We start from the raw sequence: 57,236 nt of genomic DNA on the forward strand, positions 1-57,236 counted from the left end.
GCGACAGCCGCCAGTCCAGGCCCAGCAGCAGGTGCACCACCACGCCGACGACCACGATGCTGACCACGACGCCGACCGTGGACAGCGCCGCCGTCAGTCCCAGCACCGGCCGCAACGTGCTCCACCGCGCGGTCAGGCCGCCCTCCGCGATGATCACGATGAGCGCGCAGAAGCCGAGCACCCGGGTCAGCTCGACGTCGTCGAACCGGATGCCCAGGCCGGCCTCGCCGAGCAGCACGCCGAGCGCCAGGTAGACCAGCAGACTCGGTACGCCGAGCCGGGTGGAGAACCGCACCGCGCCCACCGCGACCAGCAGCACGGCGGCGCCCACGAGCAGCGCGACGTCGAGCCCCGGGGTCATCGCCGGCCGGCCCGACCGGACCTCACGCCGTGCTGCCGTCGCGCAGCCGGCGCAGCACCTCGGGCAGCCCGTCGTGCGGGCGCTCGACCAGGAACAGCTTGTCGCGGCTGGCCGCGCCGGAGCGCAGCGAGACGGTCGCCGGCCGGACGCCGAGCGCGTCGGCCAGCGCGCGCCGGGCCGCCTCGGTGGCGCGGCCGTCCACAGCGGGCGCGTGCACCGCGACGACGAGCGCGGGACCGTACGGCCCGTCGAACCGCCCGCCCACCCGGGCGCGGGAGGCCCCGGGCTTCACCCGCACCGCCACGGTGAGTGTGTCGTCCGCGATCGTCATGGTCAGCGGGGCCGGGCCTCGGCGAGCAGCGTGGTGGCGGCGGCGCAGCGCGCACACGGGGTGAAGCCCAGCGCGACCGCCTCGGCGACGGGCAGCGGTTCGTCCTGCCGGCCCACGAGGTGCGGGCAGTCGGGCAGGTGGAAGCGGGGGTGGCCGTCGACCACCAGGACCTCGTCGGGCAGCCGGACCAGCCGGGCGACCTCACCGGTGGAGAGGAACTCGGCCGGTGGGTCGCCGTCGAACGCCTCCCCCGGTGCGGGCGAGGTGGGGCGTGCGGTCTCCGGCACGCGCGGGCCGGGCGGTGAGTAGGGGGTCGCGTCCGCGACCACCGGATCCGGCGCCGTGTAGGGCTCGGCGTCGAACGGCTCGGCCGGCGGCGAGTACGCGGCCGGCGGCGGGGCGTCGTCCGGCTCGATCACCGGCGACCCGGGCGGTTGCCGCCACCCGGATCCGCCGGCGCCGACCGTGGACGTGTGGTGCGGGACCGGGCTCACCGGTTCGTCCGGGGACGGGACGGTGTGCGAGGTCCGCATTCGCGGCCCGGCCTCCCGGCCGGCCGTGGCCCGCGTCGCGGCGGCCTGGCGGGCGAACGCGACGAAGGCGACGGCGGACAGCAGGCTGGCCGCGATCGAGACGATGAGCAGGATGCTGGACCCGCCGGCGAGGCCGGCGACCAGCAGCACGACCGCGACGAGGATGAGCAGGATGCTGGCGGCTACCACGGCTCACCCCCGGCCGCGTCGTGTCGGTCTGGGCGGTCGGTGGCCGTCACGGGGACGGCCACCGACGCGGGATCAGCGGCCGGACTCGAGCGAGCCCGCGCGGCCACCGCCGTAGGAGCCGGCGAGGCCGGCCGCGGCGAGACCGTTGCTGCCGGTGGCACGGTTGCCCTCGGTGCGGTTCATCTCCACCTCGAGACCCTGGCCGCGACCGTCGAGGTCACGCAGCTGGCTCTCCAGGTACGCCTTGAGGCGGGTGCGGTACTCGCGCTCGAACTGCTTGAGCTCCTCGATGTGCTTCTGCAGCGCGGTGCGCTTGGCGTCCAGGCCGCCCATGGCCTCCTGGTGCCGCTGGCGGGCGTCCCGCTCCAGGGCGTCGGCCTTGGCGCGCGCCTCCCGGGTGACCTCCTCGGCCTTGGAACGGGCCTCGGAGAGCAGCTGGTCGGCCTCGCGACGGGCGTCGGAGACGTGGTCGTCGGCGGTGCGCTGGGCCATCATGAGCACCCGCAGCGCCTGCTGCTCGCCGTCAGCGGTCACGCCGGCCGGGCCGCCCTGCGTGCGGACCTGCTCCAGCTCGGCCTGCATCGCGCGGGCCGCCTGCTCGGCGGCCGCCTTGTCGCGCTGCACCCGGTCGAGCTGGGCCTTGACGTCGTTGAGCTCCGCCGCGAGGCGGGCGTCGCCGCCGGGGCCGGCGGGAGCGCCACCCCGACCGCCGCGCTCCACCTGGGCGCGCAGCTCGTTGTTCTCCTCGATCAGACGGGCCAGCTCGCGCTCGACCTCGTCCAGGAAGGCGTCGACCTCCTCCTCGTCATACCCCCGCTTGCCGATCGGCGGCTTTTTGAAGGCGACGTTGTGGACGTCGGCCGGGGTCAGCGGCATCGAAACTCCTCGGGTCAGTTGCGGCCGCGAAAGCGCTCTGGTCAGGCAAACGCGAAGATCAGGCGCCTAAACACGAACTCCATCAGCACGAACAGGATAACCAGGAGCACAAGGGAGGCCAGGTCGATGCTCACGGTACCAATTCGCAGTGGCGGGATCACACGCCTCAACGCTCGCAGGGGCGGATCAGTGACGCTCCACACGACTTCCAGTCCCGCCGACGCTCCCCGGCCCGGTTGCCAGCGGCGACCATAGGCCAGCACCGCCCCCATAACAAATCGCGCCAAAAGGACAATTAGGAAGATGTACAGCAACAGGTAGAGCACCTGGAACAGGATCGACAACACGGCAGGCGACGTCCCTCGGTCGTGCGGCTCAGCTCAGGCTGAAGAAGCCGCCCTCAGCGATCTTGGCCTTGTCCTCCGCGGTGACCTGGACGTTGGCCGGTGAGAGCAGGAACACCCGGTTGGTCACGCGCTCGATCGTACCGCGCAGACCGAACGCGAGCCCGGCGGCGAAGTCGACCAGTCGGCGGGCGTCCGCCTCGTCCATCTCGGTGAGATTGATGATCACCGGTACGCCGTCGCGGAAGTGCTCGCCGATGGTCCGCGCCTCGCGGTACGTGGTCGGGTGCAGCGTGGTGATCTGGTAGCGCTGCTCGTCCTCCGGCGCCACGCGCTCCCGCTCGCGCGGCTGGGCCTGCGGCGCGAGCGCGAGGTTGTCCCGGGTGTGGTAGGTCAGGGCGCCCGAGGTGTCACCGGCGGAGGACCGGGTGATCGACCGCACGCTGGACCGCTCGGCCCGCTCCGGGCGCTCGGACTCGGCCCGGTCGGCGTCGACCGCGCGGCTGGAGGCGCGCTCGGACAGCCGGCCCCGGTCGCCGAGCCGGCTCCGCGTCGTCGGCGGCTCCTCGGCCTCGTCGTCGTCCTCGTCGGCGAACTCCTCGGCGTACCGGCTCGACCGGTAGCGCGACGAGTCCCGGTAGCCACCCTTGTCGTAGCCACCGTCCTCGTACGCCCGCTCGTCGTCCTCCTCGACGAGACCGAGCCAGACCCCCGCCTTGCGCAGTGCACCCATCCCCGCGCCCTTCCGTCCGCCGTGCGGCACGCGCCCCCGTGCCGTGTCGCTTGATCACGAGTGGACGATCATGCCCACCGGACCGGATCGGCAATCCCCTGACGCGCGGTTCGCGGTCCGCCCGTCACGGCCCCCGGCTACGGGAACGCCGTCCTGAACAACACTGATGTAATTTGCTTCCGTCGTGCTGAGGCTACCGCAGCGCAGGGCGCATTCCGAGCAACGCGCTGCCGACACGGACATGTGTCGCGCCGTGCCCGATCGCGCTCTCCAGGTCTCCGCTCATGCCCGCCGACAGCACCGTCGCGCCCGGATGGTCGGCCCGCAGTGCCGCCGCCACCTCGGCCAGCCGGGCGAACGCCCGGTCCGGCTCCCAGCCCAGCGGCGCCACCGCCATCAGGCCCGCCAGCCGCAGACCGTCGGCGCCGGCCACCGCCGCGGCCACCGGGTCGAGCCCTCGCTGCGGATCGGCCGCGCCGGGCAGCGCCCCGCCCCGGTCCGGGTCGCCGTCGATGCTCACCTGCACCAGCACGTCCAGCGGCCGGTCCCGGACCGCGCCGGCGGCGGCGTCCAGCGCGGCGGCCAGCCGGACGCTGTCCACCGACTGGACCACGTCGGCGTACCGGACCACCGAGCGGGCCTTGTTGCGCTGCAACTGGCCGATGAAGTGCCAGCGCGGCGTGGCCCCGGCGTCGGCGACCGCCTCCGCCTTCGGCGCCGCCTCCTGGTCGCGGTTCTCCCCGACGTCGGTCACGCCGAGCCCGGCCAGCGCGACCACGTCCGCCGCCGGGTACGTCTTGGTCACCGCGACCAGGGTGACCTCGTCGCGCGGCCGCCCGGCCGCCGCGCAGGCGTCGGCGATGCGGGCCCGGACCCGGGCCAGGCCGGCCGCGAGTTCGGCGCGCCGCTCGGGCCGCACCGCCGTCTGTGACTCCGTCATCGGCGCGGCTCAGGACCCGTTCTTGAGGAAGTCGGGCACGTCGACGTCGTCGAAGAGCACCCGGCGCGACGGCTGCTGCGGCGCCGGCATGGTGGCCGGCGGACTCGCCGGCGCATTCGGCTGGGCCGGCGGGTTCTGGTTGCTCTTGCGCGGCGACTCGACCGCCTTGTACGCCGGCGTGCCCCCGTCGAAGCCCGCCGCGATCACGGTGACCCGCACCTCGTCGCCGAGCGCGTCGTCGATGACCGCGCCGAAGATGATGTTCGCGTCCGGGTGGGCCGCGTCGGTGACCAGCTGCGCCGCGTCGTTGATCTCGAACAGGCCCAGGTCCGACCCGCCGGCGATGGAGAGCAGCACGCCGCGCGCGCCGTCCATGCTCTGCTCCAGCAGCGGGCTGGAGATGGCCGCCTCGGCCGCCTCGACGGCGCGGTTCTCGCCCCGGGCGCTGCCGATGCCCATGAGCGCGCTGCCCGCGCCGCTCATCACGCTCTTCACGTCGGCGAAGTCCAGGTTGATCAGACCCGGCGTGGTGATCAGGTCGGTGATGCCCTGGACACCGGAGAGGAGCACCTGGTCGGCGGTGCGGAACGCGTCCATCATGGAGATGTTGCGGTCGCCGAGCGCGAGCAGCCGGTCGTTCGGGATCACGATGAGCGTGTCGCACTGGTTGCGCAGTTCCTCGATGCCCGCCTCGGCCTGGACCTGCCGGCGCTTGCCCTCGAACGAGAACGGCCGGGTGACGACGCCGATGGTGAGCGCGCCGAGCTTGCGGGCGATGTTCGCCACGACCGGCGCGCCGCCGGTGCCGGTGCCGCCGCCCTCGCCGCAGGTGACGAACACCATGTCGGCGCCCTTGAGGACCTCTTCGATCTCGTCGCGGTGGTCCTCGGCGGCGTTCTTGCCGACGTCCGGGTTGGCGCCCGCGCCCAGTCCCCGGGTCAGCTCCCGGCCCACGTCGAGCTTCACGTCGGCGTCGCTCATCAGCAACGCCTGCGCGTCGGTGTTGATCGCGATGAACTCGACGCCCTTGAGCCCAACCTCGATCATCCGGTTGACGGCGTTGACGCCGCCGCCCCCGATGCCGACGACCTTGATGACCGCCAGGTAGTTGTGCGGAGGTGTCATCTCCGGTCCTTTCCCTTCGAGATTGGCATGGGCCGACCCCACACGGCTTGGCCGGATCAGCGGCCTCCGACGGCTGAACCCTCACCCTCTACTAGAGGCTTAGAGTTATGTCAACCACTGATCTCTTCGGGGCAACGTATGCGCCGCCGCGCCAGGAGCCAAGGACCTGTTCCGGCGTGTCGCAGACCTAGCGACCGGGGACACAGCGCACACTCGCTGAGCCGCGGGTCACTCGAACGTGACCACGTCCGGCGCGCTGACGTCGATCCGGTCGGCCTTGCGGCTCAGCAACGCGGTGGCCACGGTGGACTTGTCGGTCCCCCGGGAGGCGTCGCCCCAGAACACCTGACGCTCGCCGCGCAGCATCAGCGTGATCCGGGCCAGCCCGGCCACGTCCACCGCGACCAGCTCCGCGCGCAGCTTCTCCCCCAGCGCGGCGAGCACCGCCAGCCCGGCCCGCGTACCCGGATCGTCGGGGCCCGGCCGAGCCACCTTGACCAGCGGCAACCCGTCCGGCGCCCGGTCCAGCCGCTGGAACACCACACCCGCGCCGTCGACCACCACGAAGCCGTCGCCCTGCGGCACCGCCGCCACCGGGGTGCGCTCCTGCACCCGGATCACGAGCGTGCCCGGCCACTCCCGCTCCACTGTGGCGCGGGCCACCGGGGGCAGCGTGCCGACCTTGCGCGCGGTCGCGTCCAGGTCCACCCGGGCCAGCGGCGCGTTGTCCGGCACCGCGGCGGCGTCGCGGATCTGCACCGGGGTGACCAGCCGCGCGCCGACCACCCGTACCTCGCGCACCCCGAACAGGCCGGTGCCCAGCACCGTCCACGTCACCAGGCCCGCGACGGCGAGCACCGCGGCGGCGACCGCCCAGGGCAGCGCGGCCCGCATCCGCCGCTGCCGGGCCCGGGCCATGAACCGGCGGGTCGACGGCGGCACGGCGTCCGCGTTCGCCCGAACCAGCTGCCAGCGCCGGGCCGGACTGCGCCGCCCGCCGCCGCCGTCCGGTCCGGGGGTACGGCCGCGGGCCGGACCGGGACTCATCCGGCGGGGGTCGCCGCGCCGTCCGGGTCGACGCCGGCGCCCAGCCCCGTGCCCCCGGCGGAGCGGGCGAGCAGGGCGTCGAGCAACTGGTCCCCCATCAGCGAGGTCGGCGGCGCGCCCATGGTCACCACCACGTCGCCGGTCCGCGCCCGCCGGACCACCTCGCCCGGCACGTCGTCCCACGCCTCGACGAACACCTTGCGCTCGACCGGCAGCGGCACCTCCTGGATCAGCGCGGCCGAGCCCTCGCCGGGGCGGCGCGTCTCGCCGGGGCCGAAGACCTCCAGCAGCACCACCTCGTCGGCGATGCCGAGCGCGGCGGCGATCTCCGCCTGGTTGTCGCGGGTGCGGTAGAGCCGGTACGGCTGGAACACCACGAGCAGCCGGCCGTCGCCGGCCACCTCGCGCAGCGTCTGCAACGCCAGCGTCATCGAGGTCGGGTGGTAGGCGTACTCGTCGTAGACCAGCACGCCGTCCGCGGCGCCCTTGCGCTCGAAGCGGCGCCGCACGCCCGGGAACGCGCCGAGCGCGGCCTCCGCCGCGGCCACCGGCAGTTCCAGCAGGTACGCGGCGAGCACCGCGGCGGCGCTGTTGAGCGCCATGTGCCGGCCCGGTACGGGCAGCCGGATCTCACCCAGCGGCCGGCCCTCGACCTCGGCCTGGTAGCGCACCCCGTGCGCGGACGACACGACCTCGCTCATCCGCAGGTCCGCGTCGGCGGACTCGCCGTACGTCCAGACCCGGCGGCCCTCGGCGCGCAGCGTCTCGGCCAGCCGGCGCCCGCCCGCGTCGTCGGCGCAGGTGATCACGAAGCCGGCCGGGTCGGTGAGCCGGGCGAACTCGGCGAACGCCGCCTCCAGGGTGGCCAGGTCGCCGTAGGTGTTGAGGTGGTCCGCCTCGATGTTCGTGACGATCGACACGAACGGCCGGTAGATGAGGAACGAGCGGTCGCTCTCGTCCGCCTCGACCACGAAGTGCTCGCCGGTGCCGTGGTGCGCGCCGGAACCCACCTCGGAGATCTCGCCGCCGATAACGAACGACGGGTCGGTGCCGGCCTGCTGGAGCACCATGGTGACCATCGAGGTGGTGGACGTCTTGCCGTGGGTGCCGGCCACCGCCACCGTGCGGCGGCCGGTCATCGCGGCGGCGAGCGCCTCGGAGCGGTGCAGCACCCGCAGACCCCGCCGGCGCGCCTCGACCATCTCCAGGTGGTCCTGCGGGATGGCCGAGGAATAGACCACCGTGTCCACCCCGTCGAGGTTGGACGCCTCGTGGCTGGAGTGGATGGTGCCGCCGAGCGCCCGCAGGCCGGCCAGCGACGGCCACTCCCGCAGCTCGCTGCCGGAGACCGGCAGGCCCCGGGTGAGGAAGAGCCGGGCCAGCCCGGCCATCCCGACGCCGCCCACCCCGATCAGGTGGATCCGGCCCAGGTCCTCCGCCGTCATGGTGCCGGCGGGCGTGAACTGCGCGGTGTTCATCAGACGTACCTTCCCGTCGCGGTTTCCCTCATCAGCGGGCGACCGCCTCGTAGACGAAGTTCAGCAACGCCACGTCGCCGTCGCGGCGGCCGTAGCCGGCCGCGGCCTGGCTCATCGCGTACAGCCGCTGCGGGTCCCGGATCAGCGGGATCACCGTCCGCTCCACCCAGGCCGGGGTCATCTCGGCGTCGTCGACCAGCAGGCCGCCGCCCGCCTCCACCACCGGCAGCGCGTTGCGCTTCTGCTCCTGGTTGCTGTGCGGGTAGGGCACGTAGACGGCGGGCAGGCCGATCGCGGCCACCTCGGCGCAGGTCATCGCGCCGCCCCGGGCCAGCATCAGGTCGGCCGCGGCGTAACCCAGCTCCATCTCGGACAGGTACGGCAGCGTGACGTACGGCACCGGAAGGTCGGTGGGCACGGACACCGGCTCGTTGCGGGCGCCGATGACGTGCAGCACCTGCACGCCGTTGCGCGCCAGCTCCTTCGCCGCGCCGGAGACGGCCAGGTTGATCGAGCGGGCGCCCTGCGAGCCACCGGCGACGAAGAGCACCGGCAGGTCGGGACGGAGTCCGAAGTGGGCGCGGGCGGCGTCACGCAGCGCGACCCGGTCCAGCCCGGCGATGCCCCGGCGCAGCGGCACGCCCACCACGCGGGCGTCGCGCAGCGCCTCGGCCTGGGCCGGCTGGTGCGGGAAGCCCACCGCGACGTTCTTGGTGAACTTCATCCCGAGCCGGTTCGCCACGCCCGGCGGCACGTTCACCTCGTGGATGACGATGGGCAGCTCCCGCCGCCACGCGGCCAGGTAACCGGGCACCGAGACGTACCCGCCGAAGCCGACCACGGCGTCGGCCTGGACCTCGTCGATCACCTTGCCCGCCGCGCGCGCCGCCTTCCACATCCGGTCCGGGGTCCGCACCAGGCTCATGTTGACCGACCGGGGAAGCTGGTAGGCCGGGATCTGCCGCAGGTCGTAGCCGGCCGGCGGGATCAGCTCGTTCTCCAGCCCCTTCGGTGTGCCCAGACAGGTGATCCGGACGCTCGGGTCGTGTCGGCGCAGGCAGTCGGCGAAGGCGAGCAGCGGGTAGATGTGCCCGCCCGTACCCCCTCCGCAGAGCACCACCGAACGCAGCGGACCCATCAGCGTCTCCTCTCGCTCGCCGCGCCGGAGCGCGCCCGGCCGGGCCGGGCGCCGCGGGGCGCGGCTTCGTCGTCCTGCCGCCGCTGCCGGGACCGGGGCACGGACCCTCGGTCGGCCGGGGGCGGCGCCGGCTTACGGCGCCGGCCGGGAAGCGGCGGCAACGGGGCCCACACTAGTCGGACCCATCGGGCGGGCGGACGGGCATGCAGCGCTCGCGCCGCGTCCGGCTCCGCGCGGGCGAACGAGGCGAGCATGCCGATCGCGGCGAGCGTCACCACCAGGGCGCTACCGCCGTCGGAGATGAACGGCAGCGGCACACCGGTCAGCGGCAGCAGGCCGGTGACGCCACCGATGTTGATGACGGCCTGGCCGACCAGCCAGGCGGTCACGCCGGCGGCGGCGAGCCGGCGGAACGGGTCCTCGACCCGGCGGGCGATCCGCATCCCGGTGTACGCGAGCACGGCGAACAGCGTCAGGACCACTGTGCAGCCGACCACGCCCAGTTCCTCGGCGACGATGGCGAAGATGAAGTCGTTGTGCGCCTCGGGCAGGTAGTTCCACTTCAGCGAGCTCTGGCCCAGGCCGACGCCGAACCAGCCGCCGTTGCCGATCGCGTAGCGGGCCTGCACGAGCTGGTAGCAGTAGTCCAGCTTCTGCTCGAAGCAGGTCTTCGGATCCGGCGGGTCGAGCCACATGGTGAGGCGGCCGAGCCGGTAGTTGTCCGCGTCCCGGGAGCCGGAGCCGGCGCCGAGCGAGGCGGCGGCCACCAGCAGGCCGATGCCGGCCAGGCCGATCGCGGAGAGCGCGGCGAAGACCCGGCCCCGCACGCCGGCCGCCCAGAGCAGCCCGACCACGAGCGCCAGCAGGCAGAGCATGCTGCCCAGGTCGTTGAAGCCGACCAGCACGAACAGCAGGCCCACCACCGGGAACAGCGGTGTGGCCAGTTCCTTCCACCAGCCCAGCGCGGCGCCCTTGCGGGCCAGCACGTGCGCCGCCCACAGCACCAGCGCGAACTTCGCCACCTCGACCGGTTGCAGCGAGATCGGCCCGAGGGAGAGCGAGAGGAGTTCGGCCCGCAGCGGCCCGATCGACGTCACCCCGAACAGCGAGTTGAGCGCGACGAACAGGTTGAGCGTGAGCAGCAGCGCCACCGCCACGCCGAGCGCCGGGCGGCTCACCGCCCGGAACGTGCGCGCGGGCAGCCGCTGGCAGGCCCAGAACGCGCCGATGCCGATCACCGCGAACACGGCCTGCTTGGTCAGCGACGCGGACGCGTCGCCGCCCTCGGCGAAGTCCTTCACGCTCGTGGCGGAGAAGACCATGGTGAGGCCGATCAGCAGCAGCAGGCCGGCGCTGGACAGCAGGAGGTAGTACGAGGCCAGCGGCCGGGCCAGCAGGCCGCGCAGCGCGGCCAGGCCACCGGCCGGATCCCAGCGCGCCGCGGGCGGGTCGGCCGGAGGCGTGGCAGCCGGAGGCGTGGCAGCCGGGGCACGGCGGGCCGGCGGGTCGCTGGTCACCTGGATGTCTCGTCCCTCCCCCACAGGCCCATCATGGCCGCTCGACCCGCCCGCCCGTGGCGCAACCGCCCGGTCGGCGTGTCGGAACGTGAGACGGCGGGGCTCCGGTGACAATCGGGAGCCCCGCCGTGACGCAGTGGTGCGGTCAGCTCACCGCGGCGAGGAACTCGCTGTAGAACAGGCCCAGCGCGATGGCCACGCCGATACCGGCGATGATCCAGAACCGGACCACGATGTTGACCTCGCTCCAGCCGGCCAGCTCGAAGTGGTGCTGCAACGGCGACATCCGGAACACGCGCTTGCCGGTGGTGCGGAAGGAGATGATCTGGATGACCACGGACATCGTGATGATCACGAACAGGCCGCCCAGGATCGGCAGCAGCAGGATGGTCCGGGTGGACATCGCCATGCCGGCGATCAGGCCGCCCAGCCCGAGCGCCCCGGTGTCGCCCATGAAGATCCGCGCCGGGGACGTGTTCCACCACAGGAAGCCCACGCAGGCACCGGCCGCCGCACCGGCGATCAGCGCGATCTCCAGCGGGTCGCGCACCGCGTAGCAGTACGACTCGGTGTAGTTCGGGTCGGCGCACCAGTGCCGGTACTGCCAGAACGCGATCAGCGCGTACGCCGCGAGCACCATCACCGAGGCGCCGGTGGCCAGGCCGTCGAGACCGTCGGTGAGGTTGACACCGTTGGTGGCCGCCATGACCACCATGATGATGACGATCACCGCGCCGATCTTGCCGATCTCCAGCGCCGGGATGTCCCGGATGAAGCTCAGCGTGGTGCTGCCCACCGTCTCGGTGTTCGTCGCGTTGCCGCCGGCGTCGGTCATGCTCGACGGGAAGTAGACGGCCACCGCGCCGAACACGGCTCCGACCAGGATCTGCCCGGCCAGCTTGCCCCGCTTGTTGAGGCCGCCGCTGTGCCGCTTGCGGACCTTCAGGAAGTCGTCGATGAAGCCGACCGCGCCGGAGAACACCATCAGCCCCAGCAGCACCAGCGCCGTGATGGTCGGCTCGACCTGGGCGATCTGCGCGTCCGGCAGCGTGGTCAGCGCCAGGTGCCCGGCGACGTACGCGATGACCGTGGCCAGGATGAAGACCACGCCGCCCATCGTCGGCGTGCCCTTCTTGCCCTCGTTGCTGGCGAGCCCGAGGTTCGATCGGATCGGCTGGCCGGCCTTCAGCCGCGCGAACACCTTGATCGCGATCGGGGTGCAGAACAGCGAGATCAGGAACGCGACCCCGATGGCGACGATGACCGCCCTCATGCGGCGCCGCCCTCCGTCGCACCCTCACCGGCGTCCGCGCGCAGCGCGTCGGCCACCTCCCAGGTCCGGTACCGGGAGCCCTTCACCAGCACCACGTCTCCCGGACGCAGCTCGCTCCGCAGCACCTCGACGGCCGCCGCCTGATCGGTGAGCAGCACCGACTCTCCTCCCCAATTACCTACCGCTGTCGCGCCCTCGTGGATCGGCGCCGCCGGCTCGCCCACCACGAGCAGCCGGTCCACTCCCAGTTCGGCCGCGAGCCGGCCGACCTGCTGATGCCCCTCCCGTTCGAAGTCACCCAGCTCGGCCATGTAGCCGAGCACCGCGACGGTACGCCCGTCGCCGCGCATGCTGGCCAACGCCCGCAGCGCCACGCCGGTGGACGCCGGGTTGGCGTTGTACGAGTCGTCGATCACGGTCACCCCGTCGGGACGCTCGAAGACGTCCATCCGGCGGGTCGAGACCAGGCCCAGCTCGTTCAGCGCCGCCGCCAGGTCGGACAGCGGCAGGCCCAGCTCCCGGCCGACCGCCGCGGCGGCGAGCGAGTTGGAGACCTGGTGCCGGCCGGTCAGCCCGAGCCGCACCGGCGCGCTGCCCTCCGGGGTCACCAGGGTGTACGAGGGCCGTCCCCGGCCGTCGAGCGTCACGTCCACGGCGCGCACGTCGGCACGCTCCGACTCGCCGTAGCGCACCACCCGGGCGCCGGTACGCGACGCCATCGCGTCGACCCGCGGGTCGTCGGCGTTGAGCACCGCCAGCCCGTCGTCGGGCAGCGCCTCGACCAGCTCGCCCTTGGCCAGCGCGATGGTCTCCACCGAGCCGAACTCGCCCAGGTGCGCCACGCCCACGTTCAGCACCACCGAGATCCGCGGCGGCACCACGTCGCACAGGTAGCGGACGTGCCCGACCCCGCGGGCGCCCTTCTCCATCACCAGGTAGCGGGTCTCCGGCGTGGCCTGCAACGCGGTGTACGGGTGCCCCAGCTCGTTGTTGAACGAGCCGGGCGGCGCCACCGTCGGGCCGAGCCGCACCGCCAGCTGGGCGATCAGGTCCTTGGTGGTGGTCTTGCCGGACGAGCCGGTCAGCCCGATCACGGTCAGCCCGGGCAGCCGGTCCACCACCGCGCGGGCCAGCCGGCCCATCGCGTCGAGCGCGTCGCCGACGAGCACCATCGGCACGCCCGGCACCTCCCGGGTGCCGAGCACCGCGACCGCGCCGGCCGAGATCGCGCCGGCCGCGTAGTCGTGGCCGTCCACCCGCTCGCCGGGGAAGGCGACGAACAGCCCGCCCGGGCTCACCTTGCGGGAGTCGAACTCGACCGTGCCGGTGACCCGGGCGTCCGGGTCGGCGCCGGCCAGCCGGCCGTCGACGGCGGCGGCCACCTCGGCCAGCGTCAGCGGGATCACTGCTGACCCACCAGGTCACCGAAGCGGGCGCGCAGCGCCGCCGCCAGCTCCACCCGGTCGTCGAACGGCAGCACCTCGCCGCCGATCTCCTGGCCGCGTTCCTGGCCCTTGCCCAGCACCGCCACCACGTCACCCGGTTCGGCCACCCGGACCGCCTCCTCGATCGCCGCCCGCCGCCCGGGCACCTCGATGACGCGGGCCGGGGTCGCGGCGGCGTACGCGCCGGTCAGCACCTCGGCCCGGATCGCGGCCGGATCCTCGGTCCGCGGGTTGTCGTCGGTCACCAGCACCACGTCGGCGCCGCGCGCCGCCACGCCGCCCATCACCGGCCGCTTGCCCCGGTCCCGGTCGCCGCCGGCGCCGAGCACGCAGATCAGCCGGCCTTCGGTCAGGCCGCGCAGCGCGGTGAGCACCGCCTCGATCGCGTTGGCCTTGTGGGCGTAGTCGACGACGCCGCGTACCGGGGCGTCGCCGCTGACCAGTTCCAGCCGGCCGGGCACGCCGCCGCAGGCGGCCACACCGCGCGCCGCGGTCCGTGCGTCCACCCCGGCGGCGACCAGCAGGGCGACCGCGAGCAGCGCGTTCGCGACGTTGTGCCCGCCGGGCAGCGCCACGCCGGTGGGCAGCGTCAGACCGTCCGGCCCGTGCAGCGTGAAGCGCTGCGCGTAGCCCTCGCCGTCGATCCCGTCGGCCCACCAGGTCGCGTCCGGGTCACCGGCCGCCGAGTAGGTGACGGTGCCCGGCTTGTACAGCGGGCGCAGCGCCGGGTCGTCGTGGTTGAGCACCTCGACCCGGCAGCGGCCGTCGAACAGCTTGGCCTTGGCCGCGAAGTAGTCCGCCTCGTCGGCGTGGAAGTCCAGGTGGTCGGAGCCGAAGTTGGTGTAGCCGCCCACGTCGAACCGGACGCCGCCGACCCGGCCCATGGCGAGGGCGTGGCTGGACACCTCCATGACCACGGTGTCCACCCCGTGCTCGCGGGCCACCGCGAGCATGGCGTGCAGGTCGGTGGCCTCCGGAGTGGTCCGGACGCTGTCGATCACCAGGTCGCCGAGGCGGGTCTCCACGGTGCCGATCAGCCCGGTGACGTGCCCGGCGGCCCGCAGCCCCGCCTCGACCAGGTAGCTGGTGGAGGTCTTGCCGGCGGTGCCGGTCACCCCGATCACGGTCAGGCCGGCGGTCGGGTCGCCGTAGACGGTCGCGGCCACCTCGCCGAGCGCGTCGCGCGGGTCGTCGACCACGACCACGGGCAGGCCGGTCCCGGCTGCGAGCGCCGCGCCGGCCGGGTCGGTCAGCAGGGCCACCGCGCCCGCCTCGGCGGCAGCGGCGGCGAACTCCGCGCCGTGGCGCCGGGCACCGGGCAGGGCGGCGTACAGGTCGCCGGGGCGTACCTCCTGGGAGGCGTGGGTCACGCCGGTGACGGCCAGTTCGGCGGCCTCCTCCGGCGGGGTCGCCGCCACGCGGGCGGCGAGGTCGCCGAGCCGTACGGGACGCACGGTTGTGGGACGTGGATTGCCGGGCACGGCGTCAGACCCTACCCGGTCGTCCGGTTCCGACCGCACAGCCGCCCCGGTGGTTCGTCGCCACTCACCGATGATGTCCCGCCGTCCCCGCTCAGCGCGGAAAGACCTCGAACTTCGGGGACTTGTTGGTGAGCGACGGCGGCACCCGGTAGTGGCGGAGAGTGAAGCCCATCATCTCCCGGAACGCGGGCGCGGCGACCGCGCCGCCCCCGCCGCCGGGGCTCCACACGAACACCGCGACGACGTACCGGGGGCTCTCCGCCGGGGCCATGCCGATGAACGAGCCGACCTCGCCGGGCTGCTGCTTGCCGCCGTCGTAGCGCAGCCCGGTGCCGGTCTTGCCGGCCACCCGGTAGCCGGGCACGGCCGCGGCCAGCCCGGTCGCCGGGCCGTCCGGGCCGTCGACGGTGGTGACCGCCTCCATCATCTGACGCAGTGCCGCCGCGTTGGCCGGGCTGAGCACCGATCGGGTGGTGGGCGCCGCGGCGGGGCTGCGCTTGCCATCCGCGCCGATGGTCTCCTTGACCAGGTGCGGCTGCACGTACGTGCCGTTGTTGGCGATGGTGGCGTACGCGGCGGCCATCTGCAGCGGGGTGGCGTCCACGCTGTGCCCGATCGGCACCGACCCGTACGCCGAGCCGCTCCACTGGTCCGGCGGGAGCAGCCGGCCCGCGGCCTCACCGGGCATCCCCTCTCCGGTCGCCTGGCCCAGCCCGAACCGCTTCTGGTAGTCGAAGAGACGGTCCTTGCCCAGCTTCTCGGCGATCTCGATGGTGCCGACGTTGGACGAGTAGGCGAGCATGCCGGGGATGCTCATGGTGCGGCCGTCGGCCGGATGGGTGTCGCGGAACGTGACGCCGCCGCGGACGATCGTGTTGGCGACCGGGAACGTGGTGTCCGGCGTGATCACGCCCTCCTGGAGCGCCGCGCCGTAGGTGATCGCCTTGTGGATCGAGCCCGGGTCGACCACGAACGTCGTGGCCGCGTCGTCCCGGTCGGCCGGGGAGCCCACCTTGGTGGGGTTGGCCGCGTCGTACGTCGGCTGGCTGGCCTGCGCCAGCACCTCGCCGCTCGGCACCTCGATGATCACCGCGGCGCCGACGCTGCCCTTCACCTTGGCCGTCTGCTTCGCCAGGATGCGTTGCGTCATGAACTGGAGGTCCCGGTCGACGGTGAGCTTCAGCGAGCTGCCCGGCTGCGGCTGGGTGGTGCGGCTGTAGCCGCCCGGGATGGGCGCGGCCAGGTCACCGAGGCCCACCTCGTAGGTCCGCTTGCCGGCCTGCCCGCGCAGCACGTCGTCGTACTTGGCCTCCAGCCCTTCCAGGCCGTTCATGTCCTGGCTGACGAAGCCGATCAGGTTGGCGGCCAGGTCACCGCCGGGCACCTCGCGCCGCTCGTCGCGGTGCACGTTGATGCCCGCCAGGTCGAGCGCCATGATCTTCTTCGCGGTGCCGATCTCCACGCCGCGGGCCAGGTAGACGAACTGCAACGGGGTGTCGGTGCCGGGCAGCGTGCGCTTGCGCATCTTCTCGGCCAGGTCGGACACGGGCACGCCGAGCAGCGGGGAGAGCAGGCGCGCGGTGGCGAACCGGTCCTTGACCCGGGTGGGGTCGGCGAACACGTACCGGGCCTCGACGCTGTGCGCCAGCGGCTCGCCGCCGCGGTCGAGGATCGCCCCGCGCGGGGCCGGCAGCTCGACCACGGCGAGCCGGTTGGGCAGGCCGCCGTCGGCGTACGCCGGGGTGTCCACGGTCTGGAGGTAGACCAGCCGCACGCCGATGCTGGCGAACAACGCCAGCGCCAGCACGGTGCCGAGCCGCAGCCGCCGGCGCGGGTCGCCGAGTCGCGGTGGCCGGCGCGGCTTGCGTACCGGCCGGCGGGGCTGGGCGGCCGGGCGGCGCGGCTGGGACCGGCGGCGCGGCGGCGGCGCGTCCTCGTCGTCGTCGTCGAACGGTTCCCGCACCGGCCGGGACGAGACGGTCCGCACCACGCCGGCCCGGCCGCCCGCGGCGGTGGACCGGCGGCCGGACCGGGCGCCGTCGGTCACGGGCTCGCGCGTGCCGGCCCGCCCGGCCCGGCCGCCGTCGAGCACCTGCAACGCGGGCCGGAACGGGTCGCCGGACCGGTTGCTGCGGGGGGTACGCCGTTGCTCGGCGCCGCCGCCCTCGCGCACGGTCCGCCCCCGCGGGGTGTACGCGCGGGCGTCGGAGATCCCGCCGAGGCCCGGCTCGCGCGGCTCCGACCCCCGCGACGATCCGCGCCGGGAGCCTGTGGCGTCCCGGCGCGGATCATCCGATCTCGGCGGCATGACTCAGCCTCCGTTGCCCTGCTGGCTGGTGACCGACGGGGCGCCCTGCGCGGGGTGCGGCACCCCGATGGTCTGCCCGTCCGGCAGCCGGATGTAGGCCGGGTCCTCGGACTCGACCAGGCCGAGCCGCCGGGCGTTGGCGGTCAGGTTGCCGGGCGCCTTCTGCTCGGCGATCTCCTTCTTCAGCTCCTGCTCGTCCACGTCCAGCTTGGCCTGCTGCTGCTGGAGCTTCTCCAGCTTGAACGCGTTCTCGTTGATCTTGGTGTTGACCGCCAGGATGCCCAGCACTCCACCGACCACCAGCACCAGGATCAGCGCGACGAACGGAGCCCGGGGCACCCGGATCGGCGCCGGCGGGGCGACCCGCAGGCGCGGCGCCGGCGCACCGGTGACCCGGGTACGCTCGGCCGGCCGCAGGGCGGCGGTGCCCTGCGTCGGGAACTCGCGCGCCCCCCGGCCGCGAGTCGCCTCCCGGCGGTCGGTCGCCGTCGTGTCCCGCGTGGTGCGCTGCGCCGCGGTCCGGCCCCCCGACCGCGGTGCGCGCTGCCCGACGGCTCCCCGGCCGTCGCGCTTCTCGACGTTCATGTCCCCTCCCCCTCCTCGTCCGTCCCGTTCGCGTCCCCCGGGGCCGACCCCGGGTCCTTGCCGGACCCCGGTGACCCCGTCCCCGGTTGGTGCATCGCCTTCACCCGGCGGCGGTACCGTTCGCGGTCGGTACGCCCCTGCCGGGCCGCCTCCGGGTCGAGCCGTTCCGCGGCCCGCAGCCGCACCGAGGCGGCACGCGGGTTCGCGGACACCTCCGCCTCCCCGGGCAGCTCGGCGCCCCGGCTCAACAGCCGGAACGTCGGGCCCGACCCGGGCAGTTCGACCGGGAGGTCGACCGGGCCCTTACTGCGAACCCGGTCGGCGAGCGCGTGCTTGGTGAGCCGGTCCTCCAGCGAGTGGTAGGACAGGACCACCATGCGGCCGCCCACTGTGAGCTTGTCCAGAGCAGCCGGCAGCGCCGTCTCCAGCGCTGCCAGTTCTCTGTTTACCTCGATCCGTAAAGCCTGAAACGTTCTCTTTGCCGGGTGTCCACCGGTTCGTCGGGCCGGCGCCGGAATGGCGTCCCGCACCAGCTCGGCCAGGCGGGCCGACGACGTGATCCGGGTCCGCTCCCGTTCCCGGATGATCGCCGAGGCGATCTTCCCGGCGAACTTCTCCTCGCCGTACACCCGCAGCAGGCGGGCCAGGTCCGGGTGGGAGTAGGTGTTGACCACCTCCTCGGCGGTCACCCCCCGGGTCTGGTCCATCCGCATGTCCAGCGGCGCGTCCTGCGCGTACGCGAACCCGCGGTCGGGCGCGTCCAGTTGCAGGGACGAGACTCCGAGGTCGAACAGCACCCCGTCGATCGCCGGGTAACCGAGCCGGTCGAGCACCTCGGGCAGCTCGTCGTAGACGGCGTGCTCCAGGTGGATCCGGTCGGCGAACCGGGCCAGGCGGACCCGCGCGTGGGCGAGCGCCTCGGTGTCCCGGTCCAGGCCGATCAGCACCGTGTCCGGATGCGCCGTGAGCACCGCCTCGGCGTGCCCGGCCAGGCCGAGTGTGGCGTCGACGTGCACGGTGCGACCGGGCCGGCCCAGTGCGGGGGCCAGCAGCTCGAGACACCGCTCGAGCAGCACCGGCACGTGCGTGCCGCGTAGCTCCCCCATCTCGACCCCCACCCCGTTCGCCAACCGCTCCGTCACGTGTCCGTCGTCGCCACGACGCCTCGCCATACCGCCAGATCCCCATCCGCTCCCGCCCGCCGGAGGCCGCGGCCCTCCGTGTCGGATCGTGCGCCTGGCACCGGGGAAGGGGTGCCAGGAACTCGAAAGCGGCTGGAGATCTCGCAGTACGTCGGGCGCCGTCACGCCCTACAGACCGCCGGGCAGCACCCCCTCCTCGATGTCGGCGAAGTCGTCTTCGCTCTCCGCGAGGTAGGCCTCCCAGGCCGCCTTGTCCCAGATCTCCACTCGGGTGCTCGCTCCGATCACGACCAGATCCCGGTCCAGTGCCGCGTACGACCGCAGGTGGCCGGGTATGGTGACCCGCCCCTGCTTGTCCGGCACCTCGTCGTGCGCGCTGGCGAAGAAGACCCGGCTGTAGGCCCGGGCCGCCTTGCTCGTCATCGGCTGCGCGCGCAACTGGTCGGCGATCCGCTGGAACTCGGGCATCGGGAAGACGTAGAGGCAGCGCTCCTGCCCTTTGGTGATCACGACACCCCCCGCCAGTTCGTCCCGGAACTTCGCCGGCAGGATCAACCGGCCTTTGTCGTCCAGGCGCGGAGTGTGGGTGCCGAGGAACATCGGCCCAACCCCCTCGCCCTGAGCGGCGTTCGCGGCGCCGCTGACCCCCCGGGCCGGTGTGGCCCTCCCGGCCTCACCATCGCGCCCCACTCTACTCCACTTCCCTCCACCTGCAACCAGAATCGCCCGCGCGGCGTGGCGTTTCCGCGCACAAAACCGCACGTCAACGCGGGTGGGGCCGAGTGGAGGGGGTGGGGCGCCCTCCACACCGTCCGCTACCCGACATCGACCGCCGCCGTCCGGCCCCGCGCGCTCCGGCCGTCCGCCGGGCCGTCCCCGGCCGAACGGTTCGCCGTCGGCGGCGATCTGGTGGAGGTGGCGGTCCGGTAACCTCGCTCGGGTGACGGACGCGAAGATGCCCTTGCGGGCAAAGGTGGCCAGCTCCGTGTCGCGCACCGCCGCGGCGCTGTCGCGGGCTGCGGGCCGTGGCGACGGCTCGGTGATCGGCGGCTGGATCGGCCTCAAGATCGACCCGGACCTGCTCGCCCACCTCTCGGCCGGGCGCGCCATCGCCCTGGTGTCCGGCACCAACGGCAAGACCACCACCACCCGGCTCACCACCGCCGCGGTCGGCGTGCTGGGCCGGGTCGCCACCAACTCCTTCGGCGCGAACATGCCCACCGGCCACACCTCGGCGCTGGCCAAGGCCGGCAGCACGCCGTACGCCGTGCTGGAGGTGGACGAGCACTACCTCGCCCAGGTGCTGGAGGCGACCGAGCCGCACGTGGTGGCGCTGCTCAACCTCTCCCGCGACCAGCTCGACCGCGCCAAGGAGGTCGCCATGATGGCGCAGCTCTGGCGCGCCGCCCTGGTCCGGCACCCGCGGATCCGGGTGGTCGCCAACGCCGACGACCCGATGGTGGTGTGGGCCGCCTGCCCGCCGGCCGACCCGGCCCAGGGTCACGTGCCGCCGCACGTCACCTGGTTCAGCGCCGGGCAGCGCTGGCACGACGACTCCTGGGTCTGCCCCGAGTGCGGCTCCACCATCCAGCGCTCCGGCGAGCAGTGGTGGTGCACCGGGTGCCCGCTGCGCCGCCCGGAGCCGAACTGGACGGTCGAGGACGACGGCGTGCTCGACCCCACCGGCGCCTGGCACAAGATCCAGCTCCAGCTCCCCGGCAAGGTCAACCTCGGCAACGCGGCCACCGCCCTGGCCGTCGCCGCCGAGTTCGGCGTACGCCCGGTGGACGCGGTGTCCCGGCTCGGCACCGTCACCTCGGTGGCCGGCCGCTACGCCCAGGTCGACCGCGACGGGCGCAACATCCGGCTGCTGCTGGCGAAGAACCCGGCGAGCTGGCTGGAGGCGTTCGACATGGCCGACGTCGCGCCGACACTGCTGTCCATCAACGCCCGCGACCCCGACGGCCTGGACACGTCCTGGCTGTTCGACGTGGACTTCTCCCCGCTGACCGGCCGGCAGGTGCTGATCACCGGCGACCGGGCGTACGACCTGGCGGTGCGGCTGGAGGTCAACGGCGTGCCGTTCCAGCACGTACGCAGCTTCGACGAGGCCGTCCGCGCCGTGCCGCCGGGCCGGCTGGAGGTCATCGCCAACTACACCGCCTTCCAGGACATCCGAGCGGAGCTGGACCGTGTCAACTGAGAGCCTGCGCATCGTCTGGATCTATCCCGACCTGCTGTCCACCTACGGCGACCGGGGCAACGCGCTGATCCTGGCCCGCCGGGCCCAGCTGCGCGGCATGCCGGTCGAGGTGCTCGAGGTCCGCTCCGACCAGCGGCTGCCCGCCACCGCCGACATCTACCTGATCGGCGGCGGCGAGGACGGCCCGCAGGCGCTCGGCGCCCAGCGACTGATCGCCGACGGCGGCCTGCACCGGGCGGTGGCCCAGGGTTCGGTGGTGTTCGGCGTCTGCGCCGGCTACCAGCTCCTCGGCACCTCCTTCTTCGCCAAGGGCACCCGCTGCGCCGGCCTGGAGCTGCTCGACCTGTCCTCCGACCGCGGCCCCACCCGGGCGGTGGGCGAGCTGGCCGGCGAGGTCGACCCGCGGCTGGGCATCCCGCACCTGTCCGGGTTCGAGAACCACGGCGGCCGTACCCACCTCGGCCCGGGCGTGTCCCCGCTGGCCCGGGTCACCACCGGGGTCGGCAACGACGGGGCCACCGAGGGCGCGTGGCGGGGCAAGCTGCTCGGCACCTACTCGCACGGCCCGGCGCTGGCGCGCAACCCCGACCTGGCCGACCTGCTGCTGCGCTGGGCGACCGGCATCCACCAGCTCCCCCCGCTCGACGACACCTGGGCCGACCGCCTCCGCTCCGAGCGCCGCACCGCGGTGGCCGCCGCCCCGAGGCCGTGACCGACGCCGCCCGGCCGGGGCGGCGACCGGTGGCCCGCCGGCTCGCCGGGTTGCTGCGGCAGCCCTCGGCGCGCCGGTTCGGGCTGCTCCTGCTGCTGCTCGCCGGGTTCGGCGTGACGCTGCTGCTGGTGCCCCGGCCGGACCCGGCCGACCTGCCCCGGCTCGCCGACTCGCTCGGCGGCTACGGTCCGCCCGCGGCGGTGGTCGGCGGCGCGCTGCTGCTGGTGGCGCTGGTGCCGCGGACGTTCGTCACGCTGGCCGCGGGCGCGATCTTCGGCCCGGTGCACGGCGCCGCGTACGCGCTCGGCGCGGCGCTGCTCGCGGCGGCCATCGGCTTCACGGTGGGCCGGGTGCTCGGCCGTGACTTCGTCGCCGAGCGGGTACGCGGCCGGCTGGCCCGCCTCGACGGCTGGTTCGCCCGGCAGAGCGTCTTCGGCGTGATCACCGTACGGCTGCTGCCGATCGCCGGGTTCGGGCTGGTCAGCTACGGCTACGGCACCACCGCCGCCCGGGTGATGCCGTTCCTGGCCGGCAGCGTGATCGCCTCCGCCCCCACCGCCATCGGCTACGCGGCGATCGGCGCGGCCGTGAGCACGCCCGGTTCGATCAACTGGTACGCGGCGGCGCCTGCGAGCCTCGGCCTGATCGCCAGCGTGCTGATCATCCACCGCTGGTGGCGGGCCGAACGGCGACGCCGGTCCGAGCCGGCATGACCGGCGGCGGGCGTGTCCCCGATGTGGACACGCCCACCGGCCCGGTCAGGCGACGACCGAGACCATCCGGCCCTTCACCACGATCACCTTGCGCGGCTCCTTGCCGCCCAGCGCGCCGGCCACGGCCTCCAGCGCCGCCGCGCGGACGGTCTCCTCGGTGGCGTCGGCCGGCACCTCGATCCGGCCCCGGACCTTGCCGTTGACCTGCACCGGGTACGTGACCGACTCGGCCACCAGCAGCGCCGGATCGGCGACCGGGAAGTCCTCGTACGCCAGCGAGGCGTCGTGGCCCAGCTTGTGCCACAGCTCCTCGGCCACGTGCGGGGCGAACGGGGCGACCATCAGCACCAGCGGCTCGGCCACCTCGCGCGGGGTACGCGCCAGCCGGGTCAGGCCGTTGGTCAGCTCGATCAGCTTGGAGATGGCGGTGTTGAACCGGATCCCGTCCATGTCGGCGCGGACCCCGTCGATCACCTTGTGCAGCAGCCGCCGGGTCGCCTCGTCGGCCGGCTCGTCGGTGACCCGCAGCTCACCGGTCTGCTCGTCGACCACGGTGCGCCAGACCCGCTGCAGGAACCGGTACGAGCCGACCACGGCCCGGGTCTCCCACGGGCGGGACACCTCCAGCGGGCCCATCGACATCTCGTACACCCGGAACGTGTCCGCGCCGTACGCCGCGCACATGTCGTCCGGGGTGACCACGTTCTTCAGGGACTTGCCCATCTTGCCGTACTCGCGCCGGACCTCGGTCTCGCCGTGGAACCAGCGGCCGTCGACCTCGACGACCTCCTCGGCGGGCACGTAGGCGCCGCGCGGGTCGACGAACGCGTACGCCTGGATCATGCCCTGGTTGAACAGGCGGCGGAACGGCTCGAAGGACGAGACGTGGCCCAGGTCGTACAGCACCTTGTGCCAGAAGCGCGCGTACAGCAGGTGCAGCACGGCGTGCTCGGCGCCGCCGACGTACAGGTCGGTGCCCCCGCAGTCGCCCGCGCCGCGCGGGCCCATCCAGTACGCCTCGTTCTCCGGGTCGGCGAAGCGCTGCGAGTCGGTCGGGTCCAGATAGCGCAGCTCGTACCAGCAGGAGCCGGCCCACTGCGGCATCACGTTGGTCTCGCGGGTGTAGCGCTTGGGCCCGTCACCCAGGTCCAGCTCGACCTCGACCCAGTCGCGCCGCCGCGACAGCGGGGTCTCCGGGTTGCTGTCGGCGTCCTCCGGGTCGAACGTCTTCGGCGAGAAGTCCTCCACCTCGGGCAGCTCGACCGGCAGCATCGACTCGGGCAGCGCGATCGGCGCACCGGTCTCGTCGTACACGATCGGGAACGGCTCGCCCCAGTAGCGCTGCCGGGAGAACAGCCAGTCGCGCAGCCGCCAGGTGACCGCGCCGGCGCCGTGCCCGTTGGCCTCCAGCCACTCGATGATCCGTGCCTTGGCGTCGGTCACGCCCAGGCCGTCCAGGTCGATGCCGCGCTCCGGCGCGGCGCTGTTGATCGCCGGGCCGTCACCGGTGTACGCCTTGCCGTCGAAGCCCTCCGGCGGCTGCACGGTCCGCACGATCGGCAGCTCGAAGACCTCGGCGAACTCCCAGTCCCGCTCGTCCTGGGCGGGCACCGCCATGATCGCGCCGGTGCCGTACCCGGCCAGCACGTAGTCGGCGATGAAGATCGGGATCTGCCCGCCGGTCACCGGGTTGGTGGCGTAGGCGCCGACGAAGACGCCGGTCTTCTCCTTGCTGTCCGCCTGCCGCTCCACGTCCGTCTTGGCCGCGGCGGCCTTCCGGTACGCCTCGACGGCCTCACGCGGGCCGGCGTGCCCACCGGTCCAGGCGTCCCGGGTGCCCTCCGGCCAGGTGGCGGGCGTCAGCACGTCGACCAGCTCGTGCTCGGGCGCCAGCACCATGTAGGTGGCGCCGAAGACGGTGTCCGGCCGCGTCGTGAACACGCGTACCGGCGCCGCGTCGGTCAGGAAGTCGATGTGCGCGCCGGTCGACCGGCCGATCCAGTTGCGCTGCTGCAGCTTGATCGGCTCCGGCCAGTCCAGCGTGTCCAGGTCCTCCAGCAGCCGGTCCCCGTACGCGGTGATCCGCATCATCCACTGCTTCAGGTTGCGCTTGAAGACCGGGAAGTTGCCGCGCTCGGAGCGGCCGTCAGCGGTGACCTCCTCGTTGGCCAGCACGGTGCCCAGCCCCGGGCACCAGTTCACCGGCGCCTCCGAGACGTACGCCAGGCGGTGGTCGTCGACGATCCGGCGCCGCTCCCCCACGGACAGCTCGGCCCAACCACGCCCGTCCGGGGTGGCGCGGGTGCCGCCCTCGAACTCGGCGATCAGCTCGGCGATCGGCCGGGCCTTGCGCGCGTCCGCGTCGTACCAGGAGTTGAAGATCTGCAGGAAGATCCACTGGGTCCAGCGGTAGAAGTCGGTGTCGATGGTCGCCACCGAGCGCCGCTCGTCGTGGCCCAGCCCCAGCCGGCGCAGCTGCGCCCGGTACCGCTCGATGTTCGCCTCGGTGGTGGTCCGGGGGTGGGTGCCGGTCTGCACCGCGTACTGCTCGGCGGGCAGGCCGAACGCGTCGAAGCCCATCGCGTGCAGCACGTTGCGCCCGGCCATCCGCTGGTAGCGGGCGTAGCAGTCGGTGCCGATGTAGCCCAGCGGGTGACCGACGTGCAGGCCCGCGCCGGACGGGTACGGGAACATGTCCAGCACGTACAGCTTCTCGGCGCCCGCGCGCGGGTGGCCCGGGTCGGCCAGCGGGCCCGCCGGGTTCGGCGCGTAGAAGGTGCCGTCCCGCTCCCAGGTGTCCTGCCAGCGGTGTTCGATCTCGTCGGCCAGGGCGGCGGTGTACCGGAACGGGGGAATGTCGGTCGCCGGTGCGGCTGCCTCACTCATGGCGTCTCCTCGGCGCGGATCAAATTCGAAAAATTGTGGGCGGTCTGCTGCGGGCACAAAAAAGCCCCTCGCGCAGGAGGGGCGGCCGTGCTGTCGCGCGTTCAGCGCATCAACACGGCTCGGTAAGAAGCAGGTAGAACCCGGCCATGCACGGCAGTGTACCTCGCCCGCCCGCCGGAGGGCTCGCCCGTTCCCGGGTCGACGCCCGGTCCCCCGGTCCGGCGAATATTCCGGGCGTAACCGACCGACCACCTGCGGGAGTCGGCAGTAACGACAAACATGGTTAGCCTGAGAGGCCAATGAGATTTCTGCGGCAGACGAGGCTCGGCGTCGCGAACCCAACGGCGGGTCCAGGTGCTCTATAAAGAGCTGCCGTCCAGGCGACGAGGAGGAGGCCCGTGACACAACAGACCTGGGACGAGGTGGGCGGTCTGCTGCCGCACGACGAGTTCCGCGCCGCCAGCGAGGCCATCGTGGCCAACATCGAGCAGGTCATCGAGGGCAAGACCGCCACCGTCCGGCTCGCCCTGGCGGTGCTGCTGGCCGAGGGTCACCTGCTCATCGAGGACGTGCCCGGCGTCGGCAAGACCAAGCTCGCCAAGGCGATGGCACGTTCCATCGACTGTTCGGTCCGGCGGATCCAGTTCACCCCCGACCTGCTTCCCAGCGACGTCACCGGTGTCAGCGTCTACAACCAGGAGACGCACGACTTCGAGTTCCGCCCCGGCGCGGTCTTCGCCAACCTGGTGGTCGGCGACGAGATCAACCGGGCCTCACCGAAGACCCAGTCGGCGCTGCTGGAGTGCATGGAGGAGCGACAGGTCACCGTCGACGGGGTCACCTACCAGTTGCAGACGCCGTTCATGGTGATCGCGACGCAGAACCCGATCGAGATGGAGGGCACCTACCCGCTGCCCGAGGCGCAGCGGGACCGCTTCACCGCCCGCATCGCCATGGGCTACCCGGACCCGCGCGCCGAGCTGGCCATGCTCGACGGGCACGCCGCGACCGACCCGCTGCCGGGGCTGCGTCCGGTCTCCGACGCGGCCACGGTCCGCCGGCTGATCGGCCACGTCCGGCAGGTGCACGTCGCCGACGCCGTCAAGCAGTACGCGATCGACCTCGTCACCGCCACCCGGGAGGCGCCCGACCTGCGGCTGGGCGCGTCCCCGCGCGCCACGCTCCAGCTGCTGCGCACCGCCCGCGCGGTGGCCGCCCTGGAGGGCCGCGACTACGTCCTGCCGGACGACCTCCAGGTGCTCGCGGTGCCGGTCCTGGCACACCGGATCATCCCGACCGCGGACGCCCAGCTGGCCCGGCGTACCACCGACGCGATCGTCTCCGAGCTGGTGCACCGCCTGCCGCTCCCGCACGACCGGCAGCGGTCGCCGTACGACACCCGGCCCGGCGCCGGCAACAACGGCCGCGGGCCGTACGAGCCGCGGAGGCCGTGACGTGCGTGACGGCCTGCGTGGGCTGACCACCCGCGGCCGCTCCTTCCTGGCGGCCGCGGTGGCCGCGGCGATCTCCGCCGGCATCCTGGGCGAGAAGGACCTGCTCCGGGTGGCGGTCCTGCTCGCCGTGCTGCCGCTGCTGGCCGCCGCGTACGTCGGGCGCAGCCGGTACAAGCTGGCCTGCAACCGGTCGCTGGAGCCGCACCGGGTGCCGGTCGGCGCCAGCTCCCGGGTGGTGCTGCGGCTGCAGAACCTGTCCCGGCTGCCCACCGGCACGCTGCTGCTGGAGGACCGCCTGCCGTACGCGCTGGGCAGCCGGCCCCGGGTGGTGCTGGAGCGGCTCGGCGCGCACCAGGCCAGCTCCGTGGCGTACACGGTCCGCGCGGACGTGCGCGGCCGCTACGAGGTGGGGCCGCTGGTGATCCGGCTGACCGACCCGTTCGGCCTGTGCGAGCTGACCCGGTCGTTCCCCAGCACCGACCACCTCACGGTGATCCCGCAGGTCACCCCGCTGCCCGCGGTGCGGCTGCCGGGTGAGTACGCCGGCAGCGGCGACAGCCGGGCCCGCTCGGTGGCGGTGCACGGCGAGGACGACGCCGCCACCCGGGAGTACCGGATGGGCGACGACCTGCGCCGGGTGCACTGGAAGTCAACCGCCCGCACCGGCGAGCTGATGGTGCGCCGCGAGGAGCAGCCGTGGGAGAGCCGGGCCACGGTGGTGCTCGACACCCGCGCCGCCGGGCACCGGGGCGAGGGCCCGACGGCGAGCTTCGAGTGGGCGGTCTCGGCCGCCGCCAGCATCGCCGTGCACCTGCGCGAGGCCGGCTACAAGCTGCGGCTGGTCACCGGCAACGGGGCCGACGTCGGGGCCACCGAGGCCGGCGGCGAGGGACTGCTGCTCGACCAGCTCGCCGACGTGCACCTGGACCGGCGCGGCGAGATCACCACGCTGGTGCAGCAGATCCGGCAGCGCGCCGACGGCGGTCTGATCATCGCGCTGCTCGGCACGCTCGGCACCGCCGAGGCGGAGTTGCTGGCCGGGCTGCGCGGCAACGGCGCCACCTGTGTGGCGTTCCTGCTCGACAGCAACACCTGGCTCAACCTCCCGCCGAACGCCCGGATCGAGGCGGAGCGGGCGCACGGCGCCGCCGCGCTCGCGCTGCTGCAGAGCGGCTGGCGGGTCATCGGGGTGGAGCACGGCACCCGACTGCCGATGCTGTGGCCGCAGGCCGGGCGGGGCTCGCAGGGCTTCGCGCTGCGAGCCGCCATGGCCGAGACGGTGGCCGGCGGACGGCGATGACCGGAAGGATGGTCCTGTGACCCCGCACCGCAACATCGGGTTCGTCGCCGCGGCGGCGACGCTGCTGGCGGCGGCCCCACTGTCGGCGATCTTCGAACGCTGGACCTGGCTGATCCAGGCCGCCGTCGTGGTCGCCGTGGTGGCCGGCTCGGCCGCGTTGAGCCGCCTGGGCCGGATGCCGCTGTGGGGGCAGGTGCTGGCCATGCTGGCCGGGCTGACCCTGGGCCTGACGTGGGTCTTCCCCGGCGGCACCGAACTGCTCGCGTTCGTGCCGACCCCGGCCACGTTCGGGCACTTCGGCGACCTGCTCCAGACGTCGTTGCAGGACATGCGCTCGTACGGCGTGAAGGTGCCGGACGTCGACTCGCTGCTGTTCCTCGCGGTGCTCGGCATCGGCGCGGTCGCCGTGGTGGTGGACGTGCTCGCGGTCGGGTTGCGCCGGCCTGCGCTGGCCGGCCTGCCGATGCTGGCCATCTACTCGGTGCCGGTCGCGGTGTACGTGGACAGCGTTCCGGCCACCCCGTTCGTGGTGGGCGCCGCCGGTTACCTCTGGCTGCTGGTCACCGACAACGTCGACCGGGTACGCCGGTTCGGCCGCCGGTTCACCGGCGAGGGGCGCGACGTGGACGTCTGGGAGGCGTCCCCGCTGGCCGCGGCGGGACGGCGGCTCGCAGTGGTCGGCGTGATCGTGGCGGTGGCGCTGCCGCTGGCCGTGCCCGGGATGACCGGCGGGCTGCTGAACAACGTCGGCGCCGGGCCCGGCGAGGGCAACGGGCGGCCGGGCCAGGGCGGCAGCTCCGGCAGGGTCGACCTGTTCGCGGCGCTCAGCGGTCAGCTCAACCAGAGCGAGGTGATCGATCTGGTCAAGGTCAGCACCAACGAGACGACCCCGTTCTACCTGCGCCTGGGCGTGGTCGACGACCTGCGGCCCAGCGGCTTCCAGGCACGTGTGCCCACCGGGCGGCCGATCACCCGCCCGCTGCCCGACCCGGGGGAACGCGCCCCGCGCGGCGTCGACCAGCAGCGCTACCGCGCCACCGTCGAGGTGACGAGGAACCTGAACATGCCGTTGATGCCGGTCTACGCCGAGCCGGTCAAGACCGACGACCTCAACGGCAACTGGCTGTACGACCCGAACCAGCAGGTCGTCTTCTCCAACCGGGACAACGCCCGCGGTAAGAGCTACTCCTTCGACTACGTCCGGTCCACCTTCAGCCCGGCGGCGCTGCGCGCGGCCCCGTCGCTGCCCTCGGACAGCCCGGTGATGCGGCAGCAGACCGAGCGGCCGTCCGTACCGGCCGTCGAGGAACTGGTCGCGGAGCTGGTCAAGGGCAAGTCGAACGACTACGACAAGGTCCGGGCGATCTACGACTACTTCTCCGTGGAGAACGGCTTCACCTACTCGCTGTCCACCCGCAACGGCAGCAGCGGGGAGGACATCACCGACTTCCTCGCCACCAAGGTCGGCTACTGCCAGCAGTACGCCGCGGCGATGGCGTGGCTGGTCCGCGCCGCGGGCATCCCGGCCCGGGTCGCCGTCGGGTTCACCAACGGCAGCAGGGCCGACAGCGGCACGTACGTGCTGACCAACCGCAACCTGCACGCCTGGACCGAGGTCAACTTCAGCGGGATCGGCTGGGTGCCGTTCGACGCCACCCCGGCGGCGGCCGTGGCGGGCTCGGTCCGCTCGGCCTGGGCGCCGGACATCGACGCCCCCGAGGAGGCCACCCCCTCGACCGGCAGCACCAGCGCTCCCGACGCGGCCGGCCCGTCGGCCGGGCCGAACGAGGCGGACCGGCTCGACAAGGACACCGACCAGGGCCTCACGCTCAACCAGGGCGGGCCCGCCGAGGAGAGCCCGGTCTGGCCGTGGTGGCTGGCCGGTGCGCTGGCGCTGCTGGCGCTGCTCGCCGTACCGGCCCTGCGCCGCTCCGCCCTGCGCCGCCGCCGGCGCGTCCGGGCGGTCACGCCCGCGGCCACCGCGTTGCCGGTGCCGGGCCAGCGCGGCGAGACACGGCAGGTCGTCGTCGGCGTGGACGCCGAGGCGGCCCGCGCCGACGCGCACGCCGCCTGGGACGAGCTGCTCGACACGCTCGTCGACTTCCACGTCCGGGTGGACCGCACGGAAACCCCACGGGCCACCGCCGAGCGGCTTGCCCGGGAGGCGCTCGCCGAGAGGGGAGACGCCGCGACCGGGGTACGCCTGCTCGGCCGCGCCGAGGAGCGAGCCCGCTACGCCCGTGACCCGCTGACCGACGCGGAGTTGCAGCCGGCGCTGCGCATGGTCCGGGGCGCGTTGGCGGCGGGCGCGGACCGCCGTACCCGGCTGCTGGCCGCGCTGCTGCCCCCGTCGGTGCTGCAGCGCTGGCGCACCGGTCTGGCCGAGCGGTCGGCACGGGTGGTGACCACGAGCGGTGAGGTCCGGCAGCGGATGACGCGCTGGAGCCCTCGCCGCCTCCTGGCCGGCCGCCCCGCCCGCTGACCCCATCCCCGCCCGCCCGTCCGCCTGCCCTTCCGCCCCCGGGCCTCCCGCCCTCTCATCGTTGATCAAGGAGTTTGTGTCCAGTTCCAGCCCCGCTGACGACACAAACTCCTTGATCACCGCTTCTGGGCCGCCGCCCCGCCCGGATGCACGCGAGATCTTGGTACGAAATGGCCCCCATAGGGGCGCTTTCGTACCAAGATCTACGGCGGCGCCCGGGATATGGGCGGCGAATCCCGCCTCTCGGGCGGCGCGTGATTGAGGGGACGGACGGGCTGGGCAGCCCGCCGCGGCGGTGGCGGTGGCGGTGGCGGTGGCGGTGGCGGTGAGCACGTTGTTCGCCCAGTCCGGGGTGATCCGCGATCTTGCAGTCTGTGCCCGGGTGAACGGGACATTCGGGGCACAGCTTGGGCCGAAAGTGCAAGATCGCGTGGAAGACATCGGGGCGCGGCGCGGGCCGGGAGTGCAAGATCGCGTGGGAGCGGGCCGTTGGGCTACGGCAGGTGGCCGGGCAGGTGGCGTCACGTCGAGGCGGGGAAGCTCTACGGTGACAGCCCGGGCGGGGTGCGAGCGGGGCGCGCATCAACGTGCTGACGGAGGCGCGGCGGTGTCCACGGGAGGCGGACCGCGAGGTGGTGCCGCCGCGGCGGGGCGGTGAACTCGATTTCGGGCACGACTGAGCGAGCGCCCTCGCCCGCGTGTGCCCACGGCGAACCGGCAGCCGGTCGCCCCGGCGGCGCTTGCCGACCTGTCACGGAGGCGCCGCCGGTTTCCCGCCCCGGTTCAGGGGCGGGACGCGGTCAGCGGTGGCCCTCCGGGCGCTGCCGCCAGCGGTCCTCCATCCGGTCGAGGAAGGAACCCCGGCGGCCACCACCACTGCGGCCACGGGGACGACGCCGGCTCGTTGTGCCGCCGACCACGTGCAGGTCGGGCGACTGGGATCGGCGGTGCGACTGCACCGCGTAGCCCAACGAGGCCAGCATGACGACGAAACCCGCCACGGCCACCGGGGGAATCTTGATCACGGCACCGTAGATCAACAGGGCCAGACCAGCGACGACCACGCCGGCAGCGACGAGCACGCGACGCCGCGCGTGGAAACGCGGGTCGCTGGCGCGCACGGCCGAGGCGAACTTGGGGTCCTCGGCAAGCGACCGCTCGATCTGCTCGAACAGCCGCTGCTCGTGCTCCGAGAGCGGCACGGCACTCCTCCCCGGTCACGTTGGTCGGCCCGGTCGGGCCGACAGACCGTGGCAGCCAACCGGCTGCTTACCCGCAAGTCTACGAGGGCCCCCGCGCGTCGGAAAGCGGGACGACCTACGGCCGGGTGGGTTTTTCGACTTGTCGTGTATCACGACGGCCGAGAAGACTGGCCGGACCTATGACGGACCGCCCGAATCGGGCAGCCGCGGCGTCGGCCGCCGCCTCCGCCTCGCGCCAGCCGCGCTCGGGCGCACCCAGGGTGAGCTGCTGCGGGGTCTCCCCCGCGGGGGCGAGACCTTCCATCCGGACACCGACGAGCCGGACCGGCTCGCCCGGGGCCAGCGCACCCCACAGCGCCCAGGCCGTGTCGAACATCTCCCGGGCGGTGTCGGTGGGCACGGCGAGCGTACGGGAGCGGCTGATCGTCCGGAAGTCGGCGAAGCGGACCTTCAGCGACACGGTACGGCCCACCTGTCCGGCCGCCCGCAGCCGAGCGCCGGCCTTGTCGGCGAGCGCGAGCAGGGACCGCCGGATCTCGTCCGGGTCGCTCACATCGGTGTCGAACGTGACCTCCGCGCCGATCGACTTCTCCACCTGCTCGGGCGTGACCCCGCGCGGGTCACGCCCCCGGGCCAGCTCGTGCAGGTGGGTGGCGGACGCCTCGCCCACGGCCCGGCGCAGCAGGCCGGCCGGCGCCTCGGCGAGGTCGCGCACGGTACGCAGGCCGAGGCGGCGCAGCGCGTCCGCGGAACGCTCCCCCACGCCCCACAGGGCGGACACCGGCAGCGGGTGCAGGAAGTCCAGCACCTGCGCGGCCGGGACCACGAGCAGGCCGTCGGGTTTGGCCCGGGTGGAGCCGAGCTTGGCCACGAACTTGCTCGGCCCCACGCCCACGGAACAGGTCAGTTGCTGTTCCTCGGCGACCCGGCGGCGGATCAGCGCGGCGATGTCGGCGGGCCGGCCGAACAGCCGGCGGGCGCCCGCCACGTCGAGGAACGCCTCGTCCAGCGAGAGCGGCTCGACCAGCGGGGTGACGTCCCGGAAGATCCGCATGACCGCCCGTGACGCCTCGGTGTAGGCGGCGAAGTCGGGCGGGAGGTAGACCGCGCCGGGGCAGAGCGCCCGGGCGCGGGCGGTGGGCATCGCGCTACGGACGCCGTACCGCCGGGCCTCGTAGCTGGCGGAGCTGACCACGCCGCGCGGCCCGACGCCGCCCACCACCACCGGCCGGCCGCGCAGCTCGGGTCGGCGGCGCACCTCCACCGAGGCGTAGAACGCATCCATGTCGACGTGCAGGATGGTGCAGCCGGTGTCGTCGGCGTCCGGCCCGAAGCGCGGGTCACCGCCCCGGGGCAACGACTGGCTACGGCCCATGTCAGCAGGCTAGCCCGCCGGTCCGACAACCCCACCGCCCAGGCCCACGGCGACGCCCACCGGCCCCGGACGAGACCCAGGCCGGCAGCCACCGCCCGCCGGCCGCGGACGAGGCGGGCCAACCAGGGCCCCAGCGCGGAGGCGCGGACGAAGCGGGGTCAGCCCCGGACCACCAGCAGCGGGACCGTCATCTCGGCGGCGGTGTCCGCGCCGTGGTACGCCACCAGCCGCGACGCCATCGGCGGCTCGGAGCGGGTGGCCACCACCGCGTACGTGTCCCGGCAGACCGCCACCACGTCGCCGATCCGGGTCAGGTGCGCCTCGGGCACCGGCCCGAACCAGCCGGTCGCCACCGCCTCGGCCCGGGTCAGCACGTGCGCGGCCGGGCCCAGCACCGCGGTCCAGGCGGCCGTCACGTCGGCCTCGGCGCCCGGCTCGACGTGCAGGTAGCGGACGCGGGGCTCGCCGGCGACCACCCGTACCCCGGCCCGCAGGCGGGGGTCGGCGTCCAGGTCGATCCGGTGCGCGGCGGGCACGTCGAGCTGGCCGTGGTCGGCGGTGACCAGCAGCGCGGCGGCCGGCGGCAGGCCGTCGACGAGCCGGGCCAGCAGCGTGTCCACGTCGGCGGCAGCGGTCCGCCAGGGAGCGGAGTCCACGCCGCTGAGGTGCCCGTGCCGGTCCAGGTCGGGGTGGTAGCCGGAGACGAGTGCGGGCCCGTCCCCGGCGGCCAGCGCCGCCAGCATCCGGGCGGCGAGCGCGTCGACGCCTGCCGCGCCCCGGTAGTCGCCGCCCCGGTTGGCGGCGAGCGTCAGGCCGCTGCCGGCGAACTCGGGACGGCTGACCACTGTCACAGCGACCCCGGCGGCGCGCGCCCGCTGGTACCAGGTGGGCACCGGCTGCCAGCTCGCCGGGTCCGGGTCGCCGGCCCAGTCGACGTGGTTGAGCACCCGGTCGGTGCCGGGCACCCGGACCGTGAAGCCGAGCACGCCGTGCGCGCCGGACGGGGTGCCGGTGCCGAGGCTGACCAGGCTGGTCGGCGTGGTGGACGGGAAGCCGGTGGTGAGCGGCCGGCCGACGGTGGCGGCCAGGCCGGCGAGCGTCGGGGCGTACGGGGCGGCGGTGGGGATCTGGTACCAGCCGAGGCCGTCGACGAGCAGCACCGCGATCCGGCGTACCCCGGCCAGGCGTGGGGCCAGGCCGAGCCGGTCGGCCGCGCCCGGTACGCCGAGCAGCGCCAGCGCGCTCGGCAGCACGTCGGTCAGGCCGCCGCCGTCGTAGCGCGGCGCCACCCGGTCCAGCGGGCCGGGAGCCGGATCGGGGGCCGGGCCGGTCATGCCGGGCGGCGGGCGAACAGGTGCAGCTGGGCGGCGAGATCGCGGTACGGGGACCGGGCCGCGAGCGCGCGCTCCAGTTCCACCAGGGCGGCCTGCTGCCCGTCGGCGACCGCGGCCGGGAGCAGGTCGGCGAGCACCCGTACCCCGTGGATCTCCTCCACGACGAGGCCGGCGGCGGTGAGCAGCGCGCTCGCGTCGGTGGTGTCGTAGCGGCGGCGCAGCGTGTCCCGGCCGCCGGTGGTGCCGCGCGGGTCGGCGGCGAGCGCGGCGGCGGCGTCCAGTTGCCCGTTCATCGCCCGGCCGAACACGGCGGCGGCCCGGCCGGCGACGAGCACGCTCGCGGCCCCACCCGGGCGCAACGCGGTGACCAGCGCGGACATCACCGGTTCCGGGTCGTCGACCACTTCGAGGACGGAGTGGCAGAGCACCAGGTCCACGGTGGCCGGTTCGACGAGTCCGGTGAGCGCGTCGGCGTCGCCCTGCGTCGCGCGTACCCGATCGGCGACCCCGGCCTCGGCGGCCCGGCGGGTCAGCGCGGCGAGCGCGTCGGGGCTGGCGTCGACCACCGTGACCCGGTGACCGGCCTCGGCGAGCGGGACGGCGAAGCCGCCGGTCCCGCCGCCGACGTCGAGCACGGAGAGTCGTTCGCCGGCCCGCCGGTCCAGCTCGGCCCGGACCACCGACCAGATGACGGCGGTGCGGGGGGTGAGGGTTCGGATCTGATCCACGCGCCGAGCCTAGTCACCCCCCGGCCCGGGTTCAGGACTCGCCGCCGCCGGCGGGGTCGTCCTCGGCGCGGGAGCGCTGGTTGTTGGCCACCGGGCCGTCGGTCACCTGGTATTCCCGCGGCTCGGCCTCGTGGGTGGGCGCCCAGTCGGCGCCGAGGCGGGTCCGTCGGGCGTTGGCCACGCCACCGGCGTACGTGCGGTGAAAGGTCATCTGTTCATCCCCCATACCCCGGGTGGGCCACTCTGCCCACCCGCGTCGGGAGTCTCCCGCCTCCGGCTCACGGAAACCGTAATGTGGATCACTCCATCAACGGAAATCCCTGGATGCCGGTGTGACGGGGGGCTCGATCGCGTCCAGCCGGTCCGCGGTGAGGTTCGTGACGCCCTCGTGCCGCTGCAGCCGGCCCCGCACCACAAGTGCTCCGCTGGTGCGGGCGATTCGACGGTATCTCTGCCACAAGCCCGGGGAGCAAGTGACATTGAGCATCCCGGTCTCGTCCTCCAGGTTGAGGAACGTGACGCCGCCCGCGGTCGCCGGGCGCTGCCGGTGGGTGACGATCCCGCCGACCCGGATCCGCTGCCCGGGCGGCACCTGGCCGAGGCGGGCGATCGGCACCGCGCCCAGTTCGTCGAGCCGGTCCCGGATGAACCGGGCCGGGTGGCTCTCCGGGGACAGGCCGGTGGCCCAGACGTCGGCGACCAGGCGGTCCACCGCGGCCATGCCGGGCAGGGTGGGCGGGTCCGCGCCGGTCACCGTGCCGGGCAGCCGGCCGGGCCGGTCCTGGGCCGCCGCGCCGGCGGCCCAGAGGGCCTGCCGCCGGGTCAGCCCGAAACAGGCGAAGGCGTCCGCGGTGGCCAGCGCCTCCAGCTGCGCGGCGGTGAGACCGACGCGGCGGGCCAGGTCCGGCATGTCCCGGTACGGCCCGTGCGCGGTCCGCTCCGCCTCGATCCGCTCGGCCACGTCCTCGCCGAGGGTACGGACGCTGCCCAGCCCGAGCCGTACCGCCGGGCCGCCCAGCCCCCAGGCGTGCGGCGGCTCGCCCGGCACGCTGCCCCACCGGGTCTGCGGCGTGGACTCCAGCACCGCCTTGGCGCCGCTGGCGTTGATGTCCGGCCGGCGTACCTCGACGCCGTGCCGGCGGGCGTCGTCGGCGAGCGTCTGCGGCGAGTAGAAGCCCATCGGCTGGGCGTTGAGCAGCGCGGCCAGGAACGGGCCCGGGTGGTAGCGCTTGAGCCACGAGCTGGCGTACACCAGGTAGGCGAAGCTCATCGCGTGGCTCTCCGGGAAGCCGTAGCTGGCGAACGCGGTGAGCTTGCGGTAGACGTCGTCGGCCAGCTCACCGGTGATGCCCCGCTCGGCCATCCCGGCGTAGAGCCGGTCGGCGATCTGCGCCATCCGCTCCACCGAGCGTTTCGCCCCCATGGCCCGGCGCAGCTGGTCGGCGCCGGCCGCGTCGAACCCGGCCAGGTCGATGGCGAGCTGCATGAGCTGCTCCTGGAACAGCGGTACGCCGAGCGTCTTCTCCAGCGCGTTGCGCATCAGCGGGTGCGCGTACGTGACCGGCTCCTGGCCGTTCTTGCGCCGGATGTACGGATGCACCGAGCCGCCCTGGATCGGGCCGGGCCGGATCAGCGCCACCTCCACCACCAGGTCGTAGAACTCCCGCGGCTTGAGCCGGGGCAGCGTGGCCATCTGGGCGCGGCTCTCCACCTGGAACACGCCCACCGAGTCGGCCCGGCAGAGCATGTCGTAGACCTCGGGGTCGTCCAGGTCCATGTCGCCCAGGTCGAGGCGGGAGCCGATCAGGTCGTAGCCGTAGTGCAGCGCCGAGAGCATGCCGAGGCCGAGCAGGTCGAACTTGACCAGGCCGACGGCGGCGCAGTCGTCCTTGTCCCACTGGAGCACGCTGCGGCCGGGCATCCGGCCCCACTCCACCGGGCACACCTCGATCACCGGCCGGTCGCAGATCACCATGCCGCCGGAGTGGATGCCCAGGTGCCGGGGGAACGTCTGCAACTCGTTGGCGTACGCGACCACCTGCTCCGGGATGTCCGCCACGTCGACCGCGGCGACCGAACCCCACCTGTCGATCTGCTTGCTCCAGGCGTCCTGCTGGCCGGGTGAGAAGCCGAACGCCTTGGCGACGTCCCGCACCGCCGACCGGGGCCGGTACGAGATGACGTTGGCGACCTGGGCGGTGTGCTCCCGGCCGTAGCGGGCGTAGACGTGCTGGATCACCTCCTCCCGGCGGTCGGACTCGATGTCCACGTCGATGTCGGGCGGCCCGTCGCGTTCCGGGGCGAGGAAGCGCTCGAACAGCAGCCGGTGCCGGACCGCGTCCACGTTCGTGATGCGCAGCGCGTAGCAGACCGCCGAGTTGGCCGCCGAGCCCCGGCCCTGGCAGTAGATGTCCTGCGCGCGGCAGAACGCGACGATGTCGTAGACCACCAGGAAGTAGCCGGGGAAACCGAGGTCTTCGATCATCCGCAGCTCGTGTTCCAGCTGCGCGTACGCCTCCGGGTGCGCCTCGGGCGGGCCGTAGCGCTCGCGGGCGCCGTCCATGGTCAGCCGGCGCAGCCAGCTCATCTCGGTGTGCCCGGGCGGCACCGGGTACACCGGCAGCTTCGGCGCCACGAGCTGAAGGTCGAAGGCGAGTTCCGCCCCGTACTCCGCGGCCCGCGCCACCGCGCCCGGGTACGCGGCGAACCGCGCCGCCATCTCCGCGCCGCTGCGCAGGTGGGCGGTGGCCGCGGCGGGCAGCCAGCCGTCGATCTCGTCGAGGCTGCGCCGGGCCCGCACCGCCGCGACGGTGGTGGCCAGCCGCCTCCGGCCCGGGGTGGCGTAGTGCACGTTGTTGCTGGCCACCGTGGGCAGCCCGGCCGCGGCGGCCAGCTCGGCGAGCGCGTCGTTGCGGTCGGCGTCGACCGGATGGCCGTGGTCGGTCAGCTCCACCGCCACCGTCTCCGCGCCGAACAGCGCGGTGAGCCGGTCCAGCTCGCGGGCCGCCGCGTCGACGCCCTCGGTGAGCAGCGCCGCCGGCACGTGCCCCTTGCGGCAGCCGGTGAGCACCAGAACATGGTCGCGCAGCTCGTCGGCGATCTCCTCCAGCTCGCCGTAGACCGGGCGGCCCTTCTCCCCGCCGCGCAGCTGGGCGCGGGAGATGGTGGCGGCCAGGCGCGCGTACCCCTCGTGGCCGTGCGCGAGCACCAGCAGGTGCCGGCCGAGCGGGTCGGGTTCGCCGTTCTGCGGGCCGGGCAGCCCGAGGGACAGCTCCGCGCCGAAGATCGTCGGCAGCCGCAGCGCGCGGGCCGCCTCGGCGAAGCGCACCACGCCGTAGAAGCCGTCGTGGTCGGTGACGGCGAGCGCGGTGAGCCCCAGCCGGGCCGCCTCCTCGGCCAGCTCCTCCGGGTGGCTGGCCCCGTCGAGGAAGCTGAAGTTGGAGTGCGCGTGCAGCTCCGCGTAGGGCACCACGCCGTCCGGGCGGGCCAGCTCCGGCGGCCGGTACTCCTGGCGTTTGCGGCTCCAGGCCGGTGAGTCGCCGCCGTCGGCGTCGACCGCGAGCGGGTCGACCACGTGCGGCTCCACCACGTGCAGGTGCCGCTCACCCTTGGCCCGCCCGGAGAGCACCTGCTCCAGCTTGGACCACGGCATCTTCGGGTTGTGGAAGCTCACCCGCGCCCGCCACCCGACAGCCCGAGATCTTGGTACGAGACGGCCCCTGGAGGAGCGCTTTCGTACCAAGATCTTCCCCGGCGTTCAGTCATAGATCGCCTCCACCAGCCACTGCCCGCCCTCGACCGCGAGCAGCAGGGCGGCGCCGTCGGCCAGGCACACCTGGAACCGGGCCCGGCGGCGCGCCTCGGCCGGCGCCCACCACCGCTCGTCCACCGGCCACGGGCCGGCCCACCCGGTGATCTCGGCCGGGCGGCCGTCGCCGACGGTGAGCCGGGCCGGCGCCGCGCTGACCGCCAGCCGGGCGCTCACCACGACCGGCTCCCCCGCGGCGTCACGCACGTCGGCCGGCAACGGGGCGGGCAGCACCACGGCCGGCGACGGTGGCGGGATCCGCCCCGGCCACGGCGGCTCGGCCACCGCCCGGCCCCGGCCGGCCCGCCGCCCGGCACGCACACCCGGAGCCGGTACGACGACAGAGGCGGACGCGGCACCCGGAGCGGCCCAGACGACCGGGACGAGCGACACGGCCGGAGACGACGGCCCTGCCGGGACCGGAGGCGCTACGGCGGGTGGCGGGCCGGGACGGGCGGGCACCCGCTCGTCGCCCCACGGCACCAGGCGCACCTGGTCGGCCGGGGAACGCCCGCCACCGAGCACCGCGGTGACCACCGCCTCGGGGCCGAGGATGCCCTGTACCCGGCTCAGCGCGCGGTGTGCCCGCTCCCGCTCCTCGCCGGTCTCCCCCCACAGCCCGGGTTGCAGGCCCGCCTGGGCGAGCACTCCGTCGGGCACCAGTCGCAGCCGGACGATCCCGGCGGTGGGCCGGGCCGGACGCGTCCCGCCCCGGCCGTTGCTGCCGGAGAGCCAGCCGTCGAGCTGCCAGCGAACCCGGTCGGCGATGGCCGCCGCGGTGAGCAGGCCGTCGTGCCGCCAGACCCGGTGCAGCTCCTGGCCGTGCGCGGTGACCGCCTCGATGCCGAGGCGGGTGCAGGCCAGCCCGTACCCGGCCAGCCGCTCGTGCAGCCGCTCGGCGAGCGTCCGGGCGGCGAACGCGGCGGCGTCGACCCGGTCGATCGGCTCGTCGTGGTCGGCGGTGACGGTGAGGTCGGCGGGCGGCTGCCGGACCGCCAGCGGGCGGTCGTCCCGGCCGCCGGCGAGCCGGTGCGCCAGCGCCCCGTCGAAACCGAACCGGGCCAGCACGTCCCCGGCCGGCAGCGCCGCGAACTCGCCGAGGGTACGGACGCCGAGCCGGCGCAGCAGGTCGGCCAGGGCGGGCCGGCCGAGCGCCTCGACCGGCCGGGCGGCCAGGAACTCGCGGGTGCCGCCGGGGGCCACGATCCGGCCCTCCCGGGCGGCCAGCCCGGCCGCGAACACCCCGTCGGCGATGCCGACCTGGCTCTCCACCGCGCAGCTCTGCGCGACGTGCTCCACGATCCGCTCGGCCGCCGCCTCCTCGCCGCCGAGGTAGCGGCTCGGCCCCCGGGCCGGCGTGGCGCAGGCGCCGGGCCGGATCACCTCGACGCCGGCGACCACCTCCTCCACGGCGGCCACCACCGGCTCGAACGCGCGCACGTCCCGGCCGGGGTCGTGGTCGACCACCGTGAGGTGCGGGCAGCGCCCCTGCGCCTCGCGGCGGCGCAGCCCGCGCCGGATCCCCTCGGCGCGGGCCCGCTCGGAGCAGGCGATCACCCGGTTGGCGTGCAGCACCACGACCGGGTCGGTGGCGGGCACCCCGTCGACGATCTCGGCGGCGAGGACCGGCCAGTCCGGGCACCAGAGCAGCAGCGTCCGCTGCGGTACGCCGCTCACGCCGGACCGGCCGCGGCGAGCGTACGGGCGGGAGGGGCGACCACACGCAACCGGCGCGACGGCGCGGCGGACGGGGCGCCGAGCCCGGCCGGGCGGGGGATCACCCGGGTCAGCTCGTCGCCGGGCAGCCACACCTTGATCTCCTTGGGACGGGCGGCGGCACCCCGGCCCCGGGCCGAGACGGTCACCTCGCGGCGGCGCAGCCGCCCGCGACCGGGGCCGAGCCCCTGCCAGACGCCCCGGACCACCTGGAGCGTGACGTCCGCGCCGTCCCACCTGCCGTACGGGACGAGCACGCTTCCGCGCTGCCGGGCGCGGGCGGCCAGCCGGGTGGCGACCGACGCGGAGACGGTGGCCGGCACGGCGGTGACCACCACGTCGACCCCGTCGATGAGCGCGGCGACCACTGTGGGCCACTCCGGCCCGGGGTCGGGCACCAGGGCCAGCCGGTCCAGGGCGATGCCCGCCTCGGCCGCCGCACCGGCCCCGAAGGTGGGTACGCCGACCACGGCGCACCACGAGCCGGCCCGGGACGCCTCGGCGAGCAGCGCGAGGATCAGCGAGGTGGCGCCGCTGCGGCGGGGCTGGCCGGCGCCGACCGCGACGGTGCTGCCGCGCCGCAGGCCGCGGTTGGGCAGCAGCCCGGTCAGCTCGGCCCGGACGGGAAGCACCCGGTGGCCGCCGGCCGGGTCGGGCGCGCTCGCCGGCCGGACCAGATCGGCCAGGGCGGCGGAACCGACCACCATGCGGCCCGCCATCGGACCAACCCCCCGTCGTGTTTCGCCACGGGCCTCACCCGTGGATGGTGCTGTGGATCGTGTCGTGCGCGGCACGCGTGTGCCGTGGGTGCGGCGCCCGGCCACCCGGGGTCCCGCCGGTGGTGGCCGGGCGCCACGAATCAGGCGGCGGCTGCTCCCGGCGGGGGCGGGGAATCGGAGGCGCCGAGCCGCAGCGGGCGGGGCAGGCCGTCGAGCGCCGGCTGGTGTGCCAGGCCGAGCGCGGTCTCCACCACCGTCACGAACTCCTCAGCGGCGCGCAGCAGGTCGTCGGCCTCCCGGGCGGTGACCACGCGGGGGATGCCGGCCTCGGCGGCGGCCCGCTTGCTCGCGCCGGCGGCGAAGTAGGCGGCCCACTCGTCCAGCTCGGGGGCGACGGTGGCGAGCAGCACCCAGACGCTGGTGATCCGGTGCCGGCGGGTGGGTGCGGGACGGGCCCGGGCGGCGAGCACGGCGGCGGCGGCGCGCAGCGCCGCGAGGTGGGCGGCGGCGTACCGGAGGCCGTCGGGACGGGTGCGGGCGGCCTCGGCCAGCCCGTCGCGGGCCACCGCGAGCAACTGGGCGGGGGTGCGGTGCGGCAGCACGTGCGCGGGCACCGTGGGCGCCTGGGCCGGACTGGTCGGCATGGGTCTCTCCTCCGCGTGTGGCCGGGGCGGGCGGTCGCGCGACGGGGAGCGTCGCCCGGTCGCCCGGAGCGGTCGGTGCGGAGGAAGACGCACCCTTTCAGGTGGCGGCCGGCCGGATGTGGACGCTTCCCCACACCCACACCCGGCCGGCGTGCCGGCGGGTCCGTCGCCCGCCGCCCGGGGGTCGTGGGCGGCGGGCGACGACCTGCCTGACGGGCCCGGACTCGCGACTGTCCGAGACCCGGTGCGGCCCGCGGTGCCGCACCTCCCGGAAGCCGGTGCCGCGAAACACCGCTTCCGGAGCGTTCGACGGGTGCGCGACCGGCTCGGATCAGGCCGGGCCAGCCGGGGAGCTGAGCCGCTGCCGTTCGGACTGAGCCGAACTTCGGGCCGATCGAACTTCGAGCCGGAATCGAACACTCGTTCTAACTACCCTGACAGTACACCTCCCCACCGACGAAAACGCAACGTGTGACGCGCCGGGGACGCACGGGAGGGCGACGGCCCCCGGCGGGGCCGTACCGGGGTGGGGGAAGAATGGGTGCATGCAGCCACACCCGAACGTGCAGGCGGTGCAGCGCGCGCTCGACGACGCGGGCGCGCGGAGCGGATCGGGCGAGGCCAGCCTCGTCCGGCTGCTGCCCGAGGCGGTGCACACCGCGGCCGCGGCGGCCGAGGCGCTCGGCGTCGCCGTCGGCGCCATCGCCAACTCGCTGATCTTCGACGCGGACGACGCGCCGCTGCTGGTGCTCACCTCCGGCGCGCACCGGGTGGACACCGCCGGGCTGGCCGCCACGCTGGGCGTGACCCACCTGCGCCGGGCCAGCCCGGAGTTCGTCAAGCGGCACACCGGGCAGGTGATCGGCGGCGTCGCCCCGGTCGGCCACCCCGCGCCGCTGCGTACCGTCGTCGACACCGCACTGGCCGGGTACGACGAGGTGTGGGCGGCCGGCGGCGTGCCCCGGGCGGTGTTCCCCACCACGTACGCGGAACTGCTGCGGATCACCGCCGGCACCCCGGCCGAGGTGGCGTGAACCCCGGACTCGTCACGCTGCACGTGTGGCGTGTGCCCCGCCGGGCCGTACCCGGTGTGCCGGCCCGGATGGCCACCCACCCGGCACGGCTGCGCCGGCTGCCCGGCGTGCGCTTCGCCAAGCTGCTCGGCACCGGGACCGGCACCGGCTTCGGCCCCGGCGACGCCGACCTGACCCGGTGGGCCGCGCTCGTGGTCTGGGACTCCCCCGCCGACGCGGACGGCTTCGACGCCTCCCCGGTCGCCCGCTCCTGGGCCCGGATCGCCCACGCCGCGGTACGGGTGGACCTGCGCCCGCTGACCAGCCGCGGCCGGTGGTCCGGCCGGGAGCCGTTCGGCGCGCCGTCGGGCGGACGGGTCACCGGGCCGGTGCTGGCGCTGACCCGGGCCCGGCTGCGGGCCCGCCGGGCGGCCACGTTCTGGCGCGCGATCCCGCCGGTCGCCGCCGAGCTGCACACCGCGCCCGGCCTGCTCGCCCGCTTCGGCGTCGGTGAGGCGCCGCTGGGCTGGCAGGGCACGGTGAGCGTGTGGCGCGACCCGGCGGACCTGGTCGCGTTCGCGTACCGTTCCCCGGAGCACCGCGCCGCGATCACCCGTACCCCCACCGAGGGCTGGTACGCGGAGGAACTGTTCGCGCGGTTCGCGGTGGGCGACGTGGTCGGCGACCGTACGGTGCTCGGCTGGGCCGCCGCCGAAGGCGACCCGGAAACATCGAGAGGGTACGCATGAGGCTGGTGCGGTGGACACCGGACGACCTGGTCCGGCGGCTGGACGACGTGGTCGCCGTCTACGGCGAGGCGATGGGCTACCGGCCCGACCTGCTGGAGGCCCGCCGCGGCTACATCGCCACCCACGTCCGCCGGCCCGGCTTCCGCGCCGTCGCCAGCCTGACCAGCGAGGGACACCTGGCCGGTTTCGGGTACGGCTACCGGGGCGCCACCGGGCAGTGGTGGCACGACCAGGTGCACCGGGCGCTGAACGCGCAGGACCGGCAGCGCTGGCTGACCCACCCGTTCGAGGTGGTCGAGCTGCACGTCCGCCCGCCCGCGCAGGGGCACGGCCTGGGCGCACGCCAGTTGCGTGCGCTGCTCGCCGTCGCCGAGGGCGACACCACGCTGCTGTCCACCCCGGAGGCCGACGAGGAGAAGTCCCGGGCCTGGCGGCTGTACCGCCGGTTCGGCTTCGTCGACGTCCTGCGCCACTTCCACTTCCCCGGCGACGAACGGCCGTTCGGCGTGCTCGGCCGGGACCTGCCGCTGCCCCCGCCGGACGCGTCATGAGAGCCGCACGGCTGCCCTGGGCGCTGCTGGCCGTGCTGGTGCTCGCCCAGATCTGCTACCCGCTCACCGGCGGCGCGACCCGGGCCGGCCTGACGGTGGCCACTGTGGTGCTCGGCTGGCTGCTCTCGGTCGGCCACGCGCTGCTCACCCGGGGCGCCCGTACCGCCGTCGCGCTGGTCGCGGTCGTCACCGGCGGCGGGTTCGCGGTGGAGGCGATCGGCGTGGCCACCGGGTTCCCGTTCGGCACCTACGACTACTCCGGCGAACTGGGCCCGAAGCTGGCCGGGGTGCCACTGATCATTCCGCTCGCCTGGACCTGGATGGCCTGGCCGGCATGGCTCACCGCGATCCGGCTGGTCCGCTCCCGCCTCGCGCGGATCGCGCTCTCCGCGGTCGGGCTGGCCACCTGGGACCTGTTCCTCGACCCGCAGATGGTGGCCGAGGGCTACTGGACCTGGCTCGACGCCACCCCGGCGCTGCCCGGGCTACCCGGCATCCCGGTCAGCAACTACCTGGGCTGGCTGGGCTTCGCGGTGCTGCTCGCCGTCGCGCTGCGCCCGCTCGCCGGGCCGTCGGTGGACCGGGTCGACGGCCGGGACGCCCCGATGTTCGCGCTCTACCTCTGGACGTACGCCTCCAGCGTGCTGGCGCACGCGGTGTTCCTGCGGCTGCCCGCGTCGGCGCTGTGGGGCGCGGCCGGGATGGCGGTGGCGGCGGTGCCGCTGGCGGTGACGCTGTGGCGGGCCCGCCAGGACCGGGCCGGCACGCCGGAGCCGGCGCCGCGCGTCGACGCCCCGGCATGATCGCCGCCCTCGCGGCGGCCGTGGCGGTCGCCGCGCTCACCGGGCACACGCTCGTCAACGCGTACACCTGGCTGCGCCGCCCCACTGACGGCCCGGCCGAGGTGACCGAGCCGGTGGCGGTGCTGCTGCCGTTGCGCGACGAGGCCGAGCGGGTCACCCCCTGCCTGCGCGCGCTGCTGGCCCAGTGCGGCGTGCCGGACCTGCGGATCGTGGTGCTCGACGACGGCTCGACCGACGGCACCGCCGACGTGGTCCGCGCGGTGTGCGGTGACGATCCACGGGTCACGCTGCTCACCGGCGTCGCCCCGCCGCCCGGCTGGCTGGGCAAGCCGCACGCCTGCTGGCAGCTCGCCACCCGTACCGGCCCGGAACCGGCCGTGCTGGCCTTCGTCGACGCCGACGTGGTGCTCACCCCGTACGCGGTGGCGGCGGCCGTGACCGAGTTGCGCGCGGCGGACGCGGCGCTGCTGTCGCCGTACCCCCGGATCGTGGTGCGGACGGCGGCCGACCGGCTGGTGCAGCCGCTGTTGCAGTGGTTGTGGCTGACGTTCCTGCCGCTGCGCGCGATGGAACGCTCGCGGCGGCCGTCGCTTGCCGCGGCGGGCGGGCAGTTCCTGGTCGTGGACCGGGCCGGCTACCTGCGGGCCGGTGGGCACGCGGCGGTGGCCGACAAGGTGCTGGAGGACATCGAGCTGGCCCGGGCGGTGAAGCGGGCCGGCGGGCGGATCGCGCTGGCCGACGGATCCCGGCTGGCGTCCTGCCGGATGTACGACACCTGGCCGCAGCTGCGCGACGGCTACACCAAGTCGCTGTGGGCGACGTTCGGGCACCCCACCGCCGCGGCGGCCGTGCTGGCGCTGCTGTTCGCGCTCTACGTCGCGCCGCCGCTGCTGGCCGCCGGGGCGCTGCTCGCGGGCGCGCCGGCGGTGGCCGCTGTGGCGTTCCTGGCCTACCTGGCCGGCGTCGCCGGACGGGTGGTCAGCGCCCGCGCCACCGGCGGGCGGGCGTGGCCCGACGCGCTGGGCCACCCCGTGTCGGTCGTGGTCCTCGGTTGGCTGACCGTCCGGTCGTACCATCTGCGGAAGCGACGCCGGCTCACCTGGCGGGGTCGCCCGGTCACGTAGGAGGGGCACGCCATGGCGCGCATCGTGGTCATCGGCGCCGGGGTGGGCGGGCTCGCCGCCGCCGCCCGGCTCGCGGTCACCGGGCACGAGGTCACCGTCCTCGAACGGGCCGGCACGGTCGGGGGCAAGCTCGGCCGGTACGCCCATCACACCCCCGAGGGGGTGTGGCACTTCGACACCGGGCCGAGCCTGCTCACGCTGCCGCAGGTCTTCCACGACCTGTTCGAGGCGACCGGGGCGAAGCTCGACGAGTACCTGGACCTGGTCCCGCTGGACCCGATCGTGCGGCACGTCTTCCCCGGCGGCGGTCCCACGCTCGACTCCTGCGCCGACCCGGACGAGTTCGCCGCCCGGATCGGCGCCGCGTTCGGCGACCGGTCCGCCGCCGACTGGCGGGGGCTGTGGCGCCGTGCCGACCGGGTGTGGGCGGCCTCGCACCGGGACATCCTTCGCCGTACCGTCGACTCGCCCCGTGACCTGGCGGCGCTGGCCTGGCGGCTGGGCGACCTGGCCGCCATCGGCCCCGGCCGCAGTCTGCGCGGGCTGGGCCGCCGCCACCTGTCCGACCCGCGGCTGCGGATGCTGCTCGACCGGTACGCCACGTACACCGGCGCGGACCCGCGCCGCGCCCCGGCCGCGCTCGTCGCCGTCCCCTACGCCGAGCTGGCGTACGGCGGCTGGTACCTGCGCGGTGGGCTGGGCACGCTCGCCGACGCGCTGCTGTCGCGCTGCCTGGACCTGGGCGTGGTGGTGCGCACCGACGCCACCGTCACCCGGATCGACGCCGCGGGCGGGCGGGTGCACGGGGTACGCGTGGCCGGGGGCGCCGCGCCGATCCCCGCCGACGTGGTGGTGGCGAACGTGGACGCGCTCACCGTCTACCGGGACCTGCTGCCCGATCCGCGCCGGCTGGCCGCGCTCGCCGACCGCAGCCTGGCCGGGTTCGTGCTGCTGCTGGGCGTACGCGGCGACTCCGGGCTGGCCCACCACAACGTCTTCTTCCCCCGCGACTACGACGCCGAGTTCGACGCCGTGTTCGGTGACCCGGGTCGCGGGGTGCGGGCCCGCCCGGCGCCCGACCCGACGGTGTTCGTCACCGCCGCCGACGACCCGGCGGTCCGGCCGGACGGCCACGAGGCGTGGTTCGTGCTGGTCAACGCGCCTCGCCACGGCACCGCCGCGAGCGCCGTGAACTGGCGGCGGCCCGGCCTGGCCGAGGCGTACGCGGACCGGATCCTCGACGTGCTGGCCGAACGCGGGGCCGACGTGCGGGACCGGCTGGTGTTCCGGGAGATCCGTACACCGGCCGACCTGGACGCGGCCACCGGCGCGCCGGGCGGGGCGATCTACGGCACGGCGGGCGGGCTGCTGCGCCCGGCCAACCGGGGGCCGGTCGCCGGGCTCTGGCTCGTCGGCGGCTCCAGCCACCCGGGCGGCGGCCTGCCCATGGTGACGCTGTCCGCGGAGATCGTCGCCGAGGCGGTCGGCCCGGCCTGGTGAGGTGCCGGGCGGGGACCCCCGCCCGGCACGCGTGGCGTCGTCAGCCGGCGTCGACCAGGGCGCGGCGGACGGCGGAGAGCAGCTGGCCGAGGCCGAACCCGGCGAGCAGCACCCAGACCGTGGTGGCCATGGTGATGGTGCCGGCGGTCAGGTCGGCGTCGATCAGCCCGGTGAGCCCGGCGACCAGCAGCCCGACCAGGGCCACGCAGACCCGGGTCGGCCGCTCCCCCACCGTCACCGCGCCGATCTCCCGCATCCCGGCCGACACCGCGCGCGCCCGCACGTACTCGTGCAGCCAGGACAGGCCACCGGCCGCCGCGACGAGCGCGCCCGGCGCGCCGAGCAGCCAGAACGCGACCAGCCAGGCCACCTCGCCGAGCCGGTCGGCCACCGAGTCGTACACGTAGCCCAGGCGGGTGGTGCGCCCGGTCGCCACCGCCACCGCGCCGTCGACACTGTCGGCCACGGCCGCCAGCAGCACGAACAACGCGCCCAGGAACGGCCCGTTGCCGGGCCGCTCCACGAACAGGGGTACGCAGAAGCAGAGCAGCACCCCGAACACGGTCACCGGGGTCGGGCCGACGCGCAGCCGGCCCAGCACATAGCCCACGTGGTAGGCGAAGCGCAGCCAGGCGCGCACCACCGGCGCGGCGGTACGCGGATCGAAGCCGCCGTGCAGCCGCGCCCACGCGGTAGCGTACTGGTCCCAGTTCAGCTGTGTGCCCACCACGGATCAACCGTAGAAGCACGGCGCTGGTGTCGTGTGGCGGGTGGTCACACCCGTGCGGCGGCGCGCAGCCGCTGCCACACCTCCCGGGTCGCCGTGGAGCGGTTGAGCGTGATGAAGTGGATCCCCGGCACGCCCTCGTCGAGCAGCTTCTCGCACATCTCGCTCGCCTGCTCGACGCCGAGGCGGCGGACCGCCTCCGGGTCGTCGGCCACCCGCTCGAACCGCTGCGCCAGCGCCGGCGGGAACGGCGCGCCGGACAGCTGCACCGACCGTTCGATCGTGCCGATCTGGGTCACCGGCATCACCCCGGCCAGGATCGGGGTGTCGCAGCCGGCCGCGGCCACCCGGTCGCGCAGGCGCAGGTACTCGTCGGCGTCGAAGAACATCTGGGTGATCGCGAACTCGGCGCCGGCCCGGCACTTGCGGACGAAGTGCGCGGTGTCGCTGTCCACGTCCGGCGAGCGCGGGTGCTTGTACGGGAACGCGGCCACGCCGACGCTGAAGTCGCCGCTGTCGCGGACCAGCCGGACCAGGTCCTCGGCGTACCGGACGCCCTCGGGATGGGCGATCCACTCGCCGCCCGGGTCGCCCGGCGGGTCACCCCGCACGGCCAGCACGTTGCGCACCCCGACCGAGGCCAGCCGGCCGATCACGTGCCGCAGCTCGGCCACCGAGTGGTTCACCGCGGTCAGGTGCGCCATCGGCAGCAGCGTCGTCTCGGTGGCGATCCGCTCGGTCACCGCCACCGTGGTGTCGCGCGTCGAGCCGCCCGCGCCGTAGGTGATCGACACGAACGAGGGACGCAGCGACTCCAGCTCGCGGATGGCCTGCCAGAGCAGCTTCTCCCCGGCCTGGGTCTTCGGCGGGAAGAACTCGAAGGAGAACGTGGGACGGCCGTCACGGATCAGCTCCCCGATGGCCGGCTGGGGATTGGGAAGGACCGAGGGAAGACCGAGCGCCACGGACCGACTGTAACCGGGACGGCACGCCGCACCGGGAATCTTCCCAGCCCGCGAACACCTGCCCGGGCGCGACGTCGTACCCCGGGGGTAGAAAGACGGCAGCGCGGTGGGGCGGCCGACGGCCGTCCCGGGGGCCCGCGCGGGGGTCGCCACGACGGCGACGCGCCGGCGCCACCACCTGGCCGGGCGTCCGCGTCGCCATCCGCGCCGTCGCCCCGGAGGTTCCGATGATCCCGTCCCCGCCACCGGGCCCGCGCCTGCTCGGGCCGCTGCTGGCCGAGTTGCGGGCCGCCCGTGGCTGGAGCCAGCAGCGGATGGCCGCCGAGCTCTGCGCCGCCTCCGGCGTGCCCACGCTGACGCGGAACGAGGTGTCCCGCTGGGAACGCCAGCTGCGGCTTCCCGGCGACTTCTGGGCGGCCTGGCTGGCAACGGTCCTGGGGGTGCCGGGCCGGCTGCTCGCCGAAGCCGCCGCCCGCAGCCGCCGGCTGGGCGTGGCGCCCGCGACGGTCGGCCCGGCCGGATCCCGCGCCCGGCTGGCCCTGCTCACGCTCGCGTACCGCTGGGCCGCCGACCCGGGCCGCCGCACGCTGGCCGGTCCGTTCGCCGCCGCACCGCCGCCGCTGCCCGGCCGTGGCGGACGGGACGACGAGCACCGGCCCGGCCGCCACGACCCGCGCCGGCCCGCCGCGGACGAGCCCTGGTCGCTCGGCGTCCACGTCCCGCGCGGTCCGGACGACGATCCCGCCGGCGGCGGGACCGGTCGTGGTCACCCGGCGGACGGGGTGGCGCTCGACACGCTGCGGCGCTGGGACGACCTGCTCGGCGGCGGCGACCTCGCCGGGCACGGCGCCCGCCGGCTGCGGCGGGTCGTCCGCGGCTACCGGCGCGCCGGGCCCACCGGCCGGCGCGCGATGCTGCCCACGCTCGCCGAGTCGGCGCAGCTCGCCGGCTGGCTGGCCGCCGACGCGGGCGACCTCGGCGGAGGCCTGGTCGCGTACCGGCTGGCCCTGCGGGCGGCGGTGGCCGCCGGGCAGCCGCCGCTGGCCGGGCACGTGCTCGCGTCGGCCAGTCACCTGCTGGCCGACGCCGGCGACCCGGCCGGCGCGCTGGTCCTGGCCCGGATCGGGTACGCGGCCGGCCGCGCCGGCTCTTCGCCCGGCCTGCGGGCGCTGCTGCTGCACCGGGTGGCGCTCGCAGCCGCGCTCGCCGGGCGTCCCCGCGCCGCCGGGCAGGCGCTGGCCGGGGCGGACCGGGCCGGCACGCCGGAGCCCGGCCGGGAGCCGCCCTGGCTCTACTGGCTCGACGCGGACGAACTGGCGGCGATGACCGGGCGCACGCTCGTTGCGCTGGGCCGCCCGGCCGCCGCCGTGCCGCTGCTGACACCTGTGGCCGGCGCGCGGGGCCGCCCGCGCCGGTCGGCCGTGTACGGCGGCTGGCTGGCCCGCGGGCACCTGGGCCTCGGCGCGGTGCCCGAGGCGTGCGCGGTGGCCGGCGAGGCGCTGCTCGACGCGGTCCGGTCCGGTTCGCCCCGGGCTGTCGGCCAGCTCACCGCGTTCCGCCGCGGCCTGGCCTACGCTCCGCCCGGTCCGGCCACCCGCGGGTACGCGCGAGCGCTCACCGCGGCCCGCCCGTACCTGCCGTCCGGTGTGCCGCGCCACCTGCGCGACCGTCCGTCCCGGTGAGCCACAAGGCACGCCGGGACGCCGGGCACGACGAGACCGGGCGCGAACCGCTAGCGTCGTGGCGTGACCCACGCTGCTCCCGTTTCCCCCGTCGACCGCGCCGGCCTGCGCCAGCGGATCGACAAGGCGCTCACCGAGTTCCTCGCCGGCCAGCGCGGCTGGCTGACCGCCGTCGACGACGGCCTGCTGCCCGTCGCCGAGGCGATCGAGGCGTTCGTGCTGGGCGGCGGCAAGCGGCTGCGCCCGGCGTTCGGCTACTGGGGTTACCGGGGCGCCGGCGGGGTCGACTCCGACCAGGTCGTCGCCACCCTGGCGGCGCTGGAGTTCGTGCAGGCCAGCGCGCTGATCCACGACGACCTGATGGACCGGTCGGACACCCGGCGCGGCGAGCCGGCGATGCACAGGCGGTTCGCCGCCCGGCACCGCGCGGCCGGCTGGGGCGGCGACGCGGGCTCCTTCGGCGACGCCGCGGCGATCCTGCTGGGCGACCTGTGCCTGGTCTGGTCGGACGAGCTGCTGCACTCCTCCGGCCTGCCGCCGGCCACCGTGGCCCGGGCCCGGCCGGTCTTCGACGAGATGCGCACCGAGGTGACCGTCGGGCAGTACCTGGACGTGCTGACCCAGGCCACCGGGGACACCTCCCTGGACCGGGCCGCGAAGGTGGCCCGGTACAAGTCGGCGAAGTACACGGTCGAGCGCCCACTGCTGCTCGGCGCAGCGCTGGCCGGCGCGCCGCCCGAGGTGCACGCCGCGTACTCGGCCTACGGGCTGCCGCTGGGTGAGGCGTTCCAGCTCCGCGACGACGTGCTGGGGGTGTTCGGCGACCCGGAGCGCACCGGCAAGCCGGCCGGCGACGACCTGCGCGAGGGCAAGCGGACGTACCTGGTGGCGGCGGCGCTGGAGACGCTCGACCCGGCCGGCCGGGAGGCGCTGCTGGCCGGGCTCGGCGTACCGGACCTGGACGCGGCCGGCGTGGACCGGCTGCGCGATCTGATCACCACCAGCGGCGCCCTGGATCGGGCCGAGCGGCACATCGCCGCGCTCACCGAGAGCGCCCTGGCCGCGCTCACCGCTGTCGACCTGGACACCGAGGCCCGCCAGGCCCTGGTCGACCTGGCCATAGCCGCCACTCGCCGCCCCGCCTGACCGCCCGTCACCCTTGGGGGCGTCGATCATGAAGTTGGCGGCGTAGTCGATCTCCGATCGTGCCGCCAACTTCATGATCAGCGGGCTCAGGGATGGGGTGGGCGGGGTTAGGGCGCTAGAAGGCGACGGCCTGGGCTCGGCGTTTGACCTCTCGGGCCAGGTCGCCGCCGAGGGCCACGGCGGGGGTACCGGGAAGACTGGGGTCCTCCCGGTAGAGCCAGCGCAGCGCCTCCTCGTCGTCGTACCCGGCGTCGGCGAGCAGGTTTAGCACGCCGGGCAGGTGCTTGAGCACGGTGTGGTTGGCCACCAGGTCGGCCGGGATCCGGCGGACGCCGTCGCGGCGCACCGCGATCAGCTCACGGTCACGGATCATCTGGTGCACCTTGCTGATCGACAGGTCCAGGTGCTCGGCCACGTCGGGCAGCGTCAGCCAGCCGGCCGGGTCGGCCGGTCCGGCCAGGTCGGGGCCGGTCTCGGCGGGTACGGAATCGGTCACCCGACCACCCTGCCACGTGCCCGCCGGAGCCGGTGCACGGCACCCCGTACCGCCGCCCGGAGCGCGGCGGTCCCCCCGTGTCGCAACCCGGCGGTAGCATCCTGTTCTACCTTCATCCTTCCGACACATAGACTGCCTGCCGATGGACACACAGGTCGCCGACACGTTGCTGGGCTCGCTGATCGAGGGGCGCTACCGCATTCGCGGGCGCGTCGCCCGAGGCGGCATGGCGACCGTGTACACCGCCACCGACGAGCGCCTGGAGCGCACCGTGGCGGTCAAGATCATTCACCCGACCCAGGCGCCGCAGGCCAAGGCCCGGATGGCCGGCTTCGTCGAACGCTTCACCGACGAGGCCAAGACGATCGCCCGGCTCACCCACCCGAACGTGGTGGCGGTCTACGACCAGGGCATCCACGCCGGCCTGCCGTACCTGGTGATGGAGTACGTCCGCGGCCGCACGCTGCGCGACGTGCTCGCCGAGCGCCGCCGGCTGAACCCGGACGAGGCGCTCGCGATCACCGAGCAGGTGCTCGCCGCGCTCGCCGCCGCGCACCGGGCCGGCCTGGTGCACCGCGACGTCAAGCCGGAGAACGTGCTGGTCGCCGAGGTGCCCACCGGCGGCAGCCGCAACCTGGTCGACAGCGTGGTCAAGGTGGCCGACTTCGGGCTGGCCCGGGCCGTCGAGGCCAGCGCCGAGGACGAGAACGGCAACCAGCTCATGGCGACGGTGGCGTACGTGGCGCCGGAGCTGGTCACCCAGGGCCACGCCGATCCGCGCACCGACGTCTACTCGGCCGGCATCGTGCTGTTCGAGATGCTCACCGGCCGGGTGCCCTACGACGGCGACCGTCCGGTGGAGGTCGCGTGGCAGCACGTCGACCGGGACGTACCGGCGCCGTCGACGCTGGTGCCGACGCTACCGCCGGCTCTCGACGCGCTCGTCGCGCGGGCCACCCGGCGCGATCCGGCCGGCCGCCCGGCCGACGCCGCGGCAATGCTGGGCGAGGTGCAGGCGGCCCGCGAGGAACTGGGCAACCCGCACGCGCACACCACCGTGCTGCCGCAGCTCAGCGACGACACCGCGGTCCTGAGCCAGCCGACCCAGATGGTGGCCGCGCTCCAGCCGGTCGAGCGCCCGTCGTGGGCCCGGCTGCCCGAGAGCGGCGCCGCGCCGCGCCCGCACCGGCGCCGCGCCGTCGAGGACGACCCGGGTACCGGGTTCGCCGCCCTGCGTACGCGGATCATGGGCTCGCCGCGCGGACGGCTTGCCGTCGCCGCGGCGGTCGTGGTGCTCGGCCTGGTCGCCGCGGTGGGTGGCTGGTGGTTCGGCGTGGGCCGCTACACGGTCGCGCCGCAGATGGTGAGCCTGACCAAGGCCGACGCGGAGGCGCGGGCCCAGCGCGGCGGCTTCACGCTGAAGTACGCCACCCCGCGCCACGACGAGCAGGTCCCCAAGGACACGGTGCTCGGGCAGTCTCCCGGCTCGGCCGCACGGATCGTCAAGGGCGGCACGATCACGCTGACCCTGTCGCTCGGTCCGGAGCGGCTGCCGGTGCCGGACGTGGTGGGCCAGGACTACGCGCTGGCCCAGGCCGAGCTGGAGGGCGCCAACCTGGTCGTGGCCAAGGGCTCCTCCCGGTACGACGACACGCTGCCCGCGGGTGTGGTGCTGGCCACCGACCCGAAGGTGGGCACAGTGGTCAAGCCCGGGGCGAAGGTGACGGTGATCCTCAGCAAGGGCCGCGCCCCGGTGACGGTGCCCAACCTGGTCGGCAAGAGCCTCACCGAGGCGCGCACCATCCTCGCGCAGCTCGGGCTGAAGCCGGTGGAGAACGTCAAGGACTCCGACAAGCCGAAGGACGAGATCCTCGGCCAGAGCCCGGCCGACGGCACCGGCGTGGAGAAGGGCGCCCAGGTCAAGCTGGAGATCAGCAAGGGCCCGCCGCAGGTGGCCGTCCCCCGGGTGATCGACATGCCCTGCCAGCAGGCCAAGCAGACGCTGGAGAGCCAGGGCTTCCCGGTCAACATCCAGCTCAACCCGAACGGCATCGCCCGGCTGCAGAACCCGGCCGAGAACACGCCTGTGCCGCCGGGTACGACGGTCACGGTGACGTGCCTGTGAACGCGTGTGACGGGCGCCGGCGGGTGGGGTCGCACACCCCCACCTCCGGCGGCCTGGCCCGGGCGGCCCTGCCGTACGCGGACGCGGCCGAGTCCGAGGTGATGCAGGTCTACGTCTCGAACTCGCGTGGCTGGGCGCTGCCGGCCGGTGACCCGGCGCAGGACGCGTTGTTCCGCGACGGGTGCGGCGAGCGCGGGCTGCCCGTGTTCATCCACGCGTCGCTGCTGGTCAACCTCGGCTCCCCCACGCCGGCGACGGTGACCCGGTCGGCGGAGACGCTGGCCCACGCGCTGCGGCGGGGCCGGGCGATCGGCGCAGAGGGCGTGGTGTTCCACGCCGGCAGCTCGGTCGACGCCGGCCACGACGAGGCGGCCCTGCGGCAGGTCCGGGAGGCGCTGCTGCCGCTGCTCGACGAGATCGCGGCCACCGGCGGGCCGATGCTGCTGGTGGAACCGAGCGCCGGAGGCGGCCGGTCACTGGCGTCCCGGGTCGAGCACCTCGGCCCCTACCTGGACGCCGTCGACCGGCACCCGATGCTCGGGGTCTGCTTCGACACCTGTCACGCCTGGGCGGCCGGTCACGACCTGGCCGCCGAGGGCGGCATGACCGCCACGCTCGACACGCTGGTCGCCACCGTGGGTGCGGACCGGCTTCGGCTGGTGCACGCGAACGACTCGAAGGACCTGTGCGGCTCCACGCGGGACCGGCACGAGAACATCGGCAAGGGCAGCATCGGCGAGCCCGCGTTCGCCGAGCTGATGCGCCACCCGGCGACCGCTGGGGTGCCCGTGCTGGTGGAGACCCCCACGGAGAAGCACATCGGCCACGCCGCCGACATAGCCACCCTGAAGCGCCTCCACCCCTGAGGGTCCGCTCCCGCCCTGTCCCTCCCCCGCGTCACTCCGGTGATCAAGGAGTTCGTGTCCCGCTCCGGCGCGGATTCGGACACGAACTCCTTGATCACCGTCGACTCGGGCGGGGTGCGGGCGGGGTGGGTCAGGCGCGCAGGGCGGTGTTCAGGATGGTGGCGGCGCGGTCGATCTGCGCGTCGGTGACGTCCAGGTGGGTGACCAGCCGGGCGGTACGCGGGCCGAGCACCGAGATCAGCAGCCCCTCCGCCCGCGCGGCCGCCGCCAGCGCGTGCGCGTCCAGCGGGTGCTTGGTCAGGTCCAGCGGCACGATGTTGGTCCGCACCACCGACGCGAGCACCCCGTGCGGGGCGACCGCCTCGGCCAGCCGGGCCGCCTTGACGTGGTCGTCGGCCAGCCGCGCGACGTGGTGCGCCAGCGCGTACCGGCCCGCGGCGGCGAGAATGCCGACCTGCCGCATGCCGCCGCCCATCCGCTTGCGCAGGAACCGCGCCCGGGCGATCTTCTCCGCGCTGCCCACGATCAGCGAGCCGACCGGCGCGCCGAGGCCCTTGGAGAGGCAGACCGAGAGCGTGTCGAACAGCACGCCGTACCCGGCCAGCGGCACCCCGTCGGCGACGTGCGCGTGCCAGATCCGCGCGCCGTCGCAGTGCAGGGCCACCCCGTGCTCGTCGGCGACCTCCCGCATCCGGCGCAGCGTCGGCAGCGGGATCACCCCGCCGCCGCCCCGGTTGTGGGTCTGCTCCACGGCGATCGCCCGCGTGGGCACCGCGAAGTAGCCGTCCGGCCGGATCATCCCGGCGACCACGTCGGGGTCCAGCTCCGCGCCCACCGCCGGCCAGGTCCGCGAGGAGATCCCGCCGTACGCGGCGGCGGCGCCGACCTCGTACGTGACCACGTGCGCGTCGGCGTCGCAGAGCAGCTCGTCGCCGGGCGGCACGTGCAACTGGAGCGCGATCTGGTTGGCCATCGAGCCGCTCGGGGCGAACAGCGCCGCCTCGTGCCCGAACAGCGCGGCGACCTCCGCCTCCAGCGCGGTGACCGTGGGGTCCTCGCCGTAGACGTCGTCGCCCACCTCGGCTGCGGCCATCGCCTCCCGCATCCCCGGCGTCGGCCGGGTCACGGTGTCCGTCCGCAGATCGATCAGCTCGGGGCTCGCAAGCTCACTCCTCGCGTCAGCCACGGAGCATCTCCGCCACCAGGAACGCCAACTCCAGCGACTGCTGGGTGTTCAGCCGGGGGTCGCAGGCCGTCTCGTACCGGTCGGGCAGGTCGAGGTCCTCGATGCCCTGGGCGCCGCCGAGGCACTCGGTGACGTCCTCGCCGGTCAGCTCGACGTGCAGGCCGCCCGGGTGGGTGTCCAG

General features: G+C 74.7%; 49 protein-coding genes and 2 pseudogenes (2 of these 51 running past the window's edge). 16 read left to right on the plus strand and 35 right to left on the minus strand.

The window, feature by feature from the left end:
- The 19 genes from GA0070562_RS13790 to mraZ form a co-directional block, all read right to left on the minus strand.
- On the minus strand, window positions 1-361 hold the 5' portion of the coding sequence (locus GA0070562_RS13790) for a potassium/proton antiporter (RefSeq protein ID WP_091420764.1). It extends 1,145 nt beyond the left edge of the window; 361 of the gene's 1,506 nt are visible here — the first part of the coding sequence; its start codon is at window positions 359-361; the stop codon falls past the left edge of the window.
- Between the two features lie 22 nt (window positions 362-383).
- Window positions 384-692: a DUF167 domain-containing protein gene (locus GA0070562_RS13795; RefSeq protein WP_091420767.1), complete on the minus strand. Its 309-nt coding sequence runs from the start codon at window positions 690-692 to the stop codon at window positions 384-386.
- A gap of 2 nt (window positions 693-694) precedes the next feature.
- The gene (locus tag GA0070562_RS13800) at window positions 695-1,414 is read right to left on the minus strand and encodes a hypothetical protein (protein ID WP_091420770.1); all 720 of its coding nucleotides are present in this window, start codon (window positions 1,412-1,414) and stop codon (window positions 695-697) included.
- Window positions 1,415-1,486: 72 nt separating this feature from the next.
- Complete coding sequence (locus GA0070562_RS13805) at window positions 1,487-2,290, minus strand: DivIVA domain-containing protein (protein ID WP_091420772.1); 804 nt, start codon at window positions 2,288-2,290, stop codon at window positions 1,487-1,489.
- A 41-nt stretch (window positions 2,291-2,331) separates the two neighbouring features.
- Entirely contained in the window at window positions 2,332-2,637 is a 306-nt protein-coding gene (locus GA0070562_RS13810; RefSeq protein ID WP_030500249.1) for a YggT family protein, read from the minus strand.
- A 28-nt stretch (window positions 2,638-2,665) separates the two neighbouring features.
- A complete protein-coding gene (locus tag GA0070562_RS13815; protein ID WP_091420775.1) occupies window positions 2,666-3,367 on the minus strand; it encodes a cell division protein SepF in 702 nt (233 codons plus the stop codon).
- 193 nt (window positions 3,368-3,560) lie between these two features.
- Window positions 3,561-4,307, minus strand: coding sequence for a YggS family pyridoxal phosphate-dependent enzyme (locus GA0070562_RS13820; protein ID WP_091420778.1), 747 nt, complete (start codon window positions 4,305-4,307; stop codon window positions 3,561-3,563).
- Window positions 4,308-4,316: 9 nt separating this feature from the next.
- Window positions 4,317-5,432 (minus strand): cell division protein FtsZ, encoded by a 1,116-nt coding sequence (gene ftsZ / locus GA0070562_RS13825; protein ID WP_091420781.1) that lies wholly within the window; start codon window positions 5,430-5,432, stop codon window positions 4,317-4,319.
- A gap of 228 nt (window positions 5,433-5,660) precedes the next feature.
- Window positions 5,661-6,479, minus strand: coding sequence for a cell division protein FtsQ/DivIB (locus GA0070562_RS13830; protein WP_091420784.1), 819 nt, complete (start codon window positions 6,477-6,479; stop codon window positions 5,661-5,663).
- Complete coding sequence (gene murC, locus GA0070562_RS13835; RefSeq protein ID WP_091420787.1) at window positions 6,476-7,957, minus strand: UDP-N-acetylmuramate--L-alanine ligase; 1,482 nt, start codon at window positions 7,955-7,957, stop codon at window positions 6,476-6,478. The genes GA0070562_RS13830 and murC overlap by 4 nt, the downstream gene beginning before the upstream one ends.
- 31 nt (window positions 7,958-7,988) lie before the next feature.
- On the minus strand, window positions 7,989-9,095 hold the full coding sequence (gene murG, locus GA0070562_RS13840; RefSeq protein WP_091420792.1) for an undecaprenyldiphospho-muramoylpentapeptide beta-N-acetylglucosaminyltransferase: 1,107 nt from the start codon (window positions 9,093-9,095) through the stop codon (window positions 7,989-7,991).
- Entirely contained in the window at window positions 9,095-10,612 is a 1,518-nt protein-coding gene (locus tag GA0070562_RS13845; protein WP_091420795.1) for an FtsW/RodA/SpoVE family cell cycle protein, read from the minus strand. The genes murG and GA0070562_RS13845 overlap by 1 nt, the downstream gene beginning before the upstream one ends.
- A gap of 145 nt (window positions 10,613-10,757) precedes the next feature.
- Window positions 10,758-11,885 carry a phospho-N-acetylmuramoyl-pentapeptide-transferase gene (mraY, locus tag GA0070562_RS13850; RefSeq protein ID WP_091420798.1) on the minus strand — a complete coding sequence of 376 codons (1,128 nt, stop codon included), beginning with the start codon at window positions 11,883-11,885 and terminating at the stop codon, window positions 10,758-10,760.
- Window positions 11,882-13,291 (minus strand): UDP-N-acetylmuramoyl-tripeptide--D-alanyl-D-alanine ligase, encoded by a 1,410-nt coding sequence (locus GA0070562_RS13855; protein ID WP_091420801.1) that lies wholly within the window; start codon window positions 13,289-13,291, stop codon window positions 11,882-11,884. The genes mraY and GA0070562_RS13855 overlap by 4 nt, the downstream gene beginning before the upstream one ends.
- Window positions 13,288-14,850 (minus strand): UDP-N-acetylmuramoyl-L-alanyl-D-glutamate--2,6-diaminopimelate ligase, encoded by a 1,563-nt coding sequence (locus tag GA0070562_RS13860; protein ID WP_175438734.1) that lies wholly within the window; start codon window positions 14,848-14,850, stop codon window positions 13,288-13,290. The genes GA0070562_RS13855 and GA0070562_RS13860 overlap by 4 nt, the downstream gene beginning before the upstream one ends.
- A gap of 52 nt (window positions 14,851-14,902) precedes the next feature.
- A complete protein-coding gene (locus GA0070562_RS13865) occupies window positions 14,903-17,119 on the minus strand; it encodes a peptidoglycan D,D-transpeptidase FtsI family protein (RefSeq protein ID WP_091420807.1) in 2,217 nt (738 codons plus the stop codon).
- Between the two features lie 3 nt (window positions 17,120-17,122).
- Window positions 17,123-17,704 (minus strand): cell division protein FtsL, encoded by a 582-nt coding sequence (gene ftsL, locus GA0070562_RS13870; protein WP_091420809.1) that lies wholly within the window; start codon window positions 17,702-17,704, stop codon window positions 17,123-17,125.
- Window positions 17,701-18,810 (minus strand): 16S rRNA (cytosine(1402)-N(4))-methyltransferase RsmH, encoded by a 1,110-nt coding sequence (gene rsmH, locus GA0070562_RS13875; RefSeq protein WP_091421961.1) that lies wholly within the window; start codon window positions 18,808-18,810, stop codon window positions 17,701-17,703. Before rsmH ends, ftsL begins: the two co-directional genes overlap by 4 nt.
- Window positions 18,811-19,014: 204 nt before the next feature.
- Window positions 19,015-19,446: a division/cell wall cluster transcriptional repressor MraZ gene (gene mraZ, locus GA0070562_RS13880; RefSeq protein WP_013287610.1), complete on the minus strand. Its 432-nt coding sequence runs from the start codon at window positions 19,444-19,446 to the stop codon at window positions 19,015-19,017.
- A gap of 355 nt (window positions 19,447-19,801) precedes the next feature.
- Here mraZ and GA0070562_RS13885 point away from each other — a divergent pair, with 355 nt between their 5' ends.
- From GA0070562_RS13885 to GA0070562_RS13895, 3 genes are read left to right on the plus strand one after another with little or no spacing between them, the layout of a single operon-like run.
- Complete coding sequence (locus tag GA0070562_RS13885; protein ID WP_091421964.1) at window positions 19,802-21,049, plus strand: MurT ligase domain-containing protein; 1,248 nt, start codon at window positions 19,802-19,804, stop codon at window positions 21,047-21,049.
- Window positions 21,039-21,761: a type 1 glutamine amidotransferase gene (locus tag GA0070562_RS13890; RefSeq protein WP_091420812.1), complete on the plus strand. Its 723-nt coding sequence runs from the start codon at window positions 21,039-21,041 to the stop codon at window positions 21,759-21,761. The genes GA0070562_RS13885 and GA0070562_RS13890 overlap by 11 nt, the downstream gene beginning before the upstream one ends.
- A 29-nt stretch (window positions 21,762-21,790) precedes the next feature.
- Window positions 21,791-22,474 (plus strand): TVP38/TMEM64 family protein, encoded by a 684-nt coding sequence (locus GA0070562_RS13895; protein ID WP_372443342.1) that lies wholly within the window; start codon window positions 21,791-21,793, stop codon window positions 22,472-22,474.
- A 45-nt stretch (window positions 22,475-22,519) separates the two neighbouring features.
- Here GA0070562_RS13895 and leuS read toward each other — a convergent pair whose 3' ends face one another.
- The gene (gene leuS / locus GA0070562_RS13900; RefSeq protein ID WP_091420818.1) at window positions 22,520-25,360 is read right to left on the minus strand and encodes a leucine--tRNA ligase; all 2,841 of its coding nucleotides are present in this window, start codon (window positions 25,358-25,360) and stop codon (window positions 22,520-22,522) included.
- 398 nt (window positions 25,361-25,758) lie between these two features.
- Between leuS and GA0070562_RS13905 the strand changes: the two genes are divergently transcribed.
- From GA0070562_RS13905 to GA0070562_RS13915, 3 genes are read left to right on the plus strand one after another with little or no spacing between them, the layout of a single operon-like run.
- On the plus strand, window positions 25,759-26,814 hold the full coding sequence (locus GA0070562_RS13905) for an AAA family ATPase (RefSeq protein WP_091420819.1): 1,056 nt from the start codon (window positions 25,759-25,761) through the stop codon (window positions 26,812-26,814).
- A 1-nt stretch (window position 26,815) separates the two neighbouring features.
- A complete protein-coding gene (locus GA0070562_RS13910; RefSeq protein ID WP_091420820.1) occupies window positions 26,816-28,114 on the plus strand; it encodes a DUF58 domain-containing protein in 1,299 nt (432 codons plus the stop codon).
- 16 nt (window positions 28,115-28,130) lie between these two features.
- A complete protein-coding gene (locus tag GA0070562_RS13915; protein WP_091420823.1) occupies window positions 28,131-30,596 on the plus strand; it encodes a transglutaminase TgpA family protein in 2,466 nt (821 codons plus the stop codon).
- Window positions 30,597-31,396: 800 nt separating this feature from the next.
- Here GA0070562_RS13915 and GA0070562_RS13920 read toward each other — a convergent pair.
- The 10 genes and pseudogenes from GA0070562_RS13920 to GA0070562_RS13960 form a co-directional block, all read right to left on the minus strand.
- Window positions 31,397-31,798, minus strand: a complete 402-nt coding sequence (locus GA0070562_RS13920; protein ID WP_091420827.1) for a DUF3040 domain-containing protein — start codon at window positions 31,796-31,798, stop codon at window positions 31,397-31,399.
- Window positions 31,799-31,913: 115 nt separating this feature from the next.
- Complete coding sequence (locus tag GA0070562_RS13925; protein ID WP_091420830.1) at window positions 31,914-33,173, minus strand: DNA polymerase IV; 1,260 nt, start codon at window positions 33,171-33,173, stop codon at window positions 31,914-31,916.
- A gap of 158 nt (window positions 33,174-33,331) precedes the next feature.
- Complete coding sequence (locus GA0070562_RS13930) at window positions 33,332-34,507, minus strand: alkaline phosphatase family protein (RefSeq protein WP_091420832.1); 1,176 nt, start codon at window positions 34,505-34,507, stop codon at window positions 33,332-33,334.
- Window positions 34,504-35,235, minus strand: a complete 732-nt coding sequence (locus GA0070562_RS13935) for a methyltransferase domain-containing protein (RefSeq protein WP_091420835.1) — start codon at window positions 35,233-35,235, stop codon at window positions 34,504-34,506. The genes GA0070562_RS13930 and GA0070562_RS13935 overlap by 4 nt, the downstream gene beginning before the upstream one ends.
- Before the next feature lie 31 nt (window positions 35,236-35,266).
- Window positions 35,267-35,446 (minus strand): hypothetical protein, encoded by a 180-nt coding sequence (locus tag GA0070562_RS13940; RefSeq protein ID WP_091420839.1) that lies wholly within the window; start codon window positions 35,444-35,446, stop codon window positions 35,267-35,269.
- Between the two features lie 96 nt (window positions 35,447-35,542).
- Window positions 35,543-38,908, minus strand: coding sequence for an error-prone DNA polymerase (locus GA0070562_RS13945; protein ID WP_091420842.1), 3,366 nt, complete (start codon window positions 38,906-38,908; stop codon window positions 35,543-35,545).
- A gap of 84 nt (window positions 38,909-38,992) precedes the next feature.
- Window positions 38,993-39,322, minus strand: a pseudogene (locus GA0070562_RS31025) (DNA polymerase Y family protein); the annotation flags it as partial.
- Window positions 39,323-39,451: 129 nt separating this feature from the next.
- Window positions 39,452-40,720: pseudogene (locus GA0070562_RS13950) on the minus strand (DNA polymerase Y family protein); the annotation flags it as partial.
- The gene (locus tag GA0070562_RS13955; RefSeq protein ID WP_091420848.1) at window positions 40,717-41,478 is read right to left on the minus strand and encodes a hypothetical protein; all 762 of its coding nucleotides are present in this window, start codon (window positions 41,476-41,478) and stop codon (window positions 40,717-40,719) included. The pseudogene GA0070562_RS13950 and the gene GA0070562_RS13955, both read right to left, overlap by 4 nt.
- Before the next feature lie 140 nt (window positions 41,479-41,618).
- A complete protein-coding gene (locus tag GA0070562_RS13960; RefSeq protein WP_091420851.1) occupies window positions 41,619-42,122 on the minus strand; it encodes an SAV_6107 family HEPN domain-containing protein in 504 nt (167 codons plus the stop codon).
- A gap of 545 nt (window positions 42,123-42,667) precedes the next feature.
- Between GA0070562_RS13960 and GA0070562_RS13965 the strand changes: the two genes are divergently transcribed.
- The 6 genes from GA0070562_RS13965 to GA0070562_RS13990 are packed head-to-tail and all read left to right on the plus strand — an operon-like array spanning window position 42,668 to window position 47,862.
- Window positions 42,668-43,156, plus strand: a complete 489-nt coding sequence (locus GA0070562_RS13965; RefSeq protein WP_091420853.1) for a YbaK/EbsC family protein — start codon at window positions 42,668-42,670, stop codon at window positions 43,154-43,156.
- Window positions 43,153-43,884, plus strand: coding sequence for a monooxygenase (locus tag GA0070562_RS13970; protein WP_091420856.1), 732 nt, complete (start codon window positions 43,153-43,155; stop codon window positions 43,882-43,884). The genes GA0070562_RS13965 and GA0070562_RS13970 overlap by 4 nt, the downstream gene beginning before the upstream one ends.
- Window positions 43,881-44,435, plus strand: coding sequence for a GNAT family N-acetyltransferase (locus tag GA0070562_RS13975; protein ID WP_091420859.1), 555 nt, complete (start codon window positions 43,881-43,883; stop codon window positions 44,433-44,435). The genes GA0070562_RS13970 and GA0070562_RS13975 overlap by 4 nt, the downstream gene beginning before the upstream one ends.
- Window positions 44,432-45,238, plus strand: coding sequence for a carotenoid biosynthesis protein (locus GA0070562_RS13980; RefSeq protein WP_091420863.1), 807 nt, complete (start codon window positions 44,432-44,434; stop codon window positions 45,236-45,238). Before GA0070562_RS13975 ends, GA0070562_RS13980 begins: the two co-directional genes overlap by 4 nt.
- Entirely contained in the window at window positions 45,235-46,362 is a 1,128-nt protein-coding gene (locus tag GA0070562_RS13985; RefSeq protein ID WP_091421967.1) for a glycosyltransferase family 2 protein, read from the plus strand. The genes GA0070562_RS13980 and GA0070562_RS13985 overlap by 4 nt, the downstream gene beginning before the upstream one ends.
- Window positions 46,363-46,374: 12 nt before the next feature.
- Window positions 46,375-47,862: a phytoene desaturase family protein gene (locus tag GA0070562_RS13990; protein WP_091420868.1), complete on the plus strand. Its 1,488-nt coding sequence runs from the start codon at window positions 46,375-46,377 to the stop codon at window positions 47,860-47,862.
- Between the two features lie 40 nt (window positions 47,863-47,902).
- On the opposite strand, the gene GA0070562_RS13995 is transcribed toward GA0070562_RS13990, so the two are convergent.
- The gene (locus GA0070562_RS13995; RefSeq protein WP_013287633.1) at window positions 47,903-48,592 is read right to left on the minus strand and encodes a CDP-alcohol phosphatidyltransferase family protein; all 690 of its coding nucleotides are present in this window, start codon (window positions 48,590-48,592) and stop codon (window positions 47,903-47,905) included.
- Between the two features lie 44 nt (window positions 48,593-48,636).
- Window positions 48,637-49,554 (minus strand): methylenetetrahydrofolate reductase [NAD(P)H], encoded by a 918-nt coding sequence (metF, locus tag GA0070562_RS14000; protein ID WP_091420872.1) that lies wholly within the window; start codon window positions 49,552-49,554, stop codon window positions 48,637-48,639.
- Window positions 49,555-49,781: 227 nt separating this feature from the next.
- Between metF and GA0070562_RS14005 the strand changes: the two genes are divergently transcribed.
- A complete protein-coding gene (locus tag GA0070562_RS14005) occupies window positions 49,782-51,236 on the plus strand; it encodes a helix-turn-helix domain-containing protein (protein ID WP_091420875.1) in 1,455 nt (484 codons plus the stop codon).
- 63 nt (window positions 51,237-51,299) lie between these two features.
- Window positions 51,300-52,382: a polyprenyl synthetase family protein gene (locus tag GA0070562_RS14010; protein WP_091420878.1), complete on the plus strand. Its 1,083-nt coding sequence runs from the start codon at window positions 51,300-51,302 to the stop codon at window positions 52,380-52,382.
- A gap of 115 nt (window positions 52,383-52,497) precedes the next feature.
- Here GA0070562_RS14010 and GA0070562_RS14015 read toward each other — a convergent pair whose 3' ends face one another.
- Window positions 52,498-52,878: an Rv2175c family DNA-binding protein gene (locus tag GA0070562_RS14015; protein ID WP_091420880.1), complete on the minus strand. Its 381-nt coding sequence runs from the start codon at window positions 52,876-52,878 to the stop codon at window positions 52,498-52,500.
- A gap of 142 nt (window positions 52,879-53,020) precedes the next feature.
- Between GA0070562_RS14015 and GA0070562_RS14020 the strand changes: the two genes are divergently transcribed.
- Both GA0070562_RS14020 and GA0070562_RS14025 read left to right on the plus strand, forming a co-directional pair.
- A complete protein-coding gene (locus GA0070562_RS14020) occupies window positions 53,021-55,003 on the plus strand; it encodes a Stk1 family PASTA domain-containing Ser/Thr kinase (protein ID WP_091420884.1) in 1,983 nt (660 codons plus the stop codon).
- Entirely contained in the window at window positions 55,000-55,869 is an 870-nt protein-coding gene (locus GA0070562_RS14025; RefSeq protein WP_175438753.1) for a deoxyribonuclease IV, read from the plus strand. The genes GA0070562_RS14020 and GA0070562_RS14025 overlap by 4 nt, the downstream gene beginning before the upstream one ends.
- A 130-nt stretch (window positions 55,870-55,999) precedes the next feature.
- Here the strand turns inward: GA0070562_RS14025 and GA0070562_RS14030 are convergent, their stop codons facing one another.
- Both GA0070562_RS14030 and GA0070562_RS14035 read right to left on the minus strand, forming a co-directional pair.
- Window positions 56,000-57,019: a threonine aldolase family protein gene (locus GA0070562_RS14030; RefSeq protein WP_091421975.1), complete on the minus strand. Its 1,020-nt coding sequence runs from the start codon at window positions 57,017-57,019 to the stop codon at window positions 56,000-56,002.
- 28 nt (window positions 57,020-57,047) lie between these two features.
- Window positions 57,048-57,236, minus strand: the 3' end of a protein-coding gene (locus GA0070562_RS14035) for a class II 3-deoxy-7-phosphoheptulonate synthase (protein WP_091420887.1). It continues 1,218 nt past the right edge of the window; only the last 189 of its 1,407 coding nucleotides appear in the window; its start codon lies off the right edge, out of view; its stop codon occupies window positions 57,048-57,050.

It is taken from the genome of Micromonospora tulbaghiae (genome assembly GCF_900091605.1).
GTDB classification, from domain to species: domain Bacteria; phylum Actinomycetota; class Actinomycetes; order Mycobacteriales; family Micromonosporaceae; genus Micromonospora; species Micromonospora tulbaghiae.

Excerpts from the sequence above, each read along its gene's own strand:
- GA0070562_RS13925 (WP_091420830.1), bottom strand. The coding sequence starts at position 33,173 with ATGGGCCGTAGCCAGTCGTTGCCCCGGGGCGGTGACCCGCGCTTCGGG.
- rsmH (WP_091421961.1), bottom strand. The coding sequence starts at position 18,810 with ATGGGGGAGCTACGCGGCACGCACGTGCCGGTGCTGCTCGAGCGGTGT.
- GA0070562_RS13960 (WP_091420851.1), bottom strand. The coding sequence starts at position 42,122 with ATGCCGACCAGTCCGGCCCAGGCGCCCACGGTGCCCGCGCACGTGCTG.
- GA0070562_RS13830 (WP_091420784.1), bottom strand. The coding sequence starts at position 6,479 with ATGAGTCCCGGTCCGGCCCGCGGCCGTACCCCCGGACCGGACGGCGGC.
- GA0070562_RS13805 (WP_091420772.1), bottom strand. The coding sequence starts at position 2,290 with ATGCCGCTGACCCCGGCCGACGTCCACAACGTCGCCTTCAAAAAGCCG.
- ftsZ (WP_091420781.1), bottom strand. The coding sequence starts at position 5,432 with ATGACACCTCCGCACAACTACCTGGCGGTCATCAAGGTCGTCGGCATC.
- murC (WP_091420787.1), bottom strand. The coding sequence starts at position 7,957 with ATGAACACCGCGCAGTTCACGCCCGCCGGCACCATGACGGCGGAGGAC.
- GA0070562_RS13990 (WP_091420868.1), top strand. The coding sequence starts at position 46,375 with ATGGCGCGCATCGTGGTCATCGGCGCCGGGGTGGGCGGGCTCGCCGCC.
- GA0070562_RS13865 (WP_091420807.1), bottom strand. The coding sequence starts at position 17,119 with ATGCCGCCGAGATCGGATGATCCGCGCCGGGACGCCACAGGCTCCCGG.
- GA0070562_RS13885 (WP_091421964.1), top strand. The coding sequence starts at position 19,802 with ATGCCCTTGCGGGCAAAGGTGGCCAGCTCCGTGTCGCGCACCGCCGCG.
- mraY (WP_091420798.1), bottom strand. The coding sequence starts at position 11,885 with ATGAGGGCGGTCATCGTCGCCATCGGGGTCGCGTTCCTGATCTCGCTG.
- leuS (WP_091420818.1), bottom strand. The coding sequence starts at position 25,360 with ATGAGTGAGGCAGCCGCACCGGCGACCGACATTCCCCCGTTCCGGTAC.
- GA0070562_RS14020 (WP_091420884.1), top strand. The coding sequence starts at position 53,021 with ATGGACACACAGGTCGCCGACACGTTGCTGGGCTCGCTGATCGAGGGG.
- GA0070562_RS13955 (WP_091420848.1), bottom strand. The coding sequence starts at position 41,478 with ATGGCGGGCCGCATGGTGGTCGGTTCCGCCGCCCTGGCCGATCTGGTC.
- ftsL (WP_091420809.1), bottom strand. The coding sequence starts at position 17,704 with ATGAACGTCGAGAAGCGCGACGGCCGGGGAGCCGTCGGGCAGCGCGCA.
- GA0070562_RS13985 (WP_091421967.1), top strand. The coding sequence starts at position 45,235 with ATGATCGCCGCCCTCGCGGCGGCCGTGGCGGTCGCCGCGCTCACCGGG.
- GA0070562_RS14005 (WP_091420875.1), top strand. The coding sequence starts at position 49,782 with ATGATCCCGTCCCCGCCACCGGGCCCGCGCCTGCTCGGGCCGCTGCTG.
- murG (WP_091420792.1), bottom strand. The coding sequence starts at position 9,095 with ATGGGTCCGCTGCGTTCGGTGGTGCTCTGCGGAGGGGGTACGGGCGGG.
- GA0070562_RS13930 (WP_091420832.1), bottom strand. The coding sequence starts at position 34,507 with ATGACCGGCCCGGCCCCCGATCCGGCTCCCGGCCCGCTGGACCGGGTG.
- GA0070562_RS13940 (WP_091420839.1), bottom strand. The coding sequence starts at position 35,446 with ATGACCTTTCACCGCACGTACGCCGGTGGCGTGGCCAACGCCCGACGG.
- GA0070562_RS13815 (WP_091420775.1), bottom strand. The coding sequence starts at position 3,367 with ATGGGTGCACTGCGCAAGGCGGGGGTCTGGCTCGGTCTCGTCGAGGAG.
- mraZ (WP_013287610.1), bottom strand. The coding sequence starts at position 19,446 with ATGTTCCTCGGCACCCACACTCCGCGCCTGGACGACAAAGGCCGGTTG.
- GA0070562_RS13965 (WP_091420853.1), top strand. The coding sequence starts at position 42,668 with ATGCAGCCACACCCGAACGTGCAGGCGGTGCAGCGCGCGCTCGACGAC.
- GA0070562_RS13795 (WP_091420767.1), bottom strand. The coding sequence starts at position 692 with ATGACGATCGCGGACGACACACTCACCGTGGCGGTGCGGGTGAAGCCC.
- GA0070562_RS13820 (WP_091420778.1), bottom strand. The coding sequence starts at position 4,307 with ATGACGGAGTCACAGACGGCGGTGCGGCCCGAGCGGCGCGCCGAACTC.
- GA0070562_RS13980 (WP_091420863.1), top strand. The coding sequence starts at position 44,432 with ATGAGAGCCGCACGGCTGCCCTGGGCGCTGCTGGCCGTGCTGGTGCTC.
- GA0070562_RS13975 (WP_091420859.1), top strand. The coding sequence starts at position 43,881 with ATGAGGCTGGTGCGGTGGACACCGGACGACCTGGTCCGGCGGCTGGAC.